The organism is Rhodococcus phenolicus, from assembly GCF_001646785.1.
Taxonomy (GTDB): Bacteria; Actinomycetota; Actinomycetes; order Mycobacteriales; family Mycobacteriaceae; genus Rhodococcus; species Rhodococcus phenolicus.
The window spans coordinates 1-54,691 of record NZ_LRRH01000021.1 but is presented as its reverse complement, the minus strand read 5'-3'; the positions used below and the strand labels follow the sequence as shown (position 1 = coordinate 54,691).

General features: G+C 66.5%; 52 protein-coding genes. 41 read left to right on the top strand and 11 right to left on the bottom strand.

Going from position 1 to position 54,691, the window contains the following annotated elements; translation table 11 throughout:
- The first annotated feature begins 22 nt into the window (after positions 1-22).
- From A8G15_RS31420 to A8G15_RS07675, 10 genes are all read left to right on the top strand, one after another.
- Positions 23-241, top strand: a complete 219-nt coding sequence (locus tag A8G15_RS31420) for a hypothetical protein (RefSeq protein WP_156665295.1) — start codon at positions 23-25, stop codon at positions 239-241.
- Between the two features lie 252 nt (positions 242-493).
- On the top strand, positions 494-1,324 hold the full coding sequence (locus A8G15_RS07715) for an MlaE family ABC transporter permease (RefSeq protein ID WP_064257009.1): 831 nt from the start codon (positions 494-496) through the stop codon (positions 1,322-1,324).
- On the top strand, positions 1,321-2,184 hold the full coding sequence (locus A8G15_RS07710) for an ABC transporter permease (RefSeq protein WP_156665294.1): 864 nt from the start codon (positions 1,321-1,323) through the stop codon (positions 2,182-2,184). Before A8G15_RS07715 ends, A8G15_RS07710 begins: the two co-directional genes overlap by 4 nt.
- A gap of 74 nt (positions 2,185-2,258) precedes the next feature.
- Positions 2,259-3,248 (top strand): MlaD family protein, encoded by a 990-nt coding sequence (locus A8G15_RS07705; RefSeq protein ID WP_082899731.1) that lies wholly within the window; start codon positions 2,259-2,261, stop codon positions 3,246-3,248.
- A gap of 1 nt (position 3,249) precedes the next feature.
- The gene (locus A8G15_RS07700; RefSeq protein WP_064257006.1) at positions 3,250-4,245 is read left to right on the top strand and encodes an MlaD family protein; all 996 of its coding nucleotides are present in this window, start codon (positions 3,250-3,252) and stop codon (positions 4,243-4,245) included.
- Entirely contained in the window at positions 4,167-5,261 is a 1,095-nt protein-coding gene (locus tag A8G15_RS07695; RefSeq protein WP_082899730.1) for an MlaD family protein, read from the top strand. The genes A8G15_RS07700 and A8G15_RS07695 overlap by 79 nt, the downstream gene beginning before the upstream one ends.
- Positions 5,261-6,358: an MlaD family protein gene (locus A8G15_RS07690; RefSeq protein WP_064257022.1), complete on the top strand. Its 1,098-nt coding sequence runs from the start codon at positions 5,261-5,263 to the stop codon at positions 6,356-6,358. Before A8G15_RS07695 ends, A8G15_RS07690 begins: the two co-directional genes overlap by 1 nt.
- A 65-nt stretch (positions 6,359-6,423) precedes the next feature.
- Entirely contained in the window at positions 6,424-7,413 is a 990-nt protein-coding gene (locus tag A8G15_RS07685; RefSeq protein WP_231912075.1) for an MlaD family protein, read from the top strand.
- Complete coding sequence (locus tag A8G15_RS07680) at positions 7,410-8,360, top strand: MlaD family protein (RefSeq protein WP_082899729.1); 951 nt, start codon at positions 7,410-7,412, stop codon at positions 8,358-8,360. The genes A8G15_RS07685 and A8G15_RS07680 overlap by 4 nt, the downstream gene beginning before the upstream one ends.
- A gap of 16 nt (positions 8,361-8,376) precedes the next feature.
- Complete coding sequence (locus A8G15_RS07675; RefSeq protein WP_064257003.1) at positions 8,377-8,973, top strand: hypothetical protein; 597 nt, start codon at positions 8,377-8,379, stop codon at positions 8,971-8,973.
- A gap of 57 nt (positions 8,974-9,030) precedes the next feature.
- On the opposite strand, the gene A8G15_RS07670 is transcribed toward A8G15_RS07675, so the two are convergent.
- The 4 genes from A8G15_RS07670 to A8G15_RS07655 form a co-directional block, all read right to left on the bottom strand.
- Positions 9,031-9,849, bottom strand: a complete 819-nt coding sequence (locus tag A8G15_RS07670; protein ID WP_082899728.1) for an alpha/beta hydrolase — start codon at positions 9,847-9,849, stop codon at positions 9,031-9,033.
- A 164-nt stretch (positions 9,850-10,013) separates the two neighbouring features.
- Positions 10,014-10,874 carry a short-chain dehydrogenase/reductase gene (locus A8G15_RS07665; RefSeq protein WP_064257002.1) on the bottom strand — a complete coding sequence of 287 codons (861 nt, stop codon included), beginning with the start codon at positions 10,872-10,874 and terminating at the stop codon, positions 10,014-10,016.
- Complete coding sequence (locus A8G15_RS07660) at positions 10,871-11,323, bottom strand: SRPBCC family protein (protein WP_064257001.1); 453 nt, start codon at positions 11,321-11,323, stop codon at positions 10,871-10,873. Before A8G15_RS07660 ends, A8G15_RS07665 begins: the two co-directional genes overlap by 4 nt.
- The gene (locus A8G15_RS07655; RefSeq protein ID WP_064257000.1) at positions 11,323-12,801 is read right to left on the bottom strand and encodes a flavin-containing monooxygenase; all 1,479 of its coding nucleotides are present in this window, start codon (positions 12,799-12,801) and stop codon (positions 11,323-11,325) included. The genes A8G15_RS07660 and A8G15_RS07655 overlap by 1 nt, the downstream gene beginning before the upstream one ends.
- 135 nt (positions 12,802-12,936) lie before the next feature.
- Between A8G15_RS07655 and A8G15_RS07650 the strand changes: the two genes are divergently transcribed.
- From A8G15_RS07650 to A8G15_RS07620, 7 genes are all read left to right on the top strand, one after another.
- Positions 12,937-13,566 carry a TetR/AcrR family transcriptional regulator gene (locus A8G15_RS07650; protein WP_064257019.1) on the top strand — a complete coding sequence of 210 codons (630 nt, stop codon included), beginning with the start codon at positions 12,937-12,939 and terminating at the stop codon, positions 13,564-13,566.
- A 192-nt stretch (positions 13,567-13,758) separates the two neighbouring features.
- On the top strand, positions 13,759-15,276 hold the full coding sequence (locus tag A8G15_RS07645; protein ID WP_082899726.1) for an aldehyde dehydrogenase family protein: 1,518 nt from the start codon (positions 13,759-13,761) through the stop codon (positions 15,274-15,276).
- Positions 15,277-15,374: 98 nt separating this feature from the next.
- Positions 15,375-17,132, top strand: coding sequence for an AMP-dependent synthetase/ligase (locus tag A8G15_RS07640; protein ID WP_064256998.1), 1,758 nt, complete (start codon positions 15,375-15,377; stop codon positions 17,130-17,132).
- Positions 17,133-17,178: 46 nt separating this feature from the next.
- Positions 17,179-18,321 carry an acyl-CoA dehydrogenase family protein gene (locus tag A8G15_RS07635; protein ID WP_064256997.1) on the top strand — a complete coding sequence of 381 codons (1,143 nt, stop codon included), beginning with the start codon at positions 17,179-17,181 and terminating at the stop codon, positions 18,319-18,321.
- A gap of 23 nt (positions 18,322-18,344) precedes the next feature.
- Positions 18,345-19,556: an acetyl-CoA C-acetyltransferase gene (locus tag A8G15_RS07630; RefSeq protein WP_064256996.1), complete on the top strand. Its 1,212-nt coding sequence runs from the start codon at positions 18,345-18,347 to the stop codon at positions 19,554-19,556.
- An 11-nt stretch (positions 19,557-19,567) separates the two neighbouring features.
- Entirely contained in the window at positions 19,568-21,748 is a 2,181-nt protein-coding gene (locus A8G15_RS07625; protein WP_064256995.1) for a 3-hydroxyacyl-CoA dehydrogenase NAD-binding domain-containing protein, read from the top strand.
- 13 nt (positions 21,749-21,761) lie between these two features.
- Positions 21,762-22,364 carry a TetR/AcrR family transcriptional regulator gene (locus A8G15_RS07620; protein WP_064256994.1) on the top strand — a complete coding sequence of 201 codons (603 nt, stop codon included), beginning with the start codon at positions 21,762-21,764 and terminating at the stop codon, positions 22,362-22,364.
- 49 nt (positions 22,365-22,413) lie between these two features.
- Here A8G15_RS07620 and A8G15_RS07615 read toward each other — a convergent pair whose 3' ends face one another.
- Positions 22,414-23,502 carry an ABC transporter substrate-binding protein gene (locus tag A8G15_RS07615; protein WP_156665293.1) on the bottom strand — a complete coding sequence of 363 codons (1,089 nt, stop codon included), beginning with the start codon at positions 23,500-23,502 and terminating at the stop codon, positions 22,414-22,416.
- A 254-nt stretch (positions 23,503-23,756) separates the two neighbouring features.
- Between A8G15_RS07615 and A8G15_RS07610 the strand changes: the two genes are divergently transcribed.
- Genes A8G15_RS07610 through A8G15_RS07580 form a run of 7 tightly spaced genes read left to right on the top strand, consistent with a single transcriptional unit; the run spans position 23,757 to position 30,590 of the window.
- Positions 23,757-24,902 (top strand): thiolase family protein, encoded by a 1,146-nt coding sequence (locus A8G15_RS07610; protein WP_064256992.1) that lies wholly within the window; start codon positions 23,757-23,759, stop codon positions 24,900-24,902.
- Entirely contained in the window at positions 24,899-25,681 is a 783-nt protein-coding gene (locus tag A8G15_RS07605; protein WP_064256991.1) for an enoyl-CoA hydratase/isomerase family protein, read from the top strand. The genes A8G15_RS07610 and A8G15_RS07605 overlap by 4 nt, the downstream gene beginning before the upstream one ends.
- The gene (locus tag A8G15_RS07600; RefSeq protein ID WP_257606229.1) at positions 25,678-26,685 is read left to right on the top strand and encodes an NAD(P)H-dependent flavin oxidoreductase; all 1,008 of its coding nucleotides are present in this window, start codon (positions 25,678-25,680) and stop codon (positions 26,683-26,685) included. The genes A8G15_RS07605 and A8G15_RS07600 overlap by 4 nt, the downstream gene beginning before the upstream one ends.
- Complete coding sequence (locus A8G15_RS07595; protein ID WP_064256990.1) at positions 26,682-27,446, top strand: crotonase/enoyl-CoA hydratase family protein; 765 nt, start codon at positions 26,682-26,684, stop codon at positions 27,444-27,446. The genes A8G15_RS07600 and A8G15_RS07595 overlap by 4 nt, the downstream gene beginning before the upstream one ends.
- On the top strand, positions 27,443-28,477 hold the full coding sequence (locus A8G15_RS07590) for a CaiB/BaiF CoA transferase family protein (protein WP_156665292.1): 1,035 nt from the start codon (positions 27,443-27,445) through the stop codon (positions 28,475-28,477). The genes A8G15_RS07595 and A8G15_RS07590 overlap by 4 nt, the downstream gene beginning before the upstream one ends.
- 16 nt (positions 28,478-28,493) lie before the next feature.
- On the top strand, positions 28,494-29,642 hold the full coding sequence (locus A8G15_RS07585; protein ID WP_064256988.1) for an acyl-CoA dehydrogenase family protein: 1,149 nt from the start codon (positions 28,494-28,496) through the stop codon (positions 29,640-29,642).
- Positions 29,643-29,678: 36 nt separating this feature from the next.
- A complete protein-coding gene (locus A8G15_RS07580) occupies positions 29,679-30,590 on the top strand; it encodes a LysR family transcriptional regulator (RefSeq protein WP_064256987.1) in 912 nt (303 codons plus the stop codon).
- Here the strand turns inward: A8G15_RS07580 and A8G15_RS07575 are convergent.
- Complete coding sequence (locus A8G15_RS07575) at positions 30,524-31,420, bottom strand: LysR family transcriptional regulator (protein WP_064256986.1); 897 nt, start codon at positions 31,418-31,420, stop codon at positions 30,524-30,526. The two genes, A8G15_RS07580 and A8G15_RS07575, sit on opposite strands and share 67 nt — an antisense overlap.
- Before the next feature lie 159 nt (positions 31,421-31,579).
- Here A8G15_RS07575 and A8G15_RS07570 point away from each other — a divergent pair, with 159 nt between their 5' ends.
- Genes A8G15_RS07570 through A8G15_RS07545 form a run of 6 tightly spaced genes read left to right on the top strand, consistent with a single transcriptional unit; the run spans position 31,580 to position 37,521 of the window.
- The gene (locus A8G15_RS07570) at positions 31,580-32,653 is read left to right on the top strand and encodes an MBL fold metallo-hydrolase (RefSeq protein ID WP_064256985.1); all 1,074 of its coding nucleotides are present in this window, start codon (positions 31,580-31,582) and stop codon (positions 32,651-32,653) included.
- Positions 32,634-33,530, top strand: coding sequence for an SDR family NAD(P)-dependent oxidoreductase (locus A8G15_RS07565; protein WP_064256984.1), 897 nt, complete (start codon positions 32,634-32,636; stop codon positions 33,528-33,530). The genes A8G15_RS07570 and A8G15_RS07565 overlap by 20 nt, the downstream gene beginning before the upstream one ends.
- On the top strand, positions 33,530-34,375 hold the full coding sequence (locus tag A8G15_RS07560; protein ID WP_064257017.1) for a MaoC/PaaZ C-terminal domain-containing protein: 846 nt from the start codon (positions 33,530-33,532) through the stop codon (positions 34,373-34,375). The genes A8G15_RS07565 and A8G15_RS07560 overlap by 1 nt, the downstream gene beginning before the upstream one ends.
- Positions 34,372-34,791: a Zn-ribbon domain-containing OB-fold protein gene (locus tag A8G15_RS07555; protein ID WP_082899724.1), complete on the top strand. Its 420-nt coding sequence runs from the start codon at positions 34,372-34,374 to the stop codon at positions 34,789-34,791. Before A8G15_RS07560 ends, A8G15_RS07555 begins: the two co-directional genes overlap by 4 nt.
- On the top strand, positions 34,788-35,924 hold the full coding sequence (locus tag A8G15_RS07550) for a thiolase C-terminal domain-containing protein (protein ID WP_064256983.1): 1,137 nt from the start codon (positions 34,788-34,790) through the stop codon (positions 35,922-35,924). The genes A8G15_RS07555 and A8G15_RS07550 overlap by 4 nt, the downstream gene beginning before the upstream one ends.
- A 31-nt stretch (positions 35,925-35,955) precedes the next feature.
- On the top strand, positions 35,956-37,521 hold the full coding sequence (locus A8G15_RS07545; RefSeq protein WP_064256982.1) for an AMP-binding protein: 1,566 nt from the start codon (positions 35,956-35,958) through the stop codon (positions 37,519-37,521).
- A gap of 194 nt (positions 37,522-37,715) precedes the next feature.
- On the opposite strand, the gene A8G15_RS07540 is transcribed toward A8G15_RS07545, so the two are convergent.
- Both A8G15_RS07540 and A8G15_RS07535 read right to left on the bottom strand, forming a co-directional pair.
- On the bottom strand, positions 37,716-39,143 hold the full coding sequence (locus A8G15_RS07540) for an aldehyde dehydrogenase family protein (RefSeq protein WP_064257015.1): 1,428 nt from the start codon (positions 39,141-39,143) through the stop codon (positions 37,716-37,718).
- Between the two features lie 31 nt (positions 39,144-39,174).
- Positions 39,175-40,188 carry a zinc-binding dehydrogenase gene (locus A8G15_RS07535; protein ID WP_169833867.1) on the bottom strand — a complete coding sequence of 338 codons (1,014 nt, stop codon included), beginning with the start codon at positions 40,186-40,188 and terminating at the stop codon, positions 39,175-39,177.
- 209 nt (positions 40,189-40,397) lie between these two features.
- Between A8G15_RS07535 and A8G15_RS07530 the strand changes: the two genes are divergently transcribed.
- From A8G15_RS07530 to A8G15_RS07510, 6 genes are all read left to right on the top strand, one after another.
- A complete protein-coding gene (locus A8G15_RS07530) occupies positions 40,398-41,489 on the top strand; it encodes an ABC transporter substrate-binding protein (RefSeq protein WP_169833866.1) in 1,092 nt (363 codons plus the stop codon).
- 218 nt (positions 41,490-41,707) lie between these two features.
- Positions 41,708-42,901 carry a thiolase family protein gene (locus A8G15_RS07525; RefSeq protein WP_064256979.1) on the top strand — a complete coding sequence of 398 codons (1,194 nt, stop codon included), beginning with the start codon at positions 41,708-41,710 and terminating at the stop codon, positions 42,899-42,901.
- A gap of 11 nt (positions 42,902-42,912) precedes the next feature.
- On the top strand, positions 42,913-43,677 hold the full coding sequence (locus tag A8G15_RS07520) for an SDR family NAD(P)-dependent oxidoreductase (RefSeq protein ID WP_064256978.1): 765 nt from the start codon (positions 42,913-42,915) through the stop codon (positions 43,675-43,677).
- A gap of 63 nt (positions 43,678-43,740) precedes the next feature.
- Positions 43,741-45,102, top strand: a complete 1,362-nt coding sequence (locus A8G15_RS07515) for an AMP-binding protein (protein ID WP_082899721.1) — start codon at positions 43,741-43,743, stop codon at positions 45,100-45,102.
- Positions 45,017-45,250, top strand: a complete 234-nt coding sequence (locus A8G15_RS32465; RefSeq protein WP_169833865.1) for an AMP-binding enzyme — start codon at positions 45,017-45,019, stop codon at positions 45,248-45,250. Before A8G15_RS07515 ends, A8G15_RS32465 begins: the two co-directional genes overlap by 86 nt.
- A gap of 18 nt (positions 45,251-45,268) precedes the next feature.
- Positions 45,269-46,153, top strand: a complete 885-nt coding sequence (locus tag A8G15_RS07510; RefSeq protein WP_064256977.1) for a LysR family transcriptional regulator — start codon at positions 45,269-45,271, stop codon at positions 46,151-46,153.
- On the opposite strand, the gene A8G15_RS07505 is transcribed toward A8G15_RS07510, so the two are convergent.
- Positions 46,109-46,981: a LysR family transcriptional regulator gene (locus A8G15_RS07505; protein WP_064256976.1), complete on the bottom strand. Its 873-nt coding sequence runs from the start codon at positions 46,979-46,981 to the stop codon at positions 46,109-46,111. The two genes, A8G15_RS07510 and A8G15_RS07505, sit on opposite strands and share 45 nt — an antisense overlap.
- 120 nt (positions 46,982-47,101) lie before the next feature.
- Between A8G15_RS07505 and A8G15_RS07500 the strand changes: the two genes are divergently transcribed.
- The 5 genes from A8G15_RS07500 to A8G15_RS07480 all read left to right on the top strand — a co-directional run bounded on the left by A8G15_RS07500 (position 47,102) and on the right by A8G15_RS07480 (position 53,000).
- Positions 47,102-47,908: an enoyl-CoA hydratase/isomerase family protein gene (locus tag A8G15_RS07500; protein ID WP_064257014.1), complete on the top strand. Its 807-nt coding sequence runs from the start codon at positions 47,102-47,104 to the stop codon at positions 47,906-47,908.
- A complete protein-coding gene (locus tag A8G15_RS07495) occupies positions 47,905-49,887 on the top strand; it encodes an acetate--CoA ligase family protein (protein ID WP_064256975.1) in 1,983 nt (660 codons plus the stop codon). The genes A8G15_RS07500 and A8G15_RS07495 overlap by 4 nt, the downstream gene beginning before the upstream one ends.
- Positions 49,884-51,113, top strand: a complete 1,230-nt coding sequence (locus A8G15_RS07490; RefSeq protein WP_064256974.1) for an acyl-CoA dehydrogenase family protein — start codon at positions 49,884-49,886, stop codon at positions 51,111-51,113. The genes A8G15_RS07495 and A8G15_RS07490 overlap by 4 nt, the downstream gene beginning before the upstream one ends.
- Positions 51,110-52,168 carry an acyl-CoA dehydrogenase family protein gene (locus A8G15_RS07485; RefSeq protein ID WP_064256973.1) on the top strand — a complete coding sequence of 353 codons (1,059 nt, stop codon included), beginning with the start codon at positions 51,110-51,112 and terminating at the stop codon, positions 52,166-52,168. Before A8G15_RS07490 ends, A8G15_RS07485 begins: the two co-directional genes overlap by 4 nt.
- Positions 52,169-52,229: 61 nt before the next feature.
- Positions 52,230-53,000, top strand: coding sequence for an IclR family transcriptional regulator (locus A8G15_RS07480; protein ID WP_064256972.1), 771 nt, complete (start codon positions 52,230-52,232; stop codon positions 52,998-53,000).
- 74 nt (positions 53,001-53,074) lie between these two features.
- Here A8G15_RS07480 and A8G15_RS07475 read toward each other — a convergent pair whose 3' ends face one another.
- Positions 53,075-54,229, bottom strand: coding sequence for an acyl-CoA dehydrogenase family protein (locus A8G15_RS07475; RefSeq protein ID WP_064257013.1), 1,155 nt, complete (start codon positions 54,227-54,229; stop codon positions 53,075-53,077).
- 20 nt (positions 54,230-54,249) lie between these two features.
- On the bottom strand, positions 54,250-54,691 hold a 442-nt coding region (locus A8G15_RS07470; RefSeq protein ID WP_281180604.1), incomplete at its 5' end, for an acyl-CoA dehydrogenase family protein.

Below are 54,691 nucleotides of genomic sequence, written 5' to 3'. Positions count from 1 at the left end.
ACTACCAGGGGCTTGACCCAGGTTGGTTGCCAAGCACCTGCACGAAGAGCAGCGACGCGGATCAGTTCCTGCAGGGGTTGATGTCGACATCGTGTGCGATCTCGTCGCTCAGTTCACTGACGGGGCGATTCTGGAGCACATTCAGCACGGACGACCGGACGACGATCGGGCGCTGGCGGCCGAGATCGCTCGAATCGGCTGGCTTGCATGCTACGGCCCGGTTCCGCCGAACCTCAGCTGACGGGGTGTCTCTGTCGTGGTGAGAGTCGTCAGAGTCGAACGAGAAGCGCGCAGGGTTCAGCAGGCTCCGGGGATCCGGTGCCACATTCGGATCCGCTCGTCAGCGGAAGCGCGCGCCGCCCGGGGTTGGCGAGATGACCCTCGCGCGGCCACAACAACTGCTTGACGCTCCAGAAGAGGGGCATACATACTGTCGGACATTGTGTTCGATTCGGCGGGTGTCGTAGAGAACTTGTCGATCAGGGGGTTAACCATGGACGGTTCGATGCGCGCTGCCGCACAGGTACTCCGGACCAACTTCACCGATGTCGTGGAATCCGGACTGCGAACGTTCGGGCGGGCCGTCGAGCTTGCGGCAACCGTTGTCGGCGGTTCGGTCACCGACACAGTGCGAGGACGGTTCCGCTGGAAGGACGCGCTTCAGCAGGCGTGGTTCCTGGTGACCGTCACCGCGGTACCAGCCGTGCTCATCGCGATTCCCTTCGGAATCATCGTTTCGATCCAGGTCGGAAACCTCATTGAACAATTGGGCGCTGATGCATTGCTAGGAGCCGCAGGTGGTATGGGCGTGATCAAGCAGGGCGCCCCCATGGCGACCGGCTTCCTGCTGGGCGGGGCCGGCGCGGCCGCGATCGCCGCCGATCTCGGTGCACGAACGATTCGCGAGGAGATCGACGCTCTACGAACACTCGGCATCGACCCAGTGCGTCGCCTGGTGGTACCCCGTTTCGTTGCCATGGTCGTCGTAGCCCCGATGCTCAACGTCCTGATCATGGCGGTCGGCATCCTGTCCGGCTATCTAGCGGCAGTCATCGGGCGTGGCGTCACCCCCGGCAGCTACTGGGGAACGTTCGGCGCGTTCGTCACCACGAGCGACATCTGGGTCTCACTCGGAAAGTCGGTCGTCTTCGGGTTCCTCGTCGTGATCATCGCCAGTCAGCGTGGCCTCGAAGCGAAGGGGGGGCCGCGAGGAGTGGCCGACGGCGTCAACGCGTCGGTCGTTCTGTCGGTCGCCTCGATCGTCCTCGCGAACCTCGCGATCACGCAGATTCTTGCGCAGCTGCTGCCCCCGAGGCTGGCGTGATGGCGTCGTCGTACGTGCCCCGTGGTCTCGAGGGTGTCGTCCGTGCCGCTCGTGCGGGTCTGCGCGTCAACCCTGTCGAGTCGCTCGGCTTCACCCTCGTCTTCTGTTGGCGGGTGATCGCGTCGGTTCCATTCACTGTCGTCCACTACCGGCATCAGACGGTGCGCGCGATCACTGACATGACATGGGGTCGCGGATCCGTTTTCGTCGGTGGCGGCACTGTGCCGTTGCTCGCTGTTCTCGGGCTGGCGATGGGTGCACTGATCGGTATCGAGTCCTACACGACCCTGAACATGGTCGGACTCGGCCCGCTCACCGGGATCGTCTCATCGTTCGCAAGCACTCGCGAACTCGCGCCCATCGCCGCCGCAATCGGTTTCGCGGCGCAGGCTGGCTGCAGGATCACTGCCGAGATCGGATCCCAGCGAATCTCCGAGGAGATCGACGCTCTCGAGTCGATGGGACTGAGGTCGCTCCCGTTCGTCGTCACGACACGCGTGGTCGCTGGTGGTGTGGCGATCGTGCCCACCTTCCTCATCACGCTGATTCTCAGCTACTTTGCGTGCCGGTTGCTGACGATCACGGTGCACGGTCAGTCAGGTGGCGTCTATGACCACTACTTCCTGCAGTTCGTCAGCGGACCGGACATCCTCGCCGCCACGGCGAAGGCGGTCGTCTTCGGTGTGGTGGTGATCATGATTCACAGCTACCACGGCTTCTTTGCCTCGGGTGGCCCGGAAGGGGTGGGGTTGGCCTCAGGCAGGGCCGTGCGCGCCAGTTTCGTGGCGATCGTCGCTCTCAACATGCTGATGAGCCTCGCGCTGTGGGGATTCAACGCGACAATCATGTTCACGGGGTGACGACGATGCCAAATTACGCAGTGCCGGGAGTCCCCACGACCCGACCGGAAGCCACGAGGACCGGAGTCGTCGTCGTGGTTCTCGCCGTTGCCATCCTCCTGGTGTGGCTTGGACCGTTGACGTCCGCCGACGACCCGCGCATGCACGTTGTGGTGGAGACGGAGCTGCTCGGCGACGGAGTCGGCGAGGGCACTTCGGTGCGCTCCCGCGGAGTGGACGTCGGAACTGTCGAGGGTGTCACCGCCGCCGGCAATGGGATCGTGACACTGGATCTGGCGCTTGACCGTGATCGCCTGTTCGGGATCGACGACAGTCTTCGCGTCGATTACGCGCCATCGAACCTGTTCGGAATCAGCGGGGTGGAACTGGTGTCCGGACCCGGTGGCGCCGAGCTTCGAGACGGAACGACGATCGACCTGACCGGTCCCCGCGCTGGCGACGTCTACGACGCCACGATGAGTGCGTTACTGCGGCAGTTCTCGAGCATCACAGGTCAGGCTCTGACCCCGCAGCTGACATCGGCCCTGACACAGCTGTCCGCCGGCATCGATTCTTTCGCACCGCTGCTGCGGGCGGGCATCGCTGTCGCCAGCGTGGTCGAAGAGACTCAATGGATGCCAGCCTCGGAACTGGCGGGGGAATATGGCCGCGCTGCTACGGGGCTGGGCGACTTCACGGCCGCCACCATTGGGGTCTTCGACGTGCTGCGATCCAACCAACCGCTGCGTGAGGACCGCGAGCACTTCGACGCCACGGTGGACGCGATCGTGAACGACCTGCTACCTGCCGGCACCGCTCTCGGACTAGCCGGCGAGGACAACCTCACAGGATTCACAAATCTTGTTGTGCCCCTTCTGAATGCGGCGACCGCCTCGGTGTCGACGCCGCAACGGACCTCTGCGGAGCTTGCCGAGCTTCTCCGTCGGCTGAACCGGGGATTCACCGACGGCCCCGCCGGGCCGGTCTTGCAGGCCGAGGTGAACGTCGACACCGCGCCCGGAGTGGCGCACGTGCTGCTCGGACCGCTGGCCTCGATGGCGGCCCCGAAACCTGTGGGGGAGTGACATGTTGCGAACCGGAATGAAACTGGGCATCTTCGGCGTCCTGATCGTGGTCCTTCTCACGGCGGTGATCACCGCCGTGCAGCGACCTGTCGATGGGGACACCGACAGTTACGAGGGCATGTTTACCGATGCCAGTGGCCTTGCGACCGGTGACGACGTCCGAATGTTCGGTGTCGCCGTGGGCAAGGTGGAGTCGGTGGTCCTCGCGGGCAGCCTGGCCCGCGTGCGGTTCACGGTGCTGTCGAACCACTCGGTATTCGACAACTCGACGCTCGCGATCCGCTACCAAAATCTGACCGGTCAAAGGTATCTGGATGTGCAGCAGGCACCCGAGCCTGGGTCGCAGATCGGCCCTGGTACGTCGATCGACACATCACAGACGGTGCCCTCGTTCGACATCACCTCCGTGTTCAACGGGCTTCGACCGGTGTTGAAAGAGCTGTCCCCGGAATCGTTGAATCAGTTGACACGCAGCGTGATCGCAGTCATCGAAGGCGACGGCACCGGCATCGGCCCGGCGATGGATTCAATCGGCCAGTTGAGTGAATACGCGACCGACCGCCAAGTGGTCGTGTCGACGTTGATTCGCAATCTGTCGATCATCTCCGAACAACTCGGAGGTCGGTCCCCTCAGGCCATCGTCCTGCTCACCCAACTCGCCAATCTCTTCGACGAGTTGCAACGCAAGGTAGAAGGCGTCGTCGACTTCGCCCTCACGGCGCCAGCCGTGATGGCGCCGCTGGACAGTCTTTTGGCGAACCTTGGGTTGACGCCGGAGTCGAATCCCGATCTCGATGAACTCGTCCGAACTGTTTTTCCGAACCCAGCCGCGGCCGTGGACTCGCTGCGCAGGCTCCCCGTGGTGCTCCAGTCACTCGACATGCAGGCTGCGACCGGCGGGACAGGTCTCGACCTCGGATGCAGTCGAGGGCCAGCGGAGTTGCCGACGCAGCTTCAGGTCTTGATCTCGGGGCAGCGAGTGGTGGTGTGCCAGTGATGGTTCGACGGCTTCGCGAGCGCCGGTCACGGGAATCGCAGGCAGGTTTCACAGAGCGCCGCGAACTCCGGCGAGGGTTGCTCGGTGTCAGCGTGGTGGTTGCCCTTCTCGGCGCTGCGGGCCTGTTCTCGGTGCTTCCGGTCGGCAAGCACACGTACACGGCTTTCGCGACCGAGGCTCAGTCGATCGCGGTTGGCGACGGGGTGAGAGTCGCCGGAATATCCGTCGGCACGGTCACCGAACTCGAACTCGAACCCGACCACGTGCGGTTGACGTTCACCGTCGACCGTGACGTCTTTGTCGGCCGTGAGTCGAGTCTCGACGTGCGCATGCTGACCATCGTCGGTGGCCACTACATCGCACTGCAGCCGGCTGGCGACCAGCCCTTGGGAGATCAGCCGATACCTGCAGATCGAGTGCGGTTGCCGTACAGCCTCAACCAGGTCTTCCAGGACGCGATCCGCCCATTGGACGCCGTCGACGGCGGCTCGGTCAACGAGTCACTGACACTGTCCGGCGCGGCGCTCGAGGCCGCACCAGACAGTGTGCGACAGGTAGTTGAGGGGCTAACGTCGTTCGCCGACATACTCGACCGCCAGAGCGACCAGGTGTCAGAGGCCCTCGCGGTTGTCGAGGAGTACTCCGGTGCACTGGAGCAGACCAAAGCACAATTGGCGAGATTCGTCGTCAGCGTGAACCAGTTGGAGACGACGGTACTGGACAAGCAGGCCGAGATGCAGTTGGCCGGAACGCTGACAGTGAGCGCCATCCAGCGGATCGAGGGCCTGGAACCCGCGTGGCAAGCGACGGTGAAGCCCCTCGTCCCCGTGTTGAAGGAACTGGCCCCAGAACTTGTCCGCATCAGCGAGAACCTCGACACGATGCTGGCCACAGTCCGGTCGCTCGCGACGCGGACGGACCAGATCCTCGCCACCGATGACCCTGTCATCGACGACTCCGGCACCGTCGTCGTCGCACCTCGCCTGTGTGTACCCGTCCCAGGAAGAAGCTGCTGATGATCCACCGCCTGCTCGGCTCCCGGGCACTCATGTCGATCATCGGAACCGTTGTTCTTGCCCTCGTCGTGATCGTCGGCTTCACCGTCTATTCCGGTCCAGACGCGCGCAGTCTGTCGTACTGCGCGTTGATGCCGGATTCGATCGGACTTCACAAGGACAGCAAGGTAACCATCCGCGGCATCGACGTCGGTGCCGTCACCGCAATCCGTGGCAACGGCGCCACGGTTCGTGTCGACTTCACGGTGGAGGAGAAGCACGCACCGGTGGGCGAGGTGTCGGCGACGACGGTCTCCGACAGCATCGTCGCCGACCGTGATCTCACGGTGTTCAGCGACGGTGCCGGACAGGCGTGGAATCCCGACACATGTATCACCAGTACGTTGACGCCACAGAGCCTCACCACTGCACTGGACGCCGTGGCCCACCTATCGGACGAGCTTCGTGGGACCGAAGTCGGCACCGAGTCGGATCTAGGAGAGTCGCTGCGGGCCCTGGACAATGCGCTGTCGGGTACCGGTGGCGAGGTGAACACGATGATCAACACGCTCGGAGGAGCGCTGGGTTCGGCTGATGTCGACATCGCACGGATCGGCCGGATCATCGATGCGTTGTCGTCGCTCGCAGCGAGTGCGAACCGCGGGTGGACGGACATCCAGGCAATGTTCACCCGGTTCCCCGAGACCTTCGAGGTGCTCGACAACCAGCTGTTCCCGATGGTCGTGGAGTTGGGCGACGCACTAGCGAAGGTGCTCCCGATGTTGAACGAACTGAGTGTGCTGGCCGGAGGATCTGTGAGTAAGGAGCTCGAATCGACGGTTCCATTCCTGCGGTGGGCGGCGGCGAACGTCGACGGTCTGCGTGGTCTCCTGGACATGGTGCCAGGCATCGCGGCCGGGTTCGGGAATGTCACGGACCCTGTCACAGGGCGGGTCTCGATCGGATACGCGGCACCGAAAGTCGCGCTCCGCGGCGACGAGGCGAGCGCTCTGTGCACCGCAGTGAACGCGGCCACTCCCGGCCGCTGCCGGGACGTCGACGGTATACCGACGACGGACCTTGCGCAGTTGGTGCTCGGGGCGGTGACGTCCCGATGAGGCATCCCTCGACGGTGGCGCTATGCGCTCTGTCAGCGGTGGCGGTCACTGTCGCTGGCTGCGGAGTGGACCCGGCGACAGTGCCCGTCCCCGGCACCGGCGTGACGGGCGACACCTACACGGTGCACGTCGAGTTCACCGACGCTTTGAACCTGCCGATGCGCGCCAAGGTGTTCGCGGACGGCGCGCAGATCGGCACCGTGATGGATGTCTCGGTGGTCGACCCGTCGCCCGGACCGGAACCCGAAGCCGGCTACGCCGTTGTCGATCTCGAGTTGCTCGAGTCGGTCAGGCTCCCTGCGACGACCCGAGCGGAACTGCGACAACAGACCATCCTCGGAGACATCCACGTTGCGTTGATGACCAGTGGAGACGACCAATCGGGCGATGCCCTCACCGACGGGGCGACCATTCCTCGCAGCCGGACCCGGCCGACGAATCAGATCGAGGACACCATGGCCGCGCTCGCGCTGTTCGTCAACGGCGGCGCGGTCACCACTTTCCAGGAGATCGTCGACGAGCTGAACTCCGTTCTCCCTGCGGACGCGGCGCAGACGAGGCGGATCTCGGAGAATCTGGCTGCAAATGCGCGGGACCTGGCGTCGAACCAGGACGATCTCGACGTCTTGCTCGACGGGCTCGGCGGCGCGACCCAGCAGGTCGCCGACAAGTCCCCGCTCCTGGCGGACATTCTCACTGACGGTGAGGTGGAACAGCTCGTGGACGCGGTGTCGTCGCTCCTCAGCGCGCTCGGGCTGTTCGGCCGCATCGCCGAGATCAGTCGCGCTCTGTCCTGGCTGGCCCCTGTGCTCACCGCGAGTGACGGCGCAGCGGAGGCGTTCATGCCGTTGGCGTTCGCTGCCCGCCCGTTCAACCTGGACGACCCGTCGAACCTGAAGCTATTAACGGAGCTACTGCGGGACAAAATCCTGCCGTGGTTCCAGTACGGCCCGAAGGTGAATGTGCAGACTGTCACCGTGGGCGACCCGATGTCGACGGACGACCAGGTGGATCAGATCGTCGACACTCTCCGGATGATCGGGGTGGTCCGGTGACCCGCGGGATGTGGTTGTCGCTGGGCGCTATTGCTGCGGTTTTCGTTCTCGGCGCCTCCTATCTGTTCCTCGGCGTGGCGCAGATCGATCCGTTCCGGCGGCATATCACCGTCATGATGGTTCTCGACGATGCCGCCGGTCTCCTTCCAGGGTCACCTGTGCTGGTACGCGGAATCGAGGTAGGGGAGGTGAGTGCCGTCGACGTCGCGCCCGGCGGGGTGCAGGTTATGCTTGCGCTCGACGAGGCTGAACAGGTTCCCGCTCAAAGCTCGGTTCGCGTCGAGAACCTGTCGGCACTTGGCGAAACGTATGTCGACTTCCGTCCGTCGACTACCGACGGGCCGTATCTGATTGACGGTCAGCTCGTCTCATCGGAGTTGATCGACGCCTCGATGTCGATTCCGATGGTGGCGCGGTCGGTCACCGGCTTGCTTAACGAACTCGACCCGACAGTGCTCGCGTCCTTGACGAATACCCTCGACGAATCGCTCGCCGGCACGGGTAGCGTGACACCGAAGCTCCAGCGTTCGGCGGAACTGTTGTCCGCTACGTTGCTGACGCGGCTGCCGGAGATCAGGCAGTTGTCGGTCGACTTGCAGGCGATGGGCGGGAACATGTCGTGGCTGGAACCGTCCGCCCGGGCGTCGTCGCCGCTGTGGACCCTGTTCGCGCAGCGTTTCAGTGAGATCGTCGACTCCCTGGCTCGTGTCTCGAAGGCCGGTGACGCGCCGCGGATGTACGTCGAGGGCGACGGCCTGATACCTCAGCTGGAGCGCGTCACCGACTGGGTCGAGCGGGAGGGGCCGACGCTGGCCGCGATCGCCCCGGTCCTGCAACCCCTGGTCAGCGGTGGGCTGCAGCCGATCGACCTCAGTGCGCTGATAACACAGGCATTGGGCGCGGTCGACGAAGATGGCGCGGTTCGCGTGGAAGTGAACCCGAAATGACGAACGGAGTTTGGTAATGGACAAGACGCCGTCGGCCCTCGACGAGTCGCCGGCCGAGGGGGGCTCCCAGGCAACGCAGCCCGGGCCCGCTACGGTGACCCTCCGGCGGTCCGTGCTGATCTGGGCAGGTGTCGGCGGTGTCGTTCTCGCCGCGGCGGCGGCCGTGTTCGGTTCGCTCTACGTGTCAGAGAGTGGAGCACGGAACGACGACCGCGCTGCCGCAGCGGACCGCGAGCACGCAGAGCAACTCGCCGAGGACTACGCTGTCGGTGCCGCGACCGTGGACTTCCAGGATCTGGACGCGTGGCTGGGCCGACTCAAGGAGGGGACATCGGACGAGCTCGCTGCTCGCTTCGAGGCGACGTCCCCACCCCTACGGGAGATCCTCCTACCTCTGCAGTGGAAGTCGACTGCGAGCCCCATCGCTGCGACCGTCGAGACGGAGGCGGACGGGGTTTACACGGTGAACGCGTTCGTGGATGTGGACTCGACGAGCGTGCAGAACCCGGACAGCGCGCAGTCCACGGTCACCTACTCGGTCACGATCGACCGGAACGCTGGGTGGGAGATCACCGACGTCGGCGGACTTGACGGTGCGATTCCTGGACGGTGAGCGACGCCGCCGACCGGATGGGCCGATCGGCGGCATCGAAGAGGTGGTTTGGTCGCACTACCCGGCGATCCGGTCGGCCCCTGGCCTGACCAGAGGGAGTACGAACTGCGCGGCGGCCCGGTGCGCTCGCGTGGCTTCGGGAACCAAGTTCACGAGTAGTTGGAAGACGTGCATCTGGCCCGGCCACAGTTGCAACTCGCAGCTGGCTCCCGCGCGACGCAGTCGGTCCGCGAGTTCGACTGCGTCGCCGGTGAAGAGCTCGCAGTCGCTAGCCTGGACGAGGACAGGCGGGAGGGCGCTGCCGGGGGTCGGCCGCAGGTCGGGCACCGCGCTCCGGCCGTCGAGGTAGTGGGCGACTGCGGCCCGCGCGACCTTCAGGGACAGCAGGCCGTCGTCGTTCGCCCGGTCCGGGGTGACGAGACCGAGGCCGAGGTCGGTCATCGGGGAGAACAGCACCAGTGCTGCGGGCGGGGTGAGACCTCGATCTGCCCGTGCCAGCATCAATTCGGTCGCGAGGTGACCGCCAGCAGAGTCTCCGGCGACGACGATGCGATCCGCGGCGAAGCCTTGTCGGACAAGCCATTCGAAGGCCGCGTCGATGTCGTCTCCGGCAGCCGGATTGCGGTGTTCCGGCGCCAATCGATAGTCGACGACAAAGACGGGCAACCCGAGTGCCGCGGTCAGCCGTCCCGCGACACCCCGGTAGCCGCGAGGTGACCCGGCGACGAATCCGCCGCCGTGCACGTACAGGACGGCGGCGTCGCTGGAGACGACCGGCGGCCTGGTCCATTCGCCCCGGACCGTTCCTGCGACGACGACCTCCACCGTCGTGCCGTGCACGGGGAACGCCGTCAGGCGCATGACCTGGTCGATCACGACTCGCGCGCGCCGGATCGCCCGGGGGTCGACCTGTGCTCGATCGGCCAGACGCTTGACTGTCGATCGTGAGGCGCCGCGGAGCAGTCGTGAGCGTACGGACGGCCGCAGCGGGACGAGGTTCGAGGTGTAGGAAGGGTAATCGGAGGTCGGGCGTCGCCGCTTCACCGCTCGCGTTCCTCCAGCGTGCGCAGCAGACCCTGTAGGTGCCGGTCGGCGCTCATGCGGTGATCGAGTAGTGGGTTGACTATTCCGCGTAGCCACGAGTACTGCCGCCACCCCGCGGGGGCGATGGTGGTGGGGGCTCGGTTCACCATGCCGTCGACGATCGTCTTGGCGGCCTGCCGTGCCGTGATGCGGCGGCTGAGCGGCCAGGGGAGGAGTCCACCGATCTCCTTGCCGAGGTCGTCGGAGTCGAGCATGTCGTGGGTCATTGCGGTGTCCACGATGCCGAAGTAGGAGACTCCGGCGGTCGCGCCGTGCACTGCGAGTTCCACACGGAGTGCCCTTCCGAACTGTTCGATCGCCGACTTGCTGATCATGTACGGCGATCCGCCCGCGCCTGGGGCGAACGCCGCACATGAGGAGACCACGACGACGTGCCCTCTCTGCTTGATGATGTGGTCGAGGGCGGGGCGGACCGTGTTGTAGACGCCGGTGAGGTTGATGCCGATCACGCGGTCGAAGTCGGCATCGTCCATGGTCCGGATGGTGGACGGAGACGGTGTCACGCCGGCGTTCGCGACAACCGCGTCGAGGCGGCCGAAGTGGGCAACGGTGTCGGCGACTACCTTGGCCATCGCGGACCGGTCCCGGACGTCGGCTACCAGGCCGAGCGCGTTGGGCCCGAGCGTGGCAGCCGCCAGGTCGACGGCGTCCGGGTTCACGTCCACCAACGCGACTGCAGCGCCGCGTCCGACGAGGATCTCGGCGACGCCGAGCCCGATTCCTTGCGCGGCACCTGTGACTAGGACGGTTCGGCCTCGGAGGTCCAGTTGAGTTCGCTGTGGTCGCAAGATGGTCATGGACGAATCCGTTCCGCGTTCAGGGACCGCTGCGCGGCCGCGAGGATGAAGAGAAAGCCGGGGGCGAGCAGCGCGCCGAGCAGGAAGCCGGCCAGTGGACCGACGACGGGTACGTCGATGCGGGTGTCGAGCCGCCAGCGGACGCGGGTTCCCTTCGGGGTCTCCGTCAGGGAAACTGTCGCTCCCCGGTGGGGTAGTCGGGGCCGCGTCTTCTCGACGGTGTAGGAGATTCGGATGGGGCGTGCGAATTCGGTTACCACCTCGTCGAATTCGACGCCGGCGGCGCAGATCGTTCGGCGGGAGCCGACTCCAGACGGTTCGGTGCTGCCGGGCCCAGTCAGGTCGACGCGGGTGATCGGTAGTGCGGCAAGGTAGTTGGTGGCGTCTGCAAGCCAGTCGAAGACGCGGTCGATCGGTGCGTCGAGTGTACGGGCGATGGTAAACGGCATCAGCGGGTACTCACCGTGTAGGCGTCTGAGTCGAACTTCTCCACGCGGCGCTTGTACTCGAAACTCCACCCTGGGTAGAGGCCGGCGTTCTTGCCGTCCGCAGTGTGGTAGTAACTCGTGTCGCAGCCACCGGTGAGCCAGACCGTTCCGTCGCTGCGCCGGTTCATCTCGTCGACGAATCGATCCTGGACGTCGTCTCGGACCTCGACGCGGGTGAGTCCACGGCGCCGCATGGTGCTGACTGCGTCGACGATGTACTTGACCTGGGCCTCAATCATGTAGATCACCGACTGGTTGCCTACGGCACCGAATGCGCCGAGTGTGTTGAAAAAGTTGGGGAACCCGGCCACGGCCATGCCGAGATAGCTCTGCGGGGCCTTGCGGTACAGGTCTGCGTAGGTGATTCCGTTCACGCCCTGGATCCGCTCGTAGACGGCGGGGGGAACCTGGAACCCGGTGCCGTAGACGATGGTGTCCACCTCATGCTCGATGCCATCGCGGGTGACGACCGAGTGCGGACGGATCTCCGCGATGCCGGTGGTGACGACGTCGACGTTCTCGCGGGTGAGCGCCGGGAGGTACTCATCGGAGAAGATCGCGCGCTTGCAGCCGATCATGTAGTCCGGCGTCAGTGTCTTGCGCAGTTCGGGGTCGCGGACCTGGCGACGCAGCTGGTAGCGGCCCATCAGCTCGTAGGGGAAGCGGAACTTGTTGCTGACGAAGCCGACCAACCCGAACCCTTCGATCACACCGTAGAAGAGCGCGCGCATCGCCTTGCCGACGAGCGGAATGCGGCGAATCAACTGGCGCTCGAACCGGGAGGTGATCCGATCCATCCGGGGGATGATCCATGGCGCGGACCGCTGGAAGACCAACAGCCGCCGCGCCGTCTTCTGCAGTTCGGGGACGAACTGGACGGCCGAGGCCCCGGTCCCGATGACGGCGATCCGATCGCCCGTCGGGTCGTACGAGTGGTCCCAGTGCAGCGAGTGGAACGCGGTGCCGGTGAAGGTGTCCCGGCCCGGGATGTCGGGGTACTTGGCCTCGCCGTATACGCCAGCGGCGGTGACAACCACACGTGCAGTGACGGTGCCGGCACTCGTCTCGAGCGTCCACATCCGATCGGCTTCGTTCCACTGCGCGCCGAGCATCTCGACCTCGTACCAGATGTGCCGTTTCACATCGTAACGGTCGGCAACCTGGTGCAGGTAGGCGAGGATCTCCTCCTGTTTGCCGTAGGTCCGGGTCCAGTCCGGGTTCTGTGCGAACGAGTAGCTGTAGAGCTGTGACGGGACGTCGCAGGCGCAGCCAGGGTAGGTGTTGTCGCGCCAGGTGCCACCGAGAGCGGCGGCACGCTCGAGGATCACGAAGTCGTCGATCCCCGCTTCGCGGAGTTTGACGGCCATCGCGATGCCGCCGAAGCCAGCGCCAATGACGACGATCTCGTGGTCGGCTGCGGTCACATTCTGATCAGGCATCGGTGTCCTTGGGTGTCGAGCCGGTGGTGTCGAGGCGGGGGTCCGCGCCTCACTGGAAACGTATGTTTCCAGTACTGTTGGCATTGAGTCAAGAGTGCGATGGCCGTGAACTGCGATACCTGGGAGGGTGAAGGCATGGAGAGTCCCACTGTCTGGCGTGGTAGCACCCTGGGCGAGCGTGCGCAGGATCGCCGCGAGCAGTTCATAGCAGCGGGCTTTCGGCTGATCGGCGCGGACGGCACAGGGGCGGCCGCCGTGCGCGCCCTGTGCCGCGAGGCCGAATTGAGCGCGAAGTACTTCTACGAGACCTTCGACAGTCGTGGCGATCTCGTCATCGCGGTCTATGACCGGGTGGTCGGGGAGCTCGTCGAGGTGATCGGTGCCGCTGACATCCATGGCAAGTTGCCCGAGCGCCTGCGTATCACGTTCATGGCGGCGGCGGCGTACTTCGAGGAGGATCCGCGGCGCGCCCGCATTCTCTTCCGGGAGACGCTCGTTGACGACGTTCTCCGCGACCACGCTGTGGCGGCGATCCCGGTATTCGTGCTCCACGTCGCGCAGGTGGTGTGGCGGGACGGCGGCAGCGCGGGCCTCGCCGACCCGGACAAGCTCGGCCTCGTCGTCAGCTCATTGTCCGGGGCGCTGGTGATGGTCTTCCTGAACTGGCTCGAGGGTCGGATTTCCGCGACGGCCGATGAGGTCGCGGATCACTGCACCGACCTCGTGCTCGCCCTGCACGAGTTGGGGACCCGTACGCGCGGCTGATTCGCAGACTTGTTGACGCGGCGCCAATAGGCTGTCTATATTTGGCGCGGCGTCAACAGAGTGGACGTGAGGGTCGGTGCGGGGTAGGGGGCCGTGCCGGCGGCGACCGCTGATCCTCCTGTTACAGGCGAGATTTCGACTCCTTGTTGACGCCGTCAACGTCCACCTTGCGTTGTTTCGAGGAGTGGCCCCATGACAACCGATCCGACTTCAGCCGTCCCCATGCCGAATCCCGGGCAGGGCTCACTGACATCGCGCGAGCCCGCCACCGGCGAGATCGTCGCCGTGTTCCCGGTGCAGTCCGCACGGGATGTCACCGAGGTCGTCGATTCTGCGCGTGCAGCAGCGTCGTGGTGGAGCGTTCAATCGGTCAACGAGCGCAGCAGGCACCTCGAACGCTGGCGCCGCCACATCTGGCGGCGTCGGCGTGAACTCGCCGATCTGATCCACCGGGAGAACGGCAAGCCCGTGGACGACGCCATCGTCGAGATCGGGTTGACCGTCGAGCACATTCGCTGGGCGGAGCGTCACGCGAAACAGGTCCTCGCTTCGCGCCGGGTGTCGCCGGGGATTCTGCTGGCGAACTTCGCTGCTCGGGTCGATCACGAGCCGCTTGGGGTGGTCGGTGTGATCTCGCCGTGGAACTATCCGCTCTATGCCGCGAACAGTTCGACGGCCTTCGCTCTCGCTGCGGGCAATACGGTGGTGATTAAGCCGAGTGAGTACACCCCGGCCGTTGCCGACTGGTACGCCCGGGCGTTCGGATTCGCGAATCCCGCTGCGCCGACGGGCATTGTCACGGTGGTGACAGGTTACGGCGACACCGGTGCCGCGCTGTGCAGATCCGGGGTCGACAAGATCGCGTTCACCGGGTCCACCGCGACCGGTCGCGCTGTGATGGGGGCATGCGCGGAGACGGTGACGCCGACGGTGCTCGAACTAGGCGGAAAGGACGCCGCGATCGTGGCCGAGGACGCGGACCTCACCGAGGCCGCGAAGGCTATCGCATGGGGTGCCTTCACCAACGCCGGTCAGACCTGTGTCGGAGTCGAACGCGTCTACGTGGTGCGCTCTGTCGCTGACCGGTTGCTCGACCTTCTCATCTCAGAACTGCGCGGCGTCCGCGTCGGCACCACCTACGGTGCGATGACGATGCCGAAGCAGATCGACACCGTGCAGCGGCACCTTGCGGACGCCGTCGCAGTAGGCGGCGAGGTTGTGTTCGGAGGTATCGAGACCCCGCGCACCGATGGATTCCTCGACCCGGTCCTGCTCGCGAACGTTCCCGAGTCGTGTTCGGCAATGCGCGAGGAGACCTTCGGCCCTGTCCTCACAGTCAGGACGGTGGAGTCGATCGACGAGGCAGTCGAACTCGCGAACACTGGTGACTACGGTCTCAGCGCCTCGGTGTTTGCAGGTGAGCAGCGCGAGAAGATCGCGCGCCGCCTCGACGCCGGCCAGGTCTCCATCAACTCCGTTGTCGCGTTCGCGGGCATGGGTGCAGTACCGATGGGCGGAACGAAGGGCAGTGGCTTCGGTCGCCTGCACGGCCGCGAGGGACTGCTCGAATTCGTCCGGCCGAGGGCAGTGGTGCGTAAACGCTTCCGCATACCGGGTTTCGAGCCGATCACCTTGCACCGACAGCGTCACGTGGTACCCCTGACCGCCCTCGTTCTCAGCCTGCGCCACGGCGGGCTCCGCCGCCGGTAACCGACTCCGTCACAGCAGAACATGTCGCCGAAGGATCTGCTCGGCGCGTCCATCTTCACCCGCAGCGAATCGATGCGGGTCCCAGCAAGGAGGCAGAGTTGTCGGACAGCTTGTGCACGCACTTCCAGCGGCGCGTCGCCCGGAACGGCCACCAACCCGCCGTTCGCAATGCGGACGGCACCGTCGCGTACACCTGGGCGCAGTACGGTGCCCAGGTCCGTGAGCTCGCCGCCGGACTCGTCGCACTCGGCGTACGGAGCGGTGACACCGTCGGCATCATGCTGACCAACCGCCCTGAGTTTCACCTCGTCGACGCCGCGGTGATGCACCTCGGCGCCGTCGGGTTTTCGATCTACAACACAAGCAGCGTGAACCAAATCGCCTACCTGCTCGGCAACGCTGCGCCACGAGTTCTGGTGACCGAATCCCAGTTCCTGGAACGGATTCGAGAGGCAACCACAGACCGTGCGATCTCGACGGTCTGTGTTGACGCGACCGAACCGGACACGATCGGCCTGGACGAGATGATCGCCAGCGCCGATCCCGGCTTCGACTTCGACGCGGCATGGCAGTCGATCGGCCGCGACGATGTCCTGACACTCATCTACACGAGCGGCACGACCGGAAATCCGAAGGGTGTCGAGCTCACCCACGGAAACCTGCTGTACCAACTGGGGGTCGTCGAAGAGATCATCGGCGACCTCACCGCCGGTCGAGTCGTCTCATACCTGCCGGACGCGCACCTGATCAACCGGTGGCTGTGCCAGTACGCCCCCATGTACTTCGGCATGTCCGTGGTCGACGTCGAGAACCCGAAGACACTCATCGACGTGCTGCCCCAGGTGCGGCCGACGGCGTTCGCCGCGGTGCCGATGCTCTGGTACAAGATCAAGGGCAGCGTCGAAACCACACTGGCCGCCGAGTCCGGCATCAAGGGTGCCCTGGCGCGATGGGCGGTCGCAGCGGGTCGGAAGAAGGCGAAGGCGACCATCGCCGGCACGCCGCTCGGACGAGTTGACACGCTTGCCGCCACGCTTGCGGACAAACTGGTGCTCTCCAAGCTGCGAGCGAAGCTCGGGTTGGACGCCATCGATTCGGCCGTGTCCGGGGCCGCCCCGATCGACGTCGCGGCGCTGGAGTTCATGCTCGCCCTCGGAATCCCGGTGATGGAGGCCTGGGGTATGTCCGAGACCTCCGCCGTCACCACCGTGAACCCCGCCGCGCGGCCGAAGTACGGCACTGTCGGCAAAGCCATTCCCGGTACCGACGTGAAACTTGCGGAAGATGGAGAAATCCTCGTCCGCGGCGACGGCGTGATGCGCGGCTACCGAAACGATCCCGACCGGACGGCCGAGGTCCTCGACGGCGCCGGGTGGATCCACACCGGCGACGTCGGGCTGCTCGACAACGAGGGCTACCTGACGATCATCGACCGCAAGAAGGAACTGATCATCAACTCCGGCGGAAAGAACATGTCGCCGAGCAACATCGAGGGAGCGCTCAAAGCAGCGAGCCCACTCGTCGGCTCCGTCGCCGCGATCGGCGACAACCGACCCTATGTCACCGCGTTGATCACCCTCGACCCCGACGCGGCCGCGGCGTTCGCCGACCGCCACGGCATCGCCGACCCGACACCGGACACCCTCGCGAAGCATCCTGAGGTCCTCGCCGCGCTCGACGAAGCCGTCACAACGGCCAACGGACGACTCTCGCGCGTCGAAGGCATCCGTCGGTGGAAGGTGCTGCCGACCTTCTGGTTGCCCGGCGGCGACGAACTCACCCCGACCATGAAACTGCGCCGAGTACCCATCCGAGACAAGTACGCCGCAGACATCGCCGCGCTCTACGAACGCTGAACGCCAACAGCGCATCTCCACCACATCCTCGAGAGGAACCCCAGTCATGTCGCTGGACCATTTGACGACCGAACTTGACGATCTCACCGCACTCGCCCGCGACTTCTTCACCAAGGAGGTCGCACCCCGGCGCGAGGAGTTCGCCGAATCCGGGCAACCCGACCGCGCGCTCTACCGCAGGGCCGGTGAACTCGGCCTGCTCTGCATGTCCGTGCCGGAGGAGTACGGCGGCGGCGGCGCCACCTTCGCGCACGAAGCGGTGCTGTTCCGCGAGCAGGTCCGCGGCGGAGAAATGTCGATGCAGCTCGGCGTGCACACCGGCATCGTCCCGCACTACATTCTCGCCTACGCCAACGAAGAGCAGAAGCGACGCTGGCTGCCGAAGCTCGCCAGCGGTGAGTGGATCGGCGCGATCGCGATGACGGAGCCGGGAACCGGCTCCGACCTCCAGGCGATCACCACCCAGGCCGTCCGCGACGGCGACGACTACGTGATCTCCGGTGCCAAAACGTTCATCTCCAACGGCGCCACCTGCGACCTGATCATCATCGCGGTCAAGACCGACCCCAAGCAGGGCGCATCCGGGATCTCGCTGCTCGCCGCCGAGGTGGGCGACGAGACCCCGGGCTTCGTCCGCGGCCGCAAGCTCAAGAAGATCGGCCAGAAGGGCCAGGACACCACCGAGCTGTTCTTCGACGGACTCCGGGTACCGGCCGCGAACCTGCTCGGGACCGCCGAGGGGCAGGGCTTCATCCAACTGATGCAACAACTGCCCCAGGAACGCCTCATCGTCGGCGTGGCGGCACTCGGCGCGGTCGAGTCGGCATACGAGCACACACTCGCCTACGTCCGGGAACGTCACGCGTTCGGCAAACCGCTGTTCGCCCTGCAGAACACCCGCTTCGAACTCGCGGAGATCACCACGACCCTCGAGGTCATGCGAACCTTCGTCGACGATGCCATCGAGCGGCACCTGCGCGGCGAACTCGACGTCAAACGCGCCGCAATGATCAAGCTCTGGTGCTCCGACCGGCAGACCGAGGTCATCGACCGATGCCTGCAGCTGCACGGCGGCTACGGCTACATGGAGGAGTTCCCCATCGCCCGCCTCTTCGTCGACGGCCGCATCGCCCGCATCTACGCCGGCGCCAACGAGGTCATGAAAGACCTCATCGCCCGATTCCTCTGACCCCGAACGCACTGGAGCAGAACATGACCCACGCCTTCATCTACGAGGCCATCCGCACCCCGCGAGGCCGCGGAAAGAAGACCGGCGCACTGCACGGCGTCAAGCCGATCGACCTCGGCGTCGGACTCGTCCACGAGTTGCTCGCCCGTCACCCGCAGCTCGACCCAGCGACCATCGACGACATCGTCTTCGGTGTCGTCTCCCCGGTCGGCGACCAAGGCGCCGACATCGCCAAGACCATCGCCCTGCGCGCCGGACTCCCCGATTCCGTCGGCGGCGTCCAGCTCAACCGCTTCTGCGGTTCCGGACTCGAAGCGGTCAACACCGCCGCGCAGAAGGTCGTCTCCGGATGGGACGATCTCGTCCTCGCCGGCGGCGTCGAATCGATGTCCCGCATCCCGCTCGGCACGGACGGCGGCGCCTGGCCGATGGACCCGATCACCAACTACGAGACCTACTTCATCCCGCAGGGTGTCGCGGCCGACCTGATCGCCACCATCAACGGCTTCACCCGCGACGACGTCGACGCCTACGCGGTGCGCTCGCAGCAGCGGGCCGCGGCCGCGATCACCGGCGGCTACTTCGCCAAGTCGATCGCGCCGGTCCGTGACGTCAACGGTGCAGTGGTGCTCGACCACGATGAACTTGTCCGCGGCAACACCACCGCGGAAGCACTTGCAGGACTCAAGCCGTCGTTCGCCGACATGGGCAAGCTCGGCGGCTTCGACGCCGTCGCCCTGCAGAAGTACCACTGGGTCGAGAAGATCGACCACGTCCACCACGCCGGCAACTCGTCCGGTATCGCCGACGGCTCCGCGCTGGTGCTCGTCGGCAGCGAGGCCGCGGGCGAGGCCGCCGGACTGACGCCGCGGGCGCGCATCGTCGCGACCGCCACCAGCAGCGCCGACTCCACGATCATGCTGACCGGTCCCGTCCCGGCGACCGAGAAGGTGCTGGCCAAGGCCGGACTCACGGTCGACGACATCGACCTGTTCGAGCTGAACGAGGCGTTCGCGTCCGTCGTCCTGAACTACCAGCAGCACTTCGGCATAGCCGACGACGTCATCAACGTCAACGGAGGTGCGATCGCGATGGGCCACCCGCTCGGCGCCACCGGAGCGATGCTGACCGGAACCATGGTCGACGAGCTCGAGCGTCGCGGCGCCCGCCGCGCCCTGATCACCCTCTGCATCGGCGGCGGCATGGGCGTCGCCACCATCATCGAGCGGGTCTGAGGAGAACCGTCATGACCAACAACCACACCGACGTCATTCGCTGGGAGCAGGACGCCGACGGCGTCGTCACGGTCACCATCGACGATCCCGGCCAGCCCACCAACACCATGACCGACTCGATGGCAGTCGCACTCCGGTTGATCGTCGAACGCCTCGAGGACGAGAAGGACCGCATCACCGGTGTCGTCGTCACCTCGGGCAAGGACACGTTCTTCGCTGGCGGCGACCTGAACAAGCTGATGAACGCCGGTCCCGCCGACTCCGCCGAGATCGCTGCCGGGCTCGATCATTTCAAGGAGTCGTTCCGCCGCCTCGAGACCCTCGGCCGGCCCGTCGTCGCCGCGATCAACGGCACCGCGCTCGGCGGCGGCTTCGAGGTCGCGCTCGCCACGCACCACCGGATCGCCCTGGACAAGAAGGGCAGCCTGCTCGGCCTGCCCGAGGTCACCCTCGGCGTCCTGCCCGGCGCCGGCGGCGTCACCCGCGTCGTCCGCATGCTCGGCGTGACCCCCGCGATCCTGAACGTCGTCGGCCAGGGCCAACGGATGAATCCGTCGAAGGCGCTGAAGGTCGGCATCGTCGACGAGGTCGTCGCCACGGCCGACGAGATGCTCGCCCGCGCGAAGGCGTGGATCGCCGAGAACCCCGATGCTGCGCAGCCCTGGGACCGCAAGGGCTACAGAATCCCTGGTGGGGCCCCGAGCTCACCCGCCCTCGCCGCCCACCTGCCCGCTGTGCCGGCCAATGTACGCAAGCAGCTCAAGGGTGCACCGATGCCGGCCCCGATCGCCGTGGTCGCCACCGCGGTTGAGGGTGCACAGGTGGACATCGACACCGCCTTCGCCATCGAGACCCGCTACTGCACGAACCTGATCTGCGGCCAGGTGTCGGCGAACATGATCAAGGCACTGTTCTTCGACCTCAATGCCGTGAACAAGGGCCAGACCCGGCCCACTGACTACCCGGAGCGCCGCGCCGAGAAGGTCGCCGTCCTCGGCGCCGGCATGATGGGCGCGGCAATCGCCTATGTGGCTGCGCTATCTGGTGCTGAAGTGGTTCTGCGGGACATCACCATGGATGCGGCCGAGCGCGGTAAGGACTACTCCCGACGTTTGCTCGACGCGTCCGTGGCCAAGGGGCGTATCGACGAGGTCAAGCGCGACGCTGTTCTCGGCCGGATCCTCGCAACAGACAACATCGCCGACGTCAAGGATGCCGACCTCGTCGTCGAGGCGGTGTTCGAAGATGTCGAGCTGAAGAAGAAGGTCCTCGCCGAGGTCGCCGCCAACGTAGGCAACGACGACGTGCTACTTGCCTCGAACACCTCAGCCCTGCCGATTGGCGAGATGGCCTCCGCCGTCGACCGCCCGGACAACGTGATCGGTCTCCACTTCTTCTCCCCTGTCGACAAGATGCCGCTCGTCGAGGTCGTCGTCGGCGAGAGCACCTCCGACGAGGCACTGGCCCGCGCACTCGACTTCGTCAAGCAGATTCGCAAGACACCCATCGTCGTCAAGGACGTGTACGGCTTCTACGCGAACCGCGTCATCGCCAAGTTCGTGGACGAGGCGCTGTCCCTCGTCGCAGAAGGCATGCATCCGGCGAGCGCCGAACAGGCCGCGCTGCAGGCCGGATTCCCTGCTGGCGCACTGACACTCTTCGACGAGATCAACATGAAGACCATCGCGAAGATCCGCGCCGGATTCATCGCCGACGCGAAGTCCCGTGGCATCCCGTTCGTACCCAGCGCCTCTTACCCGCTCGTCGACCGGATGCTCGAGGAGTTCGACCGACCGGGGCGACTCGAGGGCCGCGGCTTCTACGAGTACGACGGGCCGGCGGGCAAGCGGCTGGGTCTGTGGCCGCGAATAGCCGAGGACTACCACCGCCCGTTCGTCGACATCCCGTTCGACGACGCCAAGGAGCGGATGCTCGTCGCCGCAGCGATCGAGGCCTACCAGTGCTACGACGAGGGTGTGATCACCACCGTCGCTGAGGCGAACATCGGCTCCATCATGGGGATTGGATTTCCCGCCTGGACGGGAGGCGCGCTGCAGTACATCAACCAATACAATGGTGGTCTCGCCGGATTCGTTGCCCGCGCCGATCAACTTCGGGAACGCTACGGCGACCGGTTCGTGGTCGCAGGTTCGCTACGTGCGTCGGCTGCGAGAGGCGAGCGGCTGCTGTGACAGCATTGACGCCATGACGACCAACCTCGAACCTCGGTGGCGACGCCTGGAGCCGGATGAGCGGCGGTCTGCGATCCTGACTGCCGCCATCCGGGTCTTCGGTGAGCAACCCTACGGGTCCGTCCAGATGGCGGCGGTCGCCAAAGAGGCCGGTGTCGCCCGAGGGCTGCTCCACCACTACTTCGGGACCAAACGAGACCTGTACCTCGAAGTCGTGCGTGCGATGATGTTCGTCCCGATGCTCGACGACGTGGACCTCCCTGAGGGGACGCTGCGCGAGCGGGTGACCGCGTCCGTCGACTGGCTGATGAAGGTTCTGGCGGCCCACGGTCGGACCTGGCTCGCGGTCGGCGTTGATGGGGGAGGCAACGACCCTGAACTGCGGGCGATCCTCGACGAGGCCGACAACCAAGCGGCCGATCGGGTTCTCGAGGCGATCGGGTTCACGGGCACCGGGAGCGCGCGGGTCACCGCACTGGCGACCATCCGTGCGTACGGCGGGATGGTGAAGGCCGCAGTGCGGGAATGGGTGGACCACGAGACCCTCACACAGGATCAGGTGCGGGAGGTTCTCAGCGAGACGCTGGTAGTTCTGGGCGAGCGAATCGTCCGCTAACCGCGACGGGTGGGGGTTGAGGGGAGTGTCGGCCCCCACCCGCCGACGGTCAGCCCTGACGGCAGGCCGCGGCCGCGGCTACCGTCTCCGTGTCCACCAGTCGGTCGGTCGGAACGGGTGTGTCGTACTCCAGGTTGCCCTGGGCCATCGTCCACTCCTGCAGCTCCTCGACGTACGTGTCAGCGCCGTCCATGCTGAGGGTTGGATCAAACGTCAACGGAACACCCTCGCGCAGCGACGCCTCGTCCTGGTCGAGTGCCGCCGCGAGCAACCGCACCGTTTCCGGGTTCCCGCGGTAGTTGCCTTGCAGATACTTCTCGGACACGTCCCCGACCACCATCATGAACCGCTTGAGAACCTCGGGGCGGTCACCGAGCGACGGGCCGGCGAGCAGTGCGCTGCCGTTCACGCCCGGCTCGTACGTCCCGAGCAAACGGAGGTTCTCGTCCTTCGCTGCCATCCGCTCGAACGGCTGCGACAGCCACGCCGCCGCCACCGCGCCGTTCTCCAGTGACGCAAGCGAATCCGCGCCGCTGAGCACCGTCCACTTTACGTCGTCAAGGGTCATGCCCTGTTCAGTCAACGACTTCTCGAGCAGCTTGGCACCCGCGCCGGTCCCGGCCGGCGCGACAGGCGTCGCGATCAGCTGACCCTTCAGACCTGACAGGTCGAGTTCGTCACCTGTCCCCACGTACCGGATGTTCGCCCAGTATCCGGGCAGCTCCTCCGTCTCTTCCGTCGACGGCAGCTCGTACAACGGCATCACCCACCGCAGGTTCATCCCGCTGTTGGCCATGTTGAAGTTGGCGGTACTGAACGACGTCATCTGCCCGTCGAGTCTGCGTTGCGCGATCTGGGGAAGGGCGTCCGCGGTGGGCAGCGGCTCGATCTTGACATCCAGGTTCGCCTCATCGAACGCTCCGCTTTCGATCGCGAGCAGCACAGGCGCCATTCCCTCGATCAGTTGCCCGGCGGCGAGCGTCACCGATTCGCGAGCCGACGACGTGGGGCATGCCTCGGACGAGCCACCTTCCGCTGCAGTGGAATTGGTTCCTTCGGGTGTGGAGCAACCAGTCAGAGCGAGGGGTACGACCGCCGCGAAGGCGGCAGTGGTGAGCACATTTCTCAGTGGGCGCATGTGGGGGCCTTCCGTGGGAACGGGTCATGGATGTGATGAGACGCAGACCACATCACGGCGCTGTGTGGTGTCAACGAACGGGAGCGTCGCGCCAACCCGCCGTAGCCGGCCTCCGCAGCCCTGACCTGCTCCTTCGCGGAACCCATTCAATTCTCCGGCACCGCCCGTCGGCAACTGGTCCTTGTTCGGCGCTGGTCGGGCCGCATTCAATCGGAAGAACCCGAAAGTCCCGGAATTGGAAAGGTGGAACCCCTATGCGTGACGTCGTCATCGTCGAAGCCGTGCGGAGCCCCATCGGTCGCCGCAGGAAGGGCCTCGCCGATGTGCATCCCGTGGAACTCGCGGGTCAGGTCCTGCGCGGTCTGATCGACCGGTCGGGCCTCGACCCCCTCCTGGTGGACGACGTGATCATGGGTTGTGTGTCCCAGGCAGGGGAACAGGCGGGGAACATCGCACGGATGGCTGCGCTCTCCGCAGGGTGGCCGGAATCCGTTCCCGGCGTCACCGTCGACCGACAGTGCGGATCATCGCAGCAGGCAGTACATTTCGCCGCAGCGTCGATCCTGTCAGGTATGCAGGACATCGTGGTGGCCGCGGGAGTCGAGTCGATGACCAGGGTCCCGATGGGCACCGCCCGGATGGGGGTGGAGTCGGCACTTGGGCCCAGCCTGGAACAGCGATACGGGATCACCCGTTTCAATCAGGGCACCGGCGCCGACCGGATCGCCGAAGAGTGGCAGCTGTCGCGACGGCAACTCGACGAACTGTCCGCCGTGTCCCACCACCGTGCGGCCGAGGCGCAACGCACAGGAACGTTCGCCGACGAGATCCTTCCCGTCACCACCCCCAACGGCAACGTGGTGGCGGCCGACGAGGGCATCCGACCCGAGACGACCGCCGAGACCCTCGCCGCGCTCGAGCCCGCATTCGGCGGGTTGCACACTGCCGGCTCCGCGTCCCAGGTCTCGGACGGGGCCGCGGCCCTGCTCCTGATGACGTCGGAGCGCGCCGCCGAACTCGGCCTGACCCCGATGGCGCGCCTGCACTCATTCAGTGTCGTTGGCTCCGACCCACTCACGATGCTGACCGGCCCGATCCCGGCGACGGCGGCCGTGCTCGCCAAAGCGGGTCTCGGGATCGACGACATCGACACCTTCGAGGTGAACGAAGCGTTTGCGTCGGTCCTCGGAGCCTGGCTGACGGAAACAGGCGCCGACCCAGCACGCACGAATCCGCAGGGCGGCGCCATTGCTCTCGGGCACCCGCTCGGTGCGTCCGGCGCCCGGCTCATGACCACGATGGTCCATCGCATGAAGCGGGAGGGCAGTCGCTGGGGCCTGCAAGCCATGTGCGAGGGCGGCGGCATGGCGAACGCGACGGTCGTGGAGGCTCTCGCATGAGCACACCCAGTGTGCTGGTCGCCCGCGACGGTGCGGTCACGACACTGACCCTCAATCGCCCCGACCGCAAGAACGCGCTCGACCGATCCGCGTGGATCGCGCTGCGCGAGGCCGTCGAGGATGTGGCTGACGACGGGACCACGCGAGCGATGGTGGTGCAGGGCGCCGCGGACACCTTCTGCTCCGGCGCCGATGTCACCGCGGGTGGGGGTCCGGCGGCGCACCCGTCCGCCCGGATGCGGTTGATCACCAGTGCCGTCGTCGCGCTGCACGAGATCCCGGTGCCGACGATCGCCAAGGTCGACGGCGACGCGGTGGGCGCGGGCTGGAACCTTGCTCTCGCTTGCGATCTCGTCGTCGCCACGACCCGTTCGCGATTCTCCCAGATCTTCGCCCGGCGCGGCCTGTCGGTCGACTGCGGCGGATCGTGGTTGCTGCCACGGATGGTCGGGGTGCACCGCGCGAAGGAACTCCTGTTCCTGCCGGACCTACTCGACGCGACGGCGGTCCATCAGCTGGGGCTGGTGAACCGGCTGGTGGACGCGGCCGATCTCGAATCCACGGTTGCCGAGCTGGCGGCACGGATCGCAGCCGGACCACCAGTCGCGCTCGCGCAGAACAAGGCGTTGGTCAACGCTGCGTTCAACGGCACGTTCGCCGAGGCCGTCGCGCGCGAGAACGACGCCCAACTCATCAATTTCGCGACCGACGCACCGGTCGGTCGCGCCGCTGCGGTGGCCCGCGAGACACCGCGATTCGAAGGACGGTGGCAACTGTGACCACACCCGGACCGATACGCACACCCTTCACGGAGCTGTTCGGGATCGACGTACCGCTCGTGCAGGGCGGGATGCAGTGGGTCGGACGGGCGGAGATGACCGCCGCCGTCGCCAACGCTGGAGCTCTCGGCTTCCTCACTGCGCTCACCCAGCCGTCTCCGGCCGCGCTCGCAGCGGAAATCGAGCGGACCCGAGGGCTGACCGATCGCGCCTTCGGCGTCAACCTGACGATCCTGCCCACGATCAATCCGCCCCCGTACGACGAGTACTGCCGGGTGATCGTGGACAGCGGGGTCAGGATCGTCGAGACAGCAGGCAATCTGCCCGCTCATATCGTCGAGATGCTGAGCCCGCACGGCGTCAAGATCATTCACAAGTGCACGAGCGTCCGGCACGCGATGAAGGCCGAGTCCCTCGGCGTTGCCGCGATCAGCATCGACGGCTTCGAGTGCGCGGGCCATCCCGGTGAGGACGACATCGGAGGACTCGTGCTGATACCGCGCACCGTCGAAAGCGTGTCGATTCCCGTCATCGCCTCGGGTGGCATCGCCGACGCCCGAGGGCTCGTCGCGGCCCTCGCGCTCGGCGCCGATGGGGTGAACATGGGGACACGCTTCATGTGCACCCAGGAGTCGCCGATCCACCCGGACATCAAGGACGCCATCGTCAACGCCGATGAGCGGGCAACGGAACTCATCTTCCGTCAGCTGAACAACACGGCGCGCGTTGCCAGCAATGACGTCAGCCGGGAGGTGGTCCGGCGCCTGAACGACGGTGCAGTGTTCGAAGACATTCGCGAACTCGTCGCAGGGGCCAGGGGGCGCCGGGTGTACGAGAACGGCGATCCCGACCTGGGTATCTGGACCGTCGGCACGTCGCAAGGCCTGATTCACGACGTCCCCACAGTGGCGGAACTCGTCGAGCGCATTGTCCTCGAAGCCACCGATCTCATCGCGAACCGGCTCGCTCCGCTGGTTCCCGTTCCGAACGGACAGTTCGCATGACCGACGAAGTACTGATCGAACGCACCGACGGTGTACTACTCATCACCCTCAACCGACCGGACGCGCGCAATGCCATGACGCTCGCGATGGCCGAGCGCATCGGGGCGGCCGTCGACGACCTAGAGTCGGACGACACCTTGTCGGCGGCGGTCATCGCTGGAACGGGGACCGCGTTCTGTGCGGGAATGGACCTCAAGGGCTTCCTCCGCGGTGAGAAGCCGTCGATTCCCGGTCGCGGGTTCGGCGGGATTGCACAGCGGCCGCCGACGAAGCCGCTGATCGCAGCGGTCGAGGGATGGGCGCTGGCGGGAGGATTTGAACTCGTGCTGGCATGCGACCTGGTGGTCGCCTCTGAAACCGCCCGATTCGGGCTTCCCGAGACGAAACGTGGCCTGGTCGCGGCGGCAGGTGGGCTCTTCCGCCTTCGCGAGCGCATCCCGGCCAACATCGCGCTCGAGCTCATTCTGACCGGTGAGCCCATCGACGCGGGGCGCCTACATCACTACGGCCTGGTCAATCACGTGACCCCCGGCGGGCAGGCGCTGGATCGAGCACTCGAGCTGGCAGCCACCATCGCCGCGAACGGGCCCCTCGCCGTCGCGGCGAGCAAGCGAGTATTCGTGGAGTCCGTCGACTGGGATTTGGAGGACAGGTTCGCCCGGCAGGCGCCGATCACCGCGCCGATCGCGACGAGCAACGACGCGCGTGAGGGTGCCGCGGCGTTCGCCGAGAAGCGGCGCCCGGTGTGGACCCGGTCATGAGCCCGGCGCCGCTGACCGGCATTCGCGTGGTAGAGCTCGGCGGTGTCGGCCCGACACCGTTCTGCGCGATGATGCTGGCGGACCACGGTGCAGAGGTGACCCGTCTCGTTCGACCCGGCGCCGTGCCGCGCCCGGCCGTCCTGGACCGCGGAAAGCGGATCGTCGAGATCGATCTCAAGGATCCGAGCTGCCGCCAGGAGGTTTTGGCGCTCGTCGCAGACGCGGACGCCGTGATCGAAGGATTCCGTCCCGGCGTCGCGGAACGGCTCGGCCTCGGACCAGACGACGTGGCCGGCGTGAGGCCCGGGATCGTCTACGGCCGTATGACCGGGTGGGGGCAGAGCGGCCCACTTGCCGACAGTGCCGGGCACGACATCAACTACATCGCGGTCAGTGGCGTACTCGGTTCGATTCGCCGGGAGCCGGACCGACCGGTGGTTCCCCTCAACGTGGTGGGTGACTTCGGAGGCGGTGCGATGATGCTCGCGTTCGGTCTGGTCAGTGCGCTCCTGAGAGCCAAAGACACCGGTGTCGGTGCCATCGTCGATGCGGCGATGGTGGACGGGTCCGCTGCCCTCATGGCCATGACGTGGGGATTTGCCGCGGAGGGTCGGTGGTCGGAGCCCGCAGGCCGGAACCTGCTCGATGGGGGCGCACCCTTCTATGACACCTACACTTGCGCCGATGGTCGTCATGTCGCAGTAGGGGCCATCGAACCGCAGTTCTATCGCGAGCTCCTGGACGGTCTCGACCTGACGGACCAGGTGGACCCCCGAGACCAGCACGACCGCGATGCCTGGCCGCAGCATCGCCGACTCTTCGAGTCCCGGTTCGCAACTCGCGACCGGGACGGATGGGTCGAGCACTTCGCTGGGCGCGACGCGTGCGTGTCGCCAGTTCTGGCCATGCATGAGGCCCCGCATCATCCTCACAACCGTGAACGCGCTGTCTTCTCCACGGACGCCAACGGATTCGCGTTGCCGGAACCCGCGCCACGGATTACCGCACTCGGCTCCTCTCGCCGGGACTGACAATCAAGGAGACGCCATGACCACATCGATCTACCAGCCTGAACACGAGGCGTTCCGCGGGTCCGTGCGGACCTTCCTCGAACGCGAGGTGGTGCCGCACTTCAACGAATGGGAGAAGTCCGGCAAGGTGCCGCACGACTTCTACACGAAAGTCGGCGATCTCGGCCTGTTCGGACTGCGAGTGCCGGAGGAGTACGGGGGCGGCGGATTGGAGAACAGCTTCCTGTATCAGTCGGTGTGGACCGAGGAATGCAGCCGCGCGGGTGTGGCTCTCGGGGGAGTGGGGACCCATGCGAACCTCGTCATTCCCTACATCCTCGCCAACGGTTCCCCAGAGCAGAAGAAGCGCTGGTTGCCGGACATGGTCGACGGACGTCGCATGGGCGCCATCGCGATGACGGAACCGGCGACGGGTTCCGATCTGGCCGGCATGCGGACGAGCGCCCGAAAGGACGGCGGCGACTGGGTACTGAACGGGCAGAAGACGTTCATCACCGGTGGCATCAACGCCGATCTGGTGATCGTCGCGGCACGCACGAGCACGCACGAGGAGCGCCGTAAGGGGCTCTCCCTGTTCGTGGTCGAGTCGCACTTCGACGGATTCAGCCGAGGTCGCAACCTCGAGAAGATGGGTCAGAAGGCCACTGACACCGCCGAGTTGTTCTTCGAGGACGTGCGGGTCCCCATGGGCAACCTCCTCGGAGAGGAGGGGGCGGCGTTCAGCTATCTCGCCCACAACCTGGTCGGTGAACGCTTGGGTATCGCCCTCGGAGCCCAGGTTTCCGCGGAGACCGCGCTGCGCATCACAATCGACTATGTCAAGGAACGCAAGGTCTTCGGCCAGCCGGTCGCCGGCTTCCAGAACACGAAGTTCGAACTTGCCTCCTGCCGAACCGAGATCGCCGCAGGTCGAGCACTGATCGACCAGTACATGCTCGCGCACGAGGCCGGCGAGCTGACCGCCTCCGAGGCGTCCATGGCGAAGGTGTACTGCACGGAGTTGCAGTCGCGTGTCATCGATCGGTGTCTGCAACTGCACGGAGGGTACGGGTTCATGAGTGAGTACCGGATCAGCCGGATGTACACTGACTCTCGAATCTCTCGCATCTATGGCGGCACCAACGAGGTGCAGCGGGGCATCATCGCCAAGTCGATCGGGCTGTGATCTCCCCGGCTCCGCCCGACCAGGATCGGAGGGGCAATGGAGCTGCAGCAGCTACGCTTCTTCGTGGTGGTCAGCGAGCAAGGAAGCATCAGCGCCGCCGCCTCCGTGCTGCAGGCCTCCCCGGCCACCATTTCGGAGGCACTGCAGACGCTTGAGCGCAAGCTCGGGACACCGTTGTTCTACCGGCTCGGCACCGGGATGGCCCTGACCTCGGCCGGGTACGCGATGCTTGGAACCGCGCGGCGCCTGACACGACTTGCCGCAGCAACCCCCGAGGCCATCCGACAGGACGGCGGCGCTGCCGCGGCTCGGCTCACCGTCTGTCTGATCGACAACTCGGCCTCGGGGGCGGGGCCACGGTGCATCGCCAGTTTTCTTCGACAGAGTTCACGGGCATCGGTGGTCACGACCCGCGCGGCGAACGCGACGGACGCGGCCGATCTCGTCAAGAGTGGGATGGCCGACGTCGCGATCGTCGTTGTCGGGCGGACGGCCGCCCAGGCGAACGATCTCTCCTCGCTCGTTCTGGACACCGAAACCGTTCTCGCCGTTCACCCTCCCGGCACCGTGGTTCCGGCGGAGGGATTGACCCTGGAAGATCTCTCCGAACGCCCGCTGGTTCTGTCCAGTTCGTCTTCCGACATCTATCCGGCATTGGCGGAGCACTTCAGCCTGCTCGGTTCACCGCGGCGGGTTCCCCTACGCGCCTCCCGCCGGGAGGACCGCTTGAGTTTGGTCGCCGCCGGGCTGGGGTCGAGCTTCATCACCGACCGGGACCGGGCCCGTGCGGAGCACATCGGCGCCGTGGTGTGCCCGTTGAACCCTGTCCTCGAACGTGACGTCCACCTGCTGTGGGCCGAGGATCGGGAATCAGGCGTCACTCAGGACTTCGTCGAGGTCTGCAGGGCGGAAGCGGAGACCAATCTCGCCGCGCGGACGAAGGCTTGAGCTGCGGGTGTCAGCGGTCCAGTGCGATGGACCAGTCCGACGTCGCGGAGCAGGGGCGGAGAGAGCGACCGACGTGGTGTCCCCGGGAGCACGATGTCGGCGGCTGCGTCTGAGACGAAGGTCGCAACTGCTCCGTACGACACTACGTCCCAAAGGGTTTCGCGCTCGGCTGCGGTCAGGAGCACTCGCTCGGCCACCGCGACGATGTGCCGCGCGGAACGCGACTGTCCCGCGCTCGCGCGGTCGAGCAGCGCAAACGGCAGCAGCCGGGTCTGCGCCTTGGTCAAGGGTTCCGCCCCGTCGCCGATAACCGACTCGGCGCCGACCACGACAATCTCCTCGCTGCCGAGCAGGTGGGTGACCAGCGACTCCTCATGCATCGGCAGCTCGACGAAACCGAGCTCGGCCGCACCGTTGCGAACGAGCGTCGCCGCTCCCTCCGGGGACCGGCCGTCGAGCACGACAACCTGTATCTGAGGATGGCGCGCGAGCATTGCCCGTGCGATGGCCGGGAGCGGAAACACCCCGAAGGTGCTCGACGTCGCCACCGTGACCCGCCCGGTCCGCAGCTGAACGACCTCTTCGACCTGGGCGCGGGCCAGATCGACCTGTTCGATGATCTCGCGGGCTTGCACTTCCAGTTCGCGGCCCTCCGGCGTCAGTTGTAGCTGCCGCCCGACCCGGGTGAACAAGGTGACGTCGAGGCGCTTTGCGAGAGTCCGCATAGCCTGCGACAGCGACGGCTGCGACATGTAGAGGGCCTGCGCCGCAGCGGTGACGTTCCCGTGATCGATTACCGCAACAAAGTACCGAAGCAGCCGTAGATCCATGGCATCAGCCTACAAGGATCGTGACGGAATCCATACTCGCTCACAGCCTTTACCCAGCCATAGGCACTTCCGACCGACGATTTCGACGTTTGGACTTTGTGTGACGTGCTCCACTTCGGCTTGGCTTCAGGGCAACGCCAAACAACGCGGAGGACTGTCATGATTTGCACAGGTAGTCGACAACGGGACGCCTGGTCTGCCCGCAGACTTCCCGCCGTCGAGCAGATCGCTCCCGACGTGTGGGCTGTTCCGGTGCCCGCCGGCAGCCTCCCGATCCGATACACACTCTGCTACCTGATTGCGGATGACGACGGTTGCGTCCTTATCGACCCCGGCCTGAACACCGACGAGGCGTGGACCACGCTCGTGCGCGGAGCCGCCGAGTGCGGATTCGACCTCGCTGACGTGACCCGTGTCCTGATCACACACATGCACCCGGATCATTTCGGCCTCACACCGCGACTGCTCGAGCACGCGCCGCAGTCGAGGGTGTGGCTCCATATCGCGGACGCGGACACCGTGCGGCCCGACCGGTCTGCGTTCAACGAGGCACGAACGGCCGTATGGCGGAGTCTCATGGCGACGACAGGGTGCCCGGACCCTGTCCGCATCGGCGAGCGCGCGCTCCGATCGCCGCGGCTGGCACCAGACCTGCTGCACCGCGTGGACTTTGTGGCCGACGGTGATCGAATCGAGGTCGCGGACCGCACCCTCACGGCGTGGTGGACCCCCGGTCACACCCCAGGCCACCTCTGCTTCGCGGACGAGCGTGCCCGCGTGCTGTTCAGCGGTGACCACCTGCTGCCGACGATCTCGCCGAACATCAGCCAGCTGTACCACCTCGAGGACGACGTGCTGGCGCTCTACCTCTCGTCGCTCGACCGCGTCGCGCTGTGCGATGAGTGGGAAGTGTTGCCCGCCCATCAATTCCGATTCCGAGGGGCGCGGGAGCGGGTGCGGGACTTGCAGGAACACCACACCGACCGGCTCGACGAGATCGCGACGGTGTTGCGAGTGCGCGGACCGATCTCCTGCTACGACGTGGCACTCGCGCTGAGCTGGCACCGGCCGATCGGTGAGCAGGACTTCCGCGCGACCAACCTCGCGGTGAAAGAGACCCTGGCGCACCTTGTACATCTGCGAAGGCAAGGACGCGCAGTACTCGACGCCGGCGAACGCTGGCGCCCGAACTCAACGAAAGAGAGTGGAGCAAATGACCGTAGCTTCGTGTGAAGGCCGGGTGGTCATCGTCACCGGCGCAGGGCAGGGACTCGGTGCCGCGTATGCGGAACGGCTCGCCGCCGCGGGCGCGAAGGTGGTGGTCAACGACCTCGGTGTGACTCTTGACGGTAGGCCTGACCCTGATGCGCCCGCCGCATCCGTAGTCGACCGCATCACCAGCGCGGGAGGCGAGGCGATCTTCAGTGGGCACGACATCTCGAACTGGAACCAGGCCGAGGACCTGATCCGGCTAGCGGTGGACACCTGGGGACGGTTAGACGTCCTCGTCAACAACGCTGGGGTCCTGCGCGACCGGACCATCGCGAAAATGACGGAGGCCGAGTTCGACGCGGTGATCAACGTCCATCTGAAAGGTACGTTCAGTACGCTCCATCACGCCGCAGTGCACTGGCGGGAACGCGCCGACGCCGGCGAGAAGGTGGATGCGCGGGTCATCAACACGACATCGGTGTCGGGGCTCTTCGGCAACGTCGGGCAGGCCAACTACTCGGCAGCCAAGGCGGGTATCGCCGCGATGACGATCGTCGCCTCACTCGAACTTGCCCGCTTCGGCGTGACCGCCAACTGCATCAGCCCAGGAGCCGCGACCAGGATGGTCGCCTCGATCCCCGGCCGGGATCCGGCCACCGTGAACGACGAGATGTCACCCCGCTGGCCCGCAGCGGTGGTGGAGTGGCTCGCTTCGCCACGCAGCGCCGACGTCACCGGGCGGGTCTTCCTCTCCTCCGGGCGAAAAGTGGCCGTCGCCGAGGGCTGGTCGCACGGTCCCAGCGCCCCGCCTGCGGATGACATCGACACGCTCGACAAGACGCTCCACGAGTTGCTCGAGATCGCTCGCCCGAACGCAGACATGCGCGGGCCCAAGTGATGTTGCTCTACGACAACGTCGGGGCCGGTTCCGAACCGTGGAGTGCCGACTGGACGACGGACGACACGCTGCTCTACAACCTCGCGGTCGGCTCCGGCCCGCAGGACCTGCACCTCGTCACCGAGAACTCGCAGGGCATTGAACTGCAGGCACTCCCGACCTTCGCGGCGGTGCTGGGCGGCTCGCTGCGGCCGGTCAAACACCTTGTCGGCGAGTTCCCCTCGCACTGCATTGTTTTCGCGGGGCAGCGGGTGGAGTTGCACGCGACGCTGCCGGCAGAGGGACGGATCGACGTCACCACGAGCATCGTGTCGATGACCGATCGTAGTACGGGCGTGGTACTCGAGACGGCAGCCATGGCTCGCAATCATGCCGACGGGACGCCGCTGTTCACGTCACACTCGTCCTACTTCCTGCGGGGTCTCGGCTCGAAGCCGATGTCGAGCGGCGAACGTCCGGCCCTAGTCGAGCAGATGTGGGGCGCGAGCGTGACGGCGTCCACCCGCGACGACCAGGCGTTGCTCTACCGGCTGTGCGGTGATCGCAATCCGTTGCACAGCGATCCGACATTCGCCGCCCGTGCCGGTTTCGGCCGGCCGATCCTCCACGGGCTCTGCACCTGGGCGACCGTTGCGCGCACGGTGATCGGCAGGGTACTCGGCTCCGACGTCGGTGCGGTGGCCGAGATCGACGGACAGTTCCGCAACCCGGTGTTTCCCGGTGAGTCCATCGAGATCGACGTGGCACAGGTGGATGAGTGCGAGTTGGTCTACCGAGCACGCGTGGGCGAACGTGTCGTCGTCGACGGCGGCCGGATACGCACGACCAGGGGGGTGACTCTGTGACCACGGAGCCCATGCCGGTGCCGGAGCCGACGCCGCTCACCGCGCCGTACTGGGACGCGGCGCGACGGGGAGAACTGCACCTGCAGCGATGCGCGCGCTGCGACGAGGCGATCGGATACCCACGGCTGAACTGTCCGAGCTGCGGGGGCAGGGAACTCGGGTGGTTCCGGGCACAGGGCACGGGGCGCATCTGGAGCTACGTGGTCGTCGAACGGACCGAGCCAGCGTTCGCCGCCGCCGCGCCGTACGTTGTCGCCGTTATCGAGTTGGACGAGGGCCCGCGGTTGCTCTCCGTGATTCGAGGAGTGGAGGCCCGACACGACATGTCTCTCATGGACCGGCGGGTACGGGTGGAGTTCGAACCACGCGGGAACCAGCAGATCCCGGTCTTCACGGTTCAGGAGGAGCACGCATGACCACCGGTTGCCACATCATCGGTGCCGCGGAAACCGAACGGCTCGGCCGCATTCCGGACCAGTCCGTGCTGGAGCTGAACGTCGAGGCTGGCCTGAGGGCACTCTCCGACGCGGGCGTGGGGATCGGGGACATCGACGGTGTCGCGGGGGCCTACTCACCCCACCAGGTGGCACACGCCCTCGGCGTGCAGCCCCGATGGGTCGACACGACCAATGTCGGCGGGTGCTCATTCATGGCCCACGTCCGCCACGCCTCGGCCGCGCTGAGGGCCGGGCACGCGAACGCGGTGCTCATCACCCACGGTGAATCGAACCGATCTCGGGTCGGTGTACCCCCCCGGCCCCGCGATCCTGCCGCCCTGGTTGGGCAGTTCGAGGAACCGTACGGGGCACGCGCCCCGTACACGAAATTCACCCTGCCCGCGCTTCGCTATATGCACGACCACGGTCTGACCGAGTCCGACCTTGCGGCGGTTGTCGTCGCGCAGCGGGAGTGGTCGCACCAGAACGCGCGGGCGGGACGCCGCGACCGAGTCACGATCGACGAGGTGCTCGCGGCGCCGGTCCTGGCGTGGCCGTTCCGGGTCCCGCAGGTCTGCATGGTGACGGACGGCGGTGGAGCCCTCGTGCTGGTCCGGGCGGAGGACGTCGGTCCTGCCCAGAAGGGCAGGGCGGTCGAGGTCCTCGGCACCGGCGAGGGCACGGATTCGCTGATGGTCGCGTATATGCCGGACGCCGGCGTCTCGCGTGCGGCTCGGCAGGCCGCAGGCGACGCCTTTGCCGAGGCGGGGCTGCAGCACTCCGACATCGACCACGTGATGAACTACGACGCCTTCGCGCACTTGCCGTGGATCGGACTAGAAAGCATGGGCTTCTTCGAACCCGGCGCAGCGGCACGGTTCATCGCCGACGGCGGCACGAGCCCGGGTGGTGCGCTCCCGCTCAACACCAACGGAGGCGGCCTCGCCTACACACATACCGGCATGTACGGGATGTTCGCGTTGACGGAGTCCGTGCGCCAGATCCGGGGCGAGGCGGACGCCGACGCGGGGGTGGTTGGTACCAGCCTCGCCCTCGGGTTCGGTGGAATGTTCACCGCTGCTGCCGTCACCATTCTCGGCCGTCCCCGTTGACTGGACATATGGATATAGTGAAGGAGAAATTATGCGCAGCTTCTATTCGTACGCCGAGACCACGCCCGATCGAGCGGCGGTCGTAGACCCCGACGGCACAACCACTTCGTTCGGCGACCTCGCGGCCCGGGTGAATCAGCTGACTCACCTCATTGTCGCCCGTGACCTCGATCCCGGCGCGTCGGTCTGCGTGCTGCTGCCCAACGGCGCGGCTCTGTTGGCGGTACAGCGCGCTGTTCTTCAGCAGCCGTTGTACCTGACGACGATCAACTGGCACTTCGCCGCCCCGGAAGTGGCTCACATCCTCCAGGACAGCGATGCGCGGATCGTATTCACCACTGCGGAGTACGCCAGACTCGTCCGGGAGGCGTGCCTGCTGGCCGGCCTCCCGACCGATCGCATCGTCGAGCTCGACCGGACCGGAGGCAACGCAGAAGTCGAGGCGCACCCGCTGACCCGACCGGAGTCTTCCGCTGGCGGAAGCAGGATGCTCTACACCTCAGGAACCACCGGCAAGCCGAAGGGGGTTCGTCGCCCGCTGCCTGCAGGCGGGCCGGACGCGGTCGCCGCGGCGGCCGTCGAGCGGGCCGAGAAGTATGACGTGAACCACGAGGGTGGGGTGTATCTCTCGGTCGCTCCCATGTATCACGCCGCCCCGCTGTCGTACGCCGACCAGGCACTGGAGGTCGGCCACACGGTCGTCATCCTGCCTCGCTGGTCTGCTGTGACCGCGCTCGACGCCATCGAGCAGTACCAGGTGACCTGGGCATACCTCGTCCCACTCATGATGCAGGACATGTTGGAGGTCAGGGATTCCCACCGAGTCGACGTATCCAGTCTCCGGACCGTCATCCACACGGCGGCGCCGTGCCCGCCGTCGGTGAAGCGGGCGATGATCGATTGGCTCGGTCCCGTCCTCAACGAGGTGTACGGAGGCACCGAGGGGTCGGCCACGCTCATCACCTCCAAGGAGTGGCTGGCCCGACCAGGATCCGTCGGACGTGCGCGGGCCGGGGTCCGGATCACCATCCGGGGGGAGAACGGTGAAGGGTTGCCACCCGGCGAGATCGGGGCGATCTACTTCGAGAACGCCAAGACGCCGTTCGAATATCACAACGCGCCCGAGAAGACGAAATCGTCACGCATCGCGAACGAGATCACGCTGGGCGACATCGGATATCTCGACGACGACGGGTACCTCTACCTCTGCGACCGCACCGCAGACACCATCATCTCGGGTGGTGTGAACGTCTATCCCGCCGAGATCGAACACGCATTGGTCGAGTTGCCCACCATCCGGGAGGCCTGCGTGGTGGGCCGGCCCGATCCGCGATGGGGCGAGTCGGTCCACGCCGTTGTCGTGACCGCGGAGCCAGTCGAGGATCACGACTCGCTGCGCGCGGAGGTGGAGACGGCACTGCGGACGAAGATCGCGGGCTACAAGGTTCCCCGCACGTTCGAGTTCGTCGACGAGCTCCCGCATTCGGAGGTGGGCAAGCTGCTCCGCCGGGTGGTGCGTGAGCGGGTCGTCGCGGAGTCCGGTTTCGCGAACGGCGGCGCACTGGCGAGCGCGCTTGGTGTCGACGGTTCGAACTGAGAAGTGCTGAAGCACAGTCGGTTCCGACTTTGGCGGGTGTTGAGAGTGGACCCACTCTCGACACCCGCCAATGTCATGTGCATTGTTCATGTGCATCGTAATGTCAGGTCCATCGACTGCCCGCGGGCATGCGTAAACTCCCGCCGGCGTTCTGCCGACGGGAGCACGTTCGGGGCGGTGTCGCGGGTGCGCGGCTAGGAGTCCCGGGCGATCAACGCCTGCAGGTTCGTGTAGGCGTCCAGGGCGTACGTGCCGCCCGTCCGTCCGATACCGCTGTGCTTGTTGCCGCCGAAGGGTGCCAGTGGATGCCGGGCCGTGGTGTTGATGCCGACCTGTGCGGCGTCGAGTCGGGATGCGACGGCTTCGGCAGCCTCGAGATCGGCGCTGAAGACGTAGTCGTACAGTGCGAATTCGAGGCTGTTGGCGATCTCGACGGCCTCCTTGTCGCTGCGGACGGTGCTGAGCGCCATGATTGGTCCGAATGCCTCGATGCGCATGACGTCGTCGTGCGCATCGGCTCCGGCCACAAGCGTCGGCGCGGTCCAGAATCCCTTGTCGGGGAGATCAGTGAACTGATGCACCCGCCGTCCCGCGGCCGCGGCGGACCCGACGAGCCGCTCGATGTGGTCACGCTGTGTCGCGGAGATGACTGGCCCAACCGACGTGTTCGGGTCGCGCAGGTCTCCGCTCCGCAGCGTGGTGAGCACGGTCGCCAGTCGATCCTCCAGACGGTCCGCCACCGACTCGTGGGCCAGGATCCGTGACGGCGTCAGACACACCTGGCCGGACTGCAGAGTCCAGGTCCGGGTGACGTTGGCGACTACCTGGTCTAGGTCGGCGTCTGCCCGCACGATGACGGCGCCCTTGCCCCCGAGCTCCAGCAGAAGGCGTTTGACCTGAGGCGCAGCGTTGGCGAAGATCGCGCGACCGACATGGGTGCTGCCCGTGAAACTGATCGCGCCCACCCGGGGATCGGCGACCAGTGCCTCGCCCGTGGCCGGAGTCGATCCGGTGAGCGTTCCGACGACACCGGGGTCCAGGCCCAGCTCGCCGGCGGCCAGGGTGGCGATACGACCCAGCTCCATCACCAGCAGCGGGTCCTGGGGCGCGGGCTTCATGACCACCGCGTTCCCGGAGAACAGTGCGGCGCTCACCTTCGCAGACATCGCGAGGAGCGGGAAGTTGTACGGGCTGATACAGCCGACGATCCCGACCGGGCGACGGTACAGGCGGGCAGAAACACCTGCGGCGTCGGCCGGCGCTGCGGGCGTGAGGGCCTCAGCCGGGGTGCGCGCCCACTGGCGGAACCGCGCCACCGCGCCGTCGACGTGCAGCGTGCGGGCAACGTCGATGCGAGCGCCGGTGTCGCGAATCGCCAACTCCGTCAGCGACTCCCGATCGGTCTCGAGGTGGTCGGCGATCCTATCCAGAAACTTGCGCCGAACGTCGAGGTCGGTGGCCGCAAAGCTGCGGCGCGCACGATCCGCGGCATCGATCGCTCGTTCGGTGTCTGCAAGGCTGCATTCGGGTACGGAGGCGATCTCCGCACCCGTCGCGGGGTCGTAGACACCGTAGGTCGCGGTAGATGTGATCGCGTCGCCGTCGATCCAGGTCGTGTACATCAACTCATCCTTCGTCTCGGACGGTGCTTCGTCAGTGGCCACGGAAGTCGAGATACCCGCGGGCAAGCTCGCCCCTGCCGAGTGCCGTGATCAGGTCGTTCACATTTTGTGGGGGAACGAGAGCGGAGACGACAGGTGACAGGTCGAGTTCTCCCCGCTCGATCGAGGCGGCCAGCTGGGGGATGAAGTGCTGCGGCGACACCGAGCCCATCCGGCATCCGTGGAGCGACTTGTCGTTGAAAAAGTCGCGGATCTCGAGACCCACATCGGTGCCGTGAGCGGGCAGGCCCACGATGACGCATCTGCCGCCCCAGCCGAGTGAGTGGAAGGCCTCCCGCAGCACCGGTGCCGCCCCCGTGCACTCGAGCACGACGTCAAATCCCTCCGCGGGTGCGATCGACGCGATGGCGCCGGCCGTCGTGGGTGTGTGGAACTCGTCCGCTCCGCAGCGGAAGGCCAGTTCACGTTTGCTCTCGTGCACGTCGTATGCGGTGATGTGGCGCGCCCCGTAGTGCCGAGCGGCGATGATCGAGTTCAGGCCCACGCCCCCGACACCCGTGACGAGGACGCTGTCACCTTCGCCGATGCGCGCCTGCTGCTTGGCCGCGCCGAACGCGGTGACCGTGGCGCACCCGAGCATCGCGCCGACGAGCGCGTCGAGGGACTCGGGCAACTCGATGAGTTGCGACACCCCGACCACCGTGCGGGACGCGAATGCCCCGAGTCTGACGAACTGGTGCACGGGGCGGCCATGCCTTGTGAACGGCGACGGTGCGGGTGCGGCACTCGCCCGGCACCAGTGTTCGCGTCCGCTGGAACAGAACTCGCACGTTCCGCATGACGGGAGGACGGTGAGCGTCACGCGTTTGCCCAGCCAGGCTGGGTTTACGCCCTCCCCGAGACCAGCGACGCGACCGATGGCTTCATGGCCCAGCACGACCGGCGTCAGTTGCGGGATGTCGCCCGCCACCGGCTTGAGATCGCTGTGACACAAGCCAGCGATGTCGATGTCTACGGAGACCCGACCGGGGCCAGGTTCGCCCACCTCTAGATCCTCCACGTACTGGACCTCATCGCCGGTCCACAGTATGCCCTTCACGGCTCACCAGATTTCACTCAAAGACATTTGCTTTCCTTCATTGGAAGTTAGCACATCACACTATTCGTACTATGTGGTTGACATCACAAACTAACCACCCATAGCATTCAGCTGGATCTAATCAGATTCCACTGAATGAAAGGTATGTGATGTACGTGCCGAATCGTCGAGCCGCAGCGCTCGCCGCCGCCTCCGCCTTGTTTGCAGCTGGTCTCGCTGCGTGCAGCAGTCCGACAACGTCGGCGAACGGTGGTGGCTCCGCTGGCGCCGCGTGCCCGGATGCGTCGACCACCGGCGAGATCGTCATCTCGGCCGGATCCAACCTAGGGGTGTTCTCGTCGGTACTCCTCGCCGAGGCGACCGGGGCGTTCGACAAGGCCGGGCTCAACGTGACGCTCGAGAAGATTCCATCCGCCGAAGCGATCCCGCTCGTGGCACAGGGGCGAATTGACGCCCAGATGACAAGCTACTCCGCCGCGCACTTCAACGCCGTGGACAGCGGTGTCGACGTGCAGTGGATGATGCCGTTCGATACACAGCAGGAGTACGAACCCGGCACGCCGCTGCCGGGCTACTGGGCGCACGTGGACTACGTCGGCACCGGACCGGAACCGGATCTCAAGGGCCTTGCCGGGCAGAGCGTCGGATCCCCGACATCCGGAACTGGGATCGGCGGTCTGATCCTCGACAACGCGCTCGCCAGCGTCGATCTGGACATCGGCGATGTCACGCTGAAGCAGCTGGTCGGTGCTGACGCGCTGGTCGCGCTGGAGAACAAGGCCGTCGCCGCCACCTGGATTGCGTCTCCGCTCGAGGTGGAGGCCGCCAAGAACAACAACCTGCGCCCCATTGCGAGCTACGCACCCGGCGTCACCGGAACGTCGCTCATCGCCGGCCCGAAGTTCCTGGATCGACCGGAGACGGTCGTGAAGTTTCTCCAGGTGGTGAGCCGCACCATCGAGGAAAACCTGCAGGGTGACTACCGTCAGGATCCTGAGGTGCGTGCCCAACTCGCAGCCCTGCTCGAGACGGACGAGTCGGTCGTCGAGCAGTCCCCGCTCCTCTACTTCGATCCGACACTGTCGATGGACGGAGTCGACGAGTTCCTCACCGAGTTGCAGGACTTCTCGCTCGAGAATGGTGGACTCGAGTACGGCGAGCCTCAGGACGTGACGACCCTCTTCGACCCGAGCTTCGTCGAAGCTGCGAACACCTGCTCACGCGACTGGATGACCGGGTCGAGCTGACGAACTGCTCCGCAGGGCACGGCGGTCCGCACCCCAGAAGGAGCGTGCGGGCCGCCTGGCATAGGTATCCCCGAGGGGGTGCGTCGGATTTCCAATCCGTGAAAGCCGTTGACTGCCAGGCTGTTTGAAAACAATGCTCGTGTCGTGATCTCGTCACGAGGAAGGAAGGACCCCATGGTGCGCGACTTGAACCACGTACAGGCGGCGGTGGCACGTCGATGAACCGACTCGAGGAGGTCGTCATCGTCGATGCGGTGCGCTCGCCGATGGCGAAGGGCAAGCCTGGCGGCGAGCTGTCCTCACTGCATCCCACAGAACTACTCGGGCAGGTGCTGTGCGAGCTGATTCGCCGCAGCGATCTCGACCCTGCGCTGGTCGACGACGTGTTGACCGGATGTGTCACCCAGGCGGGTGAGCAGGGTGGCACGGTCGGGCGGGTGGCGTGGCTGGCCGCGGGCCTTCCGCTGCACGTTCCCTCCGCGACGATCGAGCGCAAGTGCGGCTCGGGTCAGCAAGCTGTCGTCTTTGCCGCGCAGGCAATTGCGTCCGGCCAGGCGGACATCGTCATCGCCTCGGGCGTCGAGTCCATGAGTCGCGTGCCGATGGGCGCGGCGAAGCTCGGACAGGACGGCTACGGCCCGGCGATGCGCGCGCGGTTCCCGCACCTGACGAGCCAGGGTGTGGCGGCGGACCGGGTCGCCGCCGCTTTCGGGCTCGGGCGCGAGGACCTCGATGCCTACTCGGCGGAATCGCACCGGCGCGCCCAGTCCACGGTGGACGGTGGCGGATTCGACAACGAGATCGTCCCCGTCACCGTGGCCGACGGTGCGAGGGTGAACACCGACTCGACGATCCGCCCGACCACCTCGGTCGAAGGCCTGGCGAAGCTCGCGCCTGCCTTCGCGGGGGGCGAGGTGGCGACCACCTTCCCCGACCTTCAGGGGGTCACCACGGCGGGCAGTTCCTCCCAGGTCACTGACGGCGCAGCGGCAGTGCTGCTGATGTCGGCTTCGCGAGCGAACTCCCTCGGGCTGGCCCCGCGGGCTCGGCTGGCGTCGAGCACCGCATGTGGTGACGATCCCGAGATGATGCTCACCGCGCCGATCCCAGCCACCCGCAAGGTGCTCGCCCGGGCCAACCTCACCCTCGACGACATTGACATTTTCGAAGTCAACGAGGCATTCGCATCGGTGCCGATGGCATGGATGACAGCCCTCGGCGTCGACCATGGTCGGGTCAATCCGCGCGGCGGGGCCATCTCGCTCGGACATCCACTCGGAGCGTCCGGCGTCCGACTCCTCACGACTTTGATCAACGCACTCGACCAGTCTGGCGCACGCTACGGACTACAGACGATGTGCGAGGCGGGCGGAATGGCCAACGCCTACATCGTCGAGTCACTCACTCACTAAGGAAGTCAAACATGAAGCTGGACAATGCATCCGTCGTCGTCACCGGCGGGGCCTCTGGTCTCGGCCGCGCCAGCGCCGAGCGCCTCGCCGCGCGGGGCGCCGAGGTGGTCATCGTCGACCTGCCGACGAGCGCGGGCAGCGACGTTGCCGAGGCTATCGGTCCGAACGTCCGATTCGCGCCCGCCGACGTGTCGAACGCGGACCAGGTCGAGGCAGCGGTCGCTGCCGCGGCCGATCGTGCGCCGCTGCGTGGCGTGGTCCACTGTGCAGGTCGGGGAGGGACCGTGCGCCTGGTCGATCGGGAGGGCCAGCCGGGCTCACTGGAGACGTTCGCGGCCGTGGTGAACACCAACCTGTTCGGCACCTTCAACGTGCTCCGCTTCGCCGCGGCCGCGATGGCCGGGAACGACGAGGTGGACGGCGAACGGGGCGCGATCGTGCTGACCGCGTCGGTTGCCGCGTACGAGGGCCAGATCGGTCAGATTCCCTACGCCGCCTCGAAGGCGGGCGTCGTGGGCATGACGATCGTGGCTGCTCGGGACCTCTCCAGCAAGCTGATCCGGGTGTGCACGATCGCGCCCGGCGTCTTCGACACCCCTATTCTCGGACGAATGGGCGAAGACGCGCGGGCACGCCTCTACGGCGCCGTTCCGCATCCTCGCCGACTCGGGAACGCCGGCGAGTTCGCACAACTGGCCGAGAACATCCTGGACAACCCGATGCTGAACGGTGAGACGATCCGCCTCGACGGCGGTCTGCGCATGGGCCCGAAGTGACCGGGCGTCCGGCATAGCCCCGCGAGTCCGCACCCACCCCCGCAGTCCTGTAGGAGGACGACCGTGCGCTCCTTTGAGCACTACGCCCTGAACGACCCCGGACGGGTCGCGCTCGTCGCCGACGGTCGCACGACCATGACCTTCGGAGAAGTTGCGGCGTCGACGAACCGGATCGTGAACTTCTTGGCAGAGCAGCCCTGCCTCGGCGAGGGGAGCAGTGTGGCGGTGCTGATGCCGGACGGTCCTGAACAGATCGTCGCCCAGCGCGCGGTTCTCCAGCGGCCGCTCTATCTGACTCCATTGAACCGTCATCTCACACGCAGCGAGATCGCTTACGTCATAGCGGATTCGGATGCGAGAATCCTGCTGACGACCGCTGAGTTCATGGACCTCGCCGCCGCCGGTGTTGCAGATGCTGGGACCGACTGCGTCGTCATCGACGTCGGCGATCTTACTGGCGACGGTGCGAACGGTTGGTTCCACGACGAGTCGACCGAGGTGACGGCAACGACGGCGGCGGGCTCGCGAATGTTCTACACCTCGGGGACTACGGGACGCCCCAAGGGGGTACGCCGCGCCCTCCGTGGTGTCACCCCGCAGGAGGCCGCTCAGCTCGCGGTCGCACGCGGCGACACGTACGGCGTCGACGTCGAGAATGGCGTGTTCCTCAGTACCGCACCCATGTATCACACCGCTGGCTCGGTGTTCGTCGACCAGGCGTTGGCTCTCGGGCACGCCGTGGTCGTCGCACCGAAATGGGACCCGCGCATCTGCCTCGACCTGATCGGTCGGCACGCCGTCACCTGGACCTACCTCGTCCCGATGATGATGTCGGATCTGTTGGCCCTCGATGTCGCGGACCGCAGCCGGTACGACACCCGGTCGCTCCGCCGCATCGTGCACACCGCGGCGCCGTGCCCGCCCGTGGTGAAGCGGGGGATCATCGAGTGGCTCGGACCCGTGGTCACCGAGATCTATGGCGGCACAGAGGGGACCGCGACGTTCATCACCAGCGAGGAGTGGCTTGAGCATCCTGGAAGTGTCGGGCGGGCTGGCCAGGCGACAGAGCTGTCCGTCCGGGACGAGCACGGAAATCCTCTCTCAGCGGGAGAAGTGGGACTGATCTACTTCCGCTCGACCTTGCCCACATTCCTATCACGGCGACGCGGACAAGACGGAAAGGTCCCGGTTGAACGGGACGATCACGCTGGGGGACCTCGGATACCTGGACGAGGCTGGCTACCTGTACGTGACCGGGCGCGACGCCGACCTGACCATCTCGGGCGGGGTGAACATCTATCCCGCCGAAGTCGAGCACGCACTACTCGAAGTTCCAGGAGTGATCGACGCGTGTGTAGTGGGGCGCAAGGACGAACGGTGGGGCGAGAGTGTCCATGCCGTTGTAGTGGGTTCCGACCCCGTTGACGTTGAAGTCCTGGAAGTTGCCCTGCGCGAGCGCCTTGCGGGCTACAAGGTCCCGCGGTCCTGGGAAGTGCGGGACGCAGTGCCGCGGTCCGAGGCGGGCAAGTTGCTGCGCCGAGTTGTGCGGGCGGAGGTGAACGGAGATCGGTAGCGGGCTAACGTTCTCGGTATGGAGCTATCCCAGCTGAGGTACTTCCTGGCTGTGTGCGACAGCGGCAGCGCACTCGGTGCGTCCGCCCGGCTCGGCGTGCGACAGTCGAGTGTCTCCACTGCGATCCGTGCACTCGAACGCGATCTGAACGCAACCCTGTTCCATCGTGTGGGCAGGGGGATGATTCCCACTCCGGCAGGTCACGCCCTGGCCGGTCCGGCACGCCGGATCATGCGCGAGTGCGACCAGTCGACCGAAGTGGCGGCCGGTCCGACCCGGCGGGTTGCCGGCGGACTTGAAGTCGCTGCGCTGTCTACCGCGGTCAGTGGTCCGTTCGCCACTCTTGTTGCGTCGTGGCTCGCCGACACCCCCGATGCCGTTCTGCATGTCCACGACCTCGCCCGGGAGGATGACGTCGTGGACGCCCTGTCCTCAGGGTCGGTCGAAATCGTCTGCACCCGACTACCGCTCGCTACGTCGCTCGAGAACGCCTACCGCGTGATCTCCCTCGGCAGGGGCGACCTGCACGTGGCCGTCCCCCCGACGTCGACCGCACCGCCCGACCGGGTCCTCAACTTCCAGGATCTCGCCGCCATGCCGATGGTCCTGGTCCCGCCTGGTCGCCGGTCCGAGTTTGAACGCACGACCGCCCGACGACCCCTCCCCGTCGCGGCAGTCGTGGAGCAGCGAGAAGCGCGCACGGCATTCATGCTGGCGGGAATCGGCAGCACACTGGTAGGCGGGAGCCTGGTTGGTGAGGTCCGGGAGCGGGGCGCCCACGTCCGGCGGCTGGAGCCTCGGTTCCGGCAGGAACTGGGTCTGGTGTTCGCCGCCGACCAGCTCAGCCCGGTCGCGAGGTCATTCGTTGATGCTGCCGTCGAGTACGTCAGCCGCCGCTCGTAATGCCTCGCCGGCGGGAGAAAGGATGCCCCGCCGCCAGATCAGCGCGGGGGTGCGCCACATCGGCGGATCAAGCGGACGCAGAATGGTGTTCGGGAGGATCCTCTCGGCACTGAACTTCCCGATCAAGGCGGATGCCGTCCCGGCGGTGACCAGTTCCCAGAGCAGCTGGCGATGCGCCGTCCGGATTCGGGTCGATACAGCAGCGTCGGCGAGAAGCGCACCAAGTTCCGTGGACCTGTCCGCATCTGTTGTCGGCACTCCGACGCCGTGTGAATGCACCTCGTCCCGCCGGACGGGCCCGATGTCGCCAATGTCCTTCCCTGCGAGCACGATCTCCTCCCGGGGAAGGGCGCGCACCCCCCATTTCGGGTCCTCGACGGGAAGGTCGACGACTCCGATTTCAGCCGCGTTGCGGGTGAGTCGCTCCATCACCTCGGGTCCAGTCCCGCCGTCGAGCACATGCACTTCCAGACCGGGGTACCTGTGGCGCAGCGCTGCGACAATCGGCGTCAGGGGATAGACCGACAGCGTGGACGCCGTCGCGACTACGACCCGTCCGACCGTGAGGTCGGAGACCTGACGGACGCGCTCGCGGGCCCTGTCCGCCTCTCCGAGCACCCGCCGGGCGACCCCTGCCAGCTCGAGTCCGGCGTCCGTCGGCTTCGCAAATCGCCCTGACCTGTCGAGCAAGTGCACACCGAGCTCCGATTCGAGCAGCCGAATCGTCTGGGACAGCGAGGGTTGGCTGACGTAGAGCGCTGCTGCGCCCCGGCTCACCCCCTGGTGGTCGACGACCGCGAGAAAGTACCGAAGCGCACGCAGATCCATGGAACGGATGCTAGACGTACATAGGCTCTGTCGATAGCTTCTCTCGGAACTACCTTCTTGTGCCGACCTCGCGGTGCGACGACAGTGAAAGTCACCAGCAAACGCATCCACGGAGGAGCCATGACAGAACGTCACGTCAGTGTCGAGACCAAGGGCAGCACCGGCATCGTCTATCTCGACCGTCCCGATCGCCGCAACTCGTACACCCCGGTGATGGCGAATCAACTACAACAGGCGCTCGTCGAACTTGACAGCGACCAAGCGGTGTCCGTGATCGTCGTGACCGGTCGCGGGGAACACTTCGGCGTCGGTGCGGACCTCGGCCTGGACTGGCGCGACGTCGACGCGCACGCCGTAGAATCACTGACCCGACCGGACCAGGCACCGTGGCGGCTGCAGACGCCGATCATCGCGGCGATCAACGGCGACGCAATCGGAGTGAGCCTGACATGGGCGATGCAGGCCGACATTCGGGTCGTGGCATCCACGGCGCGGTTGGCCTTCTCGTTCAACCGGGTCGGCATCATCCCCGATCGCGGATCGATGTGGCTGTTGCCGCGCCTTGCCGGCTTCGGCGTCGCGATGGACCTGCTGCTGACCGGCCGCACCATCGACGGCCGGGAGTTCACGACGCTGGGCCTCGCCACACACTGCGTTGCCAGCGAGGACGTCCTCGTGACCGCGATCGACCTCGCCGCCGACATGGCCGAGCGGTGCGCGCCGGCGTCGATGACCGTCACCAAGCAGCTGATGTACGAGTTCCTCGAGACCACCGACCGGTTGCACGCCTACAACCGGGAGCGTCGGACCCTCAACTGGGTGCGCACGCTTGGCGAGACGTTGCGGGGGATCGCGGCATTCAAGGAGAAGCGAGCGCCGGAGTGGCAGACCACGAAGCACACGACCATCCCGGCGGAACTGCGATGAGTGCTCCCGCCACGTCGGAGGACCGGACCGCGACCGCAGTACCCGACCTCACCCCGCTGCTGCGCCCAGAGTCGATCGCGGTGCTCGGCGGAACGTCGAAGCCGACCGGACTCGGCAGCCGCACCCTCGCCCACCTGCGTGCGGCTGAGTATCCCGGCACTGTCGTCGTGCCCGCCCGCGGCGAGCCGCTGGACCGGGACGTCGACGTCGCAGTCATCGCGGTCCCCGCGGCCGCGGTGCACGACGTGCTCGACTCGGTCGACGGTCGGACCAAGTTCGCGGTGATCTTCAGTTCGGGGTTCGAGGAGGTCGGCGGCGAGGCGCTGCGTACCTCGCGCGGAACGGTCCTGATCGGACCGAACACGGTTGGGCTCTACCACGCCCAGTCCCGTGCAACGCTTACCTTCGCACAGGCCTTCGACTCGCTAGTCGACTGCCGGCACGGCAGCGGGGCGTTCCTTGTGTCGCAGAGCGGCGCATTTGGAGCCCGAGTGGTCAGTGCCGCAGCCCGTTTCGGGCTTCATCTCGACGGTTTCATCGGTTCGGGCAACGAGGCTCACCTCGACGCCTGCACACTCGCGCGTGGAGCTCTCGCGGTGGCTCAGCCGAAGGTCCTTATGCTCTACCTGGAGGGGCTGCGCGACGCAGTCACGCTGGAGGCGCTCCTGGCCGACGCGCGAAACGCCGGTGTGCCCGTTGTGTGTCTTCTCGGCGGCCTCTCCGATGCTGGGGCAAACGCCGCCGCGTCACACACCGCCGCGGTCAGTGCCGACGCGGCGGTGGTCGACGAACTGTTCCGCGCTTACGGTGCGACCCTGGTCAGGTCCGACCGCGACCTCATCCTGTCGGCGCTCGCGTACTCCGTGTTGGGGACGGCACGGGGACGCCGCGTCGGAATCGTGACGGGATCGGGTGGCGCGGGCGTGGTGGCGTCGGACCTGCTGAGCACGGCGGGCGTGACGCTTCCTGCGCTGTCCGCGCCCACCCGGTCCGCGCTGGCCGCGCTGCTGCCCGCGATCGCGACGACGGGAAACCCGGTCGATGTCACCGCTCAGACCGTCGGTGACGACGTTCTGCTCGGAAAGGTATGTGATGAGCTCCGCAACAGCGGTGAGGTGGATGCGATTCTCGTTGTGGGCAGGGAGGACCAGGCCCGCTCGATCGGTGCGGTCGCCGGAGCTGCGGTACCCACCGTCCTTGCCTGCCTCGATCGCGAGCCTGCGAATGTGCGCCCGCTGATCGAGGCAGGTGAGATGGTGCTGCCGGATCTGGACTCCGCCTGCAAGGCGGTGGCCGCGGTGACGCGGTTCGCTGGGCCGCGGAACTCGGCAGTACCGCGAAGGGAACCGACTCCCGGGCCGTGGCAGCGCCTCGACGGCACGCCCTCGGCCGCGGAAAGCCTCTCGCTCGTCGAGGACGCAGGCGTGGAGACGGCGGACTGGCAGCTGGCACGCAGCGTCGGGCAGGTCGCGGAGATCGGTGAGACGCTCGGTTGGCCGGTGGTGCTCAAGGCGGACAGTGCCGCCGAGGTGCACAAGGCTCGCGCCGGCGGGGTGAAGCTCGACGTTGACCGGGCGCGCGCAGGCACGGCGGCGGAGGAGCTTTTCGCCTCGGGAGCGGGTGGCGTCATCGTCGCGAAGCAGCTGCGGAGCTCGATGGAGCTGTTCGTCGGAGTCCGCCGTGACCCGCAATGGGGTCTGGTCGTTTCAGCGGGGCTCGGCGGCGCGAACATCGAACTCCTCAACCGCACGGTCGCCCTTCCCGCCTTCCTCGGGGAGGAGCATCTGGCGGCGCGGCTCGAGGAGGAGATCTTCTTGCGAGTACCGGGACGGTACTCCGACACCGGTCCAGCTCTGGCGCGAGCCGCCACCCGCCTGGTTCGACTGGCCGCGGCCACCGGAGCCGCCCTGGTCGAATGCAACCCGCTGGGATGGGTCGACAGTCGACTCGTCGCTCTCGACGCACGGGTCGTGCTGTGAGCGCCGCGGACGAGCTGCGTGCGACGCTGGCTCGGATCCTCCCTCCATCGTGGACCGCGTTGGTCGCCGGGGACGACCGCGAAGGGTTGGATGAGATGATCGCCGCGACCGACCCCGCCGAGGTGTCCGAGCTCGTGCGCATGGTCGCCCGGGACGGATGGTTGGTGCCAGAGTGGCCCTGCGAGCTGGGAGGCCGCGCCCTCGGCGCCGACGAAACCGTGGACGTGCGAAGAGAACTCGCGAGGTGGCGGGTTGGCACTGTTGAAAGTGCCATCGGCACCGGCTGGGTGGGTCCGGCGATCCTGAAGTACGCGAGCAGTGACGTCGCGGAGGAGTTGCTTCCCCCGATCGCCCGAAACGAGGCACTCTGGTGTCAGCTATTCTCCGAGCCGGACGCTGGCTCCGACCTCGCCGCGGTACGAACCCGCGCCACCCGCGACGGTGACGTCTGGACGGTGACGGGTCGCAAGATATGGACGAGCCGTGCGGACAGGGCGGGATGGGGGCTGGCGGTCGCACGCACCGACGCGAGCGTTCCCAAGCATGCCGGCCTGACCTGCTTCCTGGTGGACATGAGGTCCGCCGGCGTGAGTTTTCGACCGATTCGTCAGATGACCGGGGATGCAGAGTTCTTCGAGGTGAACCTCGGCGATGTTCGGATCCCGGATCGCTATCGACTCGGTGAGGCCGGGCAGGGCTGGGAAGTGGTGCGCGCCGTGCTGGCGCTCGAACGGGTAGCCGGATCCGGCGCCGGCGCTGCGACACCCGGGTCAATGGTCGGCCGACCGATCGAGGAACTGGTCAGCAACTACCTGCCCACCGCGTCGGAGCTGGAAGCGGACAGGATCGCCCGGCTGTGGGTGGAGTCCCGCGCGATCGCCTTCAACAATCGGCGGCACGCGTTGCACCGGACGGAGAACCTGCCACCCGTCGCCAACGGCACGCCGTACAACAAGGTCATGCAGGCCGAGCACACCAAGCGCTTGCAGCGGGCGTTCCTGGACTTCGGTGAACTCGGTCTGCTCGCCCACGCACCGGACGCCCGGGGTGCCGCCTACGACGTCTGGGCCTACCTGCGGGTACAACCCAAGACGGTGGCCGGAGGAACCTCCGAGGTGCTGCGGGATCAGATCGCGGAGCGCGGGCTCGGGATGCCTCGCGGTACCGACCCGAGCCGGACTCAGTCCTGGCGTTCCTTCATCGACTCTTCAGGAGCAAGCGCATGAGGCTTCCATCGACAGAACAGCGTGACTTCGTTACCAGCGTCGAAGCGATCGCGGAGAAGCACGACCCGCTCAGCGCCCTGCGCGCGGGCGATCCCGGACCGCGGGTTCTCGACGAGATGCTGTGGCGTCGTCTTGTCGACGTCGGTGTCCTCGAGCCACTACAGGACGGCGACGTCCAGACCACCTGCCTGGTCGCGGAGGCGTTGGGGAGGTATGCGACTCCCGTGCCCTACCTGGCCCGCACCGTGTCCCGGTATGCGCTGTCCGTGCTCGAACAGACCGGGGTCAGCGAGGCCTACACGTTCGGGTTCCTCGGTGCCGACGGCGGGTTCACCGCGGCTCCGCTGGAGATGCGCGACGCGCGGGTCAGCGGAACGCTGCCATTCGTGCCCGACGCCGACGTGTCGTCGGAGGTGGTGGCGCTCGCCGTCGACGACGGGGAGACACGCGCCGTCGTGATGGACGTCGCCGACGCTGACGTGAATGCACTGGTCTGCCTCGACGGAACGCAGCCGATGAGTTCGGTCCAGTTCGACGCTGCACCGGCCCGAGTGCTCGCATCGCGGGATGCAGCACTGGCCGAGGGGCTCGAGCGGGTCCGGCACGTCGGGACCGCGATTCACTGTGCATCGCTGGTCGGTGCGATGTCGTGGCTGCTGGACACGACCGTCGACTATGCGGGCCAGCGGGTTCAGTTCGGTCAGCCGATCGCGTCGCGGCAGGCGGTCAAGCACGCCTGCGCCGACATGCTCGCCAGGACCGAGTCCAGCCGGGCGATGGTCCTCGAGCTGGCGGGTGTCCTGCAGGAGGGCTCGTCGAGTGCGGTGTCGACGGAGTTGCTCGTCTCGACGGTGAAGTCGTTCGTCTCGGAGGCGGCCGACGAGTGTGCGTCGCGCGCTTTTCAGCTGCACGGCGGCATCGGCTTCACCTGGGAACACGACCTTCATCACTACTTCAAGCGGTGCACGGTGGGGTCGACGCTGTTCGGCACACCGGCCGCTCACCGGACGGTAGTAGCCCGGTGCCTGCGCGGCGAGTTGACTCCGCTCAACTGAATTGACTTCAGCTTGACGGAATCCTGCTACGATACGCCTGGTATCGAGCTGGAAACTGAAGGTGGGGTGGGTCGTGGCAGAAGGCGCGATAGCCAGGACGCTTCGTGTCCTCGAAGTCGTCTGCGCGAAGGGTCCGCAGTCGTTGAAGGCGCTCAGTGACGATTTGGATCTCGCGCCGCCGACGCTGCTTCGAATCCTGCGGCTGATGGCAGAGGAAGGTTACGTCACCCAGCTGCCGGACCGGACCTGGCGTGGCACGATGCTCGTCTGGAGCCTGGGCTGCGCCGTCAACGCGACGGTGGGGGTGTCGACGCTGTCCCAGGAGCACACCGACACCTTGACGACGGAACTGGACGAGACGTCCGTGTACGCGGTGTACGAGCAGGGTGCGGTGACCTACGCCGCGCACTCCGAACCCGCCAAGCCGGTCCGGGCCAACGTGCGGCTCGGCCGGCGTCACGGACTGCTGTCGACCACCACCGGCCACGCCGTCCTCGCGTGGCTCGACGACGCGCGACTCGAGGCGGCGGTTGCCGAGCAGCCACAGTCCGCAGACCCGCTCGACTTCGATGAGGCATCCCGGCTGATGGCGCGGATCCGCGCCGACGGCTACGTCAGCGGGTCCGGCGTCAAGTGGCCGGACCTTTGGGCCGCCGCGGCTCCGGTGTTCGACGCCTCGGGCCAGGTCGTCGGCGCCCTCGGCGTGTCGATCCCGGCCGCCCGTGCGGACGAGGCCCAAGACCGGGCTATCGAGGCCGTCGTGCGCGAGGCGGACGCAATGACGCGGCGATTGGGTGGATCGGTGTCGCACAGGACCACGCTCGAAGCCTGACCACCAACCGAACTGGCCCCGATCTCTCACGGAGATCGGGGCCGGTTCGGTTTGGTCGGTTCGCGTGGAGCGTGTCAGCGGTCGACGAGGTTCAAGGTGCGGGCAACGATACCCTTCATCACCTCGGAGGTACCCCCATAGATCCGCGCGACCCGCGCGTCTGCGTACATGCGACAGATGTCCTGTTCCCACGTGTAGCCGTACCCGCCATGGAGTTGCAGGCAGGCGTCGACCACCGCGCCGTGGAGCTCCGTGCAGAAGAGTTTGACCTTCGCCGCCTCCGCCGGGTCGAGCCGTCCCCGTTCATGCCGGCCCATCGCGCGATCGACCAGGGCTTGACCGGCACTGACCCTGGTCGCGAGATCGGCGAGCACGAACTTCGTGTTCTGGAAGGTGCCGAGCGTGGTACCGAACACCTTGCGATCCCGCACATACTCGCAGGTGACGGCGAGCGCGGCGAGAGCCTGGGCCTGCGAGTTGACCGCGATGGACAGGCGCTCCTGCGCGAGATGCGACGACAAGTAGGTGAATGCACGGCCGGGCTCGCCCAGGATGTTGTCCGCTGGCACGACGACGTCGTCGAAGAACAGTTCGGTGGTGTCCTGCGCCTTGAGCCCGAGCTTCTCCAGCGGCGCACCGCGGGAGAAGCCGGGCGTCGAGGCTTCGACGACGGCCAGGGTGAGCCCGTGCCGACGGTTCTCCGCCGCCTCGGACCTGGCCACCACGATCACCAGGTCGGACTGCGCACCACCGGTGATGAACGTCTTCGAGCCGTTGAGTACCCAGTCCGAACCGCGACGATCGAGGCTCGTTCGGATACCGGCCAGATCAGAGCCGGCGCCAGGCTCGGTCATGGCGATCGAGGTCATCAGCTCACCGTTGGCCATGCCCGGCAGCCAGCGCTGCCGTTGATCGCTCGTGGCCAGGCTGAGCACATACGGTGTGACGACGTCGGTGTGGACCCGCAGCGAACCCATGGTGGAGCGTTCGTACGCGACCTGCTCGGTGACGACGCAGTTGAACAGGAACCCGTCCTGACCGCCGCCACCGAACTCCTCCGGAATCTGCAGGCCCACGATGCCCAGTTCGCCCGCGGCCCGGTAGACGTCCCGATCGATCATCCCGGCCTTCTCGAACTCGCCGATCCGAGGCGTCACCGTCTGCCGCAGGAAGGCGGCGACGCTCTCGGCGAAGTCGGAGTGTTCATCCTGGTAGACGTCGCGCTCCACGATGTCGACGCGCATCGCGCTCACCGCCGCCGCTGGCTGCCGCTCACGCCGAGGACCTGCGCGCCGAGCACGTTGCGCATCACCTCGGCAGTGCCGCCCCCGATCGCGAGACCACGACCGTCACGGAAGTAGCGTTCGACGGGCCACCGCCGCGAGTAGCCGCGTGCCCCGTGGATCTGGATCGCCTCGTTGGTCACCCGCTGGACCATCTCGCTGCTGTGCAGCTTGGCCATCAGCGTCGCGGTCTGATCGGGGAAGCCATCGGTCCCGGTGCGCGCCGCCCGCCACAACAGCACCCGGGCGACGTGGACGTCCATCGCCATGTCCGCGATCTTCCACTGCAGCCCCTGGAACGTCGCCAGCGGCCGTCCAAAGTAGTGCCCCATAGAGTGGTGTAACTCGGTGGCCGAGATCGTCTGCGATTCCGTGTTGTGCACGGGTGTAGAGCGGCCACCGTGTGAT

Coding starts and splice junctions, on each gene's coding strand:
- A8G15_RS07715 (WP_064257009.1), top strand. CDS start 494: ATGGACGGTTCGATGCGCGCTGCCGCACAGGTACTCCGGACCAACTTC.
- A8G15_RS07700 (WP_064257006.1), top strand. CDS start 3,250: ATGTTGCGAACCGGAATGAAACTGGGCATCTTCGGCGTCCTGATCGTG.
- A8G15_RS07695 (WP_082899730.1), top strand. CDS start 4,167: ATGCAGTCGAGGGCCAGCGGAGTTGCCGACGCAGCTTCAGGTCTTGAT.
- A8G15_RS07690 (WP_064257022.1), top strand. CDS start 5,261: ATGATCCACCGCCTGCTCGGCTCCCGGGCACTCATGTCGATCATCGGA.
- A8G15_RS07675 (WP_064257003.1), top strand. CDS start 8,377: ATGGACAAGACGCCGTCGGCCCTCGACGAGTCGCCGGCCGAGGGGGGC.
- A8G15_RS07665 (WP_064257002.1), bottom strand. CDS start 10,874: ATGACCATCTTGCGACCACAGCGAACTCAACTGGACCTCCGAGGCCGA.
- A8G15_RS07660 (WP_064257001.1), bottom strand. CDS start 11,323: ATGCCGTTTACCATCGCCCGTACACTCGACGCACCGATCGACCGCGTC.
- A8G15_RS07655 (WP_064257000.1), bottom strand. CDS start 12,801: ATGCCTGATCAGAATGTGACCGCAGCCGACCACGAGATCGTCGTCATT.
- A8G15_RS07650 (WP_064257019.1), top strand. CDS start 12,937: ATGGAGAGTCCCACTGTCTGGCGTGGTAGCACCCTGGGCGAGCGTGCG.
- A8G15_RS07645 (WP_082899726.1), top strand. CDS start 13,759: ATGACAACCGATCCGACTTCAGCCGTCCCCATGCCGAATCCCGGGCAG.
- A8G15_RS07635 (WP_064256997.1), top strand. CDS start 17,179: ATGTCGCTGGACCATTTGACGACCGAACTTGACGATCTCACCGCACTC.
- A8G15_RS07630 (WP_064256996.1), top strand. CDS start 18,345: ATGACCCACGCCTTCATCTACGAGGCCATCCGCACCCCGCGAGGCCGC.
- A8G15_RS07625 (WP_064256995.1), top strand. CDS start 19,568: ATGACCAACAACCACACCGACGTCATTCGCTGGGAGCAGGACGCCGAC.
- A8G15_RS07620 (WP_064256994.1), top strand. CDS start 21,762: ATGACGACCAACCTCGAACCTCGGTGGCGACGCCTGGAGCCGGATGAG.
- A8G15_RS07615 (WP_156665293.1), bottom strand. CDS start 23,502: ATGCGCCCACTGAGAAATGTGCTCACCACTGCCGCCTTCGCGGCGGTC.
- A8G15_RS07610 (WP_064256992.1), top strand. CDS start 23,757: ATGCGTGACGTCGTCATCGTCGAAGCCGTGCGGAGCCCCATCGGTCGC.
- A8G15_RS07605 (WP_064256991.1), top strand. CDS start 24,899: ATGAGCACACCCAGTGTGCTGGTCGCCCGCGACGGTGCGGTCACGACA.
- A8G15_RS07595 (WP_064256990.1), top strand. CDS start 26,682: ATGACCGACGAAGTACTGATCGAACGCACCGACGGTGTACTACTCATC.
- A8G15_RS07590 (WP_156665292.1), top strand. CDS start 27,443: ATGAGCCCGGCGCCGCTGACCGGCATTCGCGTGGTAGAGCTCGGCGGT.
- A8G15_RS07585 (WP_064256988.1), top strand. CDS start 28,494: ATGACCACATCGATCTACCAGCCTGAACACGAGGCGTTCCGCGGGTCC.
- A8G15_RS07580 (WP_064256987.1), top strand. CDS start 29,679: ATGGAGCTGCAGCAGCTACGCTTCTTCGTGGTGGTCAGCGAGCAAGGA.
- A8G15_RS07575 (WP_064256986.1), bottom strand. CDS start 31,420: ATGGATCTACGGCTGCTTCGGTACTTTGTTGCGGTAATCGATCACGGG.
- A8G15_RS07570 (WP_064256985.1), top strand. CDS start 31,580: ATGATTTGCACAGGTAGTCGACAACGGGACGCCTGGTCTGCCCGCAGA.
- A8G15_RS07565 (WP_064256984.1), top strand. CDS start 32,634: ATGACCGTAGCTTCGTGTGAAGGCCGGGTGGTCATCGTCACCGGCGCA.
- A8G15_RS07560 (WP_064257017.1), top strand. CDS start 33,530: ATGTTGCTCTACGACAACGTCGGGGCCGGTTCCGAACCGTGGAGTGCC.
- A8G15_RS07550 (WP_064256983.1), top strand. CDS start 34,788: ATGACCACCGGTTGCCACATCATCGGTGCCGCGGAAACCGAACGGCTC.
- A8G15_RS07545 (WP_064256982.1), top strand. CDS start 35,956: ATGCGCAGCTTCTATTCGTACGCCGAGACCACGCCCGATCGAGCGGCG.
- A8G15_RS07540 (WP_064257015.1), bottom strand. CDS start 39,143: ATGTACACGACCTGGATCGACGGCGACGCGATCACATCTACCGCGACC.
- A8G15_RS07525 (WP_064256979.1), top strand. CDS start 41,708: ATGAACCGACTCGAGGAGGTCGTCATCGTCGATGCGGTGCGCTCGCCG.
- A8G15_RS07520 (WP_064256978.1), top strand. CDS start 42,913: ATGAAGCTGGACAATGCATCCGTCGTCGTCACCGGCGGGGCCTCTGGT.
- A8G15_RS07510 (WP_064256977.1), top strand. CDS start 45,269: ATGGAGCTATCCCAGCTGAGGTACTTCCTGGCTGTGTGCGACAGCGGC.
- A8G15_RS07505 (WP_064256976.1), bottom strand. CDS start 46,981: ATGGATCTGCGTGCGCTTCGGTACTTTCTCGCGGTCGTCGACCACCAG.
- A8G15_RS07500 (WP_064257014.1), top strand. CDS start 47,102: ATGACAGAACGTCACGTCAGTGTCGAGACCAAGGGCAGCACCGGCATC.
- A8G15_RS07495 (WP_064256975.1), top strand. CDS start 47,905: ATGAGTGCTCCCGCCACGTCGGAGGACCGGACCGCGACCGCAGTACCC.
- A8G15_RS07485 (WP_064256973.1), top strand. CDS start 51,110: ATGAGGCTTCCATCGACAGAACAGCGTGACTTCGTTACCAGCGTCGAA.